The sequence below is a fragment of the Streptomyces hygroscopicus subsp. hygroscopicus genome, assembly GCF_030269125.1.
In the GTDB taxonomy this organism is placed as follows: Bacteria; Actinomycetota; Actinomycetes; order Streptomycetales; family Streptomycetaceae; genus Streptomyces; species Streptomyces hygroscopicus_C.
Map to the genome: position 1 here is coordinate 54404 of NZ_BSSM01000002.1, position 57671 is coordinate 112074.

Annotated in this window: 48 protein-coding genes, 2 pseudogenes and 1 riboswitch (2 of these 51 running past the window's edge); of the genes and pseudogenes, 32 read left to right on the top strand and 18 right to left on the bottom strand. The window is 73.7% G+C overall.

Features of this window, described 5'->3' with window-relative positions:
• Positions 1–109, top strand: a riboswitch (cobalamin riboswitch); it begins 34 nt to the left of the window's first position.
• Positions 110–208: 99 nt separating this feature from the next.
• Genes QSK45_RS04715 through cobI form a run of 7 tightly spaced genes read left to right on the top strand, consistent with a single transcriptional unit; the run spans position 209 to position 11047 of the window.
• Positions 209–1162, top strand: a complete 954-nt coding sequence (locus QSK45_RS04715; RefSeq protein ID WP_285553531.1) for a cobalamin biosynthesis protein — start codon at positions 209–211, stop codon at positions 1160–1162.
• A complete protein-coding gene (locus tag QSK45_RS04720) occupies positions 1159–2667 on the top strand; it encodes a cobyric acid synthase (RefSeq protein ID WP_285553533.1) in 1509 nt (502 codons plus the stop codon). The genes QSK45_RS04715 and QSK45_RS04720 overlap by 4 nt, the downstream gene beginning before the upstream one ends.
• Positions 2664–6320: a cobaltochelatase subunit CobN gene (gene cobN / locus QSK45_RS04725; protein WP_285553534.1), complete on the top strand. Its 3657-nt coding sequence runs from the start codon at positions 2664–2666 to the stop codon at positions 6318–6320. The genes QSK45_RS04720 and cobN overlap by 4 nt, the downstream gene beginning before the upstream one ends.
• Positions 6317–8344: a putative cobaltochelatase gene (locus QSK45_RS04730; RefSeq protein WP_285553536.1), complete on the top strand. Its 2028-nt coding sequence runs from the start codon at positions 6317–6319 to the stop codon at positions 8342–8344. Before cobN ends, QSK45_RS04730 begins: the two co-directional genes overlap by 4 nt.
• Positions 8344–8943, top strand: coding sequence for a cob(I)yrinic acid a,c-diamide adenosyltransferase (gene cobO, locus QSK45_RS04735; RefSeq protein ID WP_285553538.1), 600 nt, complete (start codon positions 8344–8346; stop codon positions 8941–8943). The genes QSK45_RS04730 and cobO overlap by 1 nt, the downstream gene beginning before the upstream one ends.
• Positions 8940–10319 (top strand): cobyrinic acid a,c-diamide synthase CobB, encoded by a 1380-nt coding sequence (locus tag QSK45_RS04740; RefSeq protein WP_285554615.1) that lies wholly within the window; start codon positions 8940–8942, stop codon positions 10317–10319. Before cobO ends, QSK45_RS04740 begins: the two co-directional genes overlap by 4 nt.
• Complete coding sequence (gene cobI, locus QSK45_RS04745; RefSeq protein ID WP_285553539.1) at positions 10316–11047, top strand: precorrin-2 C(20)-methyltransferase; 732 nt, start codon at positions 10316–10318, stop codon at positions 11045–11047. The genes QSK45_RS04740 and cobI overlap by 4 nt, the downstream gene beginning before the upstream one ends.
• Before the next feature lie 23 nt (positions 11048–11070).
• On the opposite strand, the gene QSK45_RS04750 is transcribed toward cobI, so the two are convergent.
• Entirely contained in the window at positions 11071–11802 is a 732-nt protein-coding gene (locus QSK45_RS04750) for a ZIP family metal transporter (protein WP_285553540.1), read from the bottom strand.
• Between the two features lie 119 nt (positions 11803–11921).
• Here QSK45_RS04750 and cobM point away from each other — a divergent pair, with 119 nt between their 5' ends.
• The 7 genes and pseudogenes from cobM to cobC all read left to right on the top strand — a co-directional run bounded on the left by cobM (position 11922) and on the right by cobC (position 18998).
• Complete coding sequence (gene cobM, locus QSK45_RS04755) at positions 11922–12806, top strand: precorrin-4 C(11)-methyltransferase (RefSeq protein WP_285553541.1); 885 nt, start codon at positions 11922–11924, stop codon at positions 12804–12806.
• Positions 12803–13444, top strand: a pseudogene (gene cbiE, locus QSK45_RS04760) (precorrin-6y C5,15-methyltransferase (decarboxylating) subunit CbiE); the annotation flags it as partial. The gene cobM and the pseudogene cbiE, both read left to right, overlap by 4 nt.
• A 678-nt stretch (positions 13445–14122) precedes the next feature.
• Positions 14123–14752, top strand: a pseudogene (gene cbiT, locus QSK45_RS04765) (precorrin-6Y C5,15-methyltransferase (decarboxylating) subunit CbiT); the annotation flags it as partial.
• Positions 14749–16464, top strand: a complete 1716-nt coding sequence (gene cobJ, locus QSK45_RS04770; protein ID WP_285553542.1) for a precorrin-3B C(17)-methyltransferase — start codon at positions 14749–14751, stop codon at positions 16462–16464. The pseudogene cbiT and the gene cobJ, both read left to right, overlap by 4 nt.
• Complete coding sequence (locus QSK45_RS04775; protein WP_285553543.1) at positions 16461–17048, top strand: precorrin-8X methylmutase; 588 nt, start codon at positions 16461–16463, stop codon at positions 17046–17048. Before cobJ ends, QSK45_RS04775 begins: the two co-directional genes overlap by 4 nt.
• On the top strand, positions 17045–17950 hold the full coding sequence (locus QSK45_RS04780) for a sirohydrochlorin chelatase (RefSeq protein ID WP_285553544.1): 906 nt from the start codon (positions 17045–17047) through the stop codon (positions 17948–17950). The genes QSK45_RS04775 and QSK45_RS04780 overlap by 4 nt, the downstream gene beginning before the upstream one ends.
• Positions 17940–18998, top strand: a complete 1059-nt coding sequence (gene cobC / locus QSK45_RS04785) for an Rv2231c family histidinol phosphate aminotransferase CobC (RefSeq protein ID WP_285553545.1) — start codon at positions 17940–17942, stop codon at positions 18996–18998. Before QSK45_RS04780 ends, cobC begins: the two co-directional genes overlap by 11 nt.
• Before the next feature lie 189 nt (positions 18999–19187).
• Here cobC and QSK45_RS04790 read toward each other — a convergent pair whose 3' ends face one another.
• The 5 genes from QSK45_RS04790 to QSK45_RS04810 form a co-directional block, all read right to left on the bottom strand.
• Positions 19188–20144, bottom strand: coding sequence for an SCO1860 family LAETG-anchored protein (locus QSK45_RS04790; protein ID WP_285553546.1), 957 nt, complete (start codon positions 20142–20144; stop codon positions 19188–19190).
• A gap of 227 nt (positions 20145–20371) precedes the next feature.
• Positions 20372–21463, bottom strand: a complete 1092-nt coding sequence (locus QSK45_RS04795; protein ID WP_285553547.1) for an amidohydrolase family protein — start codon at positions 21461–21463, stop codon at positions 20372–20374.
• Between the two features lie 17 nt (positions 21464–21480).
• Complete coding sequence (locus QSK45_RS04800) at positions 21481–22275, bottom strand: amino acid ABC transporter ATP-binding protein (protein ID WP_285553548.1); 795 nt, start codon at positions 22273–22275, stop codon at positions 21481–21483.
• Positions 22272–23105 (bottom strand): amino acid ABC transporter permease, encoded by an 834-nt coding sequence (locus tag QSK45_RS04805; protein ID WP_285553551.1) that lies wholly within the window; start codon positions 23103–23105, stop codon positions 22272–22274. Before QSK45_RS04805 ends, QSK45_RS04800 begins: the two co-directional genes overlap by 4 nt.
• A 4-nt stretch (positions 23106–23109) precedes the next feature.
• A complete protein-coding gene (locus QSK45_RS04810; RefSeq protein ID WP_285553552.1) occupies positions 23110–23952 on the bottom strand; it encodes a transporter substrate-binding domain-containing protein in 843 nt (280 codons plus the stop codon).
• Between the two features lie 149 nt (positions 23953–24101).
• On the opposite strand from QSK45_RS04810, the gene QSK45_RS04815 reads away from it, so the two are divergent.
• From QSK45_RS04815 to thpD, 6 genes are all read left to right on the top strand, one after another.
• On the top strand, positions 24102–25202 hold the full coding sequence (locus tag QSK45_RS04815; protein WP_285553554.1) for a pyridoxal-phosphate-dependent aminotransferase family protein: 1101 nt from the start codon (positions 24102–24104) through the stop codon (positions 25200–25202).
• 81 nt (positions 25203–25283) lie between these two features.
• A complete protein-coding gene (locus QSK45_RS04820) occupies positions 25284–25820 on the top strand; it encodes a DinB family protein (RefSeq protein WP_285553556.1) in 537 nt (178 codons plus the stop codon).
• Positions 25821–26075: 255 nt separating this feature from the next.
• Positions 26076–26594, top strand: a complete 519-nt coding sequence (gene ectA, locus QSK45_RS04825) for a diaminobutyrate acetyltransferase (RefSeq protein WP_285553557.1) — start codon at positions 26076–26078, stop codon at positions 26592–26594.
• A 13-nt stretch (positions 26595–26607) separates the two neighbouring features.
• Positions 26608–27879 (top strand): diaminobutyrate--2-oxoglutarate transaminase, encoded by a 1272-nt coding sequence (gene ectB, locus QSK45_RS04830; RefSeq protein WP_285553559.1) that lies wholly within the window; start codon positions 26608–26610, stop codon positions 27877–27879.
• An 86-nt stretch (positions 27880–27965) separates the two neighbouring features.
• Entirely contained in the window at positions 27966–28376 is a 411-nt protein-coding gene (locus QSK45_RS04835) for an ectoine synthase (RefSeq protein ID WP_285553561.1), read from the top strand.
• A gap of 6 nt (positions 28377–28382) precedes the next feature.
• Positions 28383–29276 (top strand): ectoine hydroxylase, encoded by an 894-nt coding sequence (gene thpD / locus QSK45_RS04840; protein WP_285553563.1) that lies wholly within the window; start codon positions 28383–28385, stop codon positions 29274–29276.
• A gap of 97 nt (positions 29277–29373) precedes the next feature.
• On the opposite strand, the gene QSK45_RS04845 is transcribed toward thpD, so the two are convergent.
• The 4 genes from QSK45_RS04845 to QSK45_RS04860 all read right to left on the bottom strand — a co-directional run bounded on the left by QSK45_RS04845 (position 29374) and on the right by QSK45_RS04860 (position 34145).
• On the bottom strand, positions 29374–30426 hold the full coding sequence (locus QSK45_RS04845) for an aminotransferase class V-fold PLP-dependent enzyme (protein WP_285553564.1): 1053 nt from the start codon (positions 30424–30426) through the stop codon (positions 29374–29376).
• Between the two features lie 841 nt (positions 30427–31267).
• Positions 31268–31993, bottom strand: a complete 726-nt coding sequence (locus tag QSK45_RS04850) for a DsbA family oxidoreductase (RefSeq protein WP_285553565.1) — start codon at positions 31991–31993, stop codon at positions 31268–31270.
• A gap of 75 nt (positions 31994–32068) precedes the next feature.
• Positions 32069–32581, bottom strand: coding sequence for a GNAT family N-acetyltransferase (locus tag QSK45_RS04855; protein WP_285553567.1), 513 nt, complete (start codon positions 32579–32581; stop codon positions 32069–32071).
• Between the two features lie 34 nt (positions 32582–32615).
• On the bottom strand, positions 32616–34145 hold the full coding sequence (locus QSK45_RS04860; protein ID WP_285553569.1) for an aldehyde dehydrogenase (NADP(+)): 1530 nt from the start codon (positions 34143–34145) through the stop codon (positions 32616–32618).
• 142 nt (positions 34146–34287) lie between these two features.
• Here QSK45_RS04860 and QSK45_RS04865 point away from each other — a divergent pair, with 142 nt between their 5' ends.
• From QSK45_RS04865 to QSK45_RS04875, 3 genes are all read left to right on the top strand, one after another.
• Positions 34288–35061, top strand: a complete 774-nt coding sequence (locus tag QSK45_RS04865) for an IclR family transcriptional regulator (protein ID WP_285553571.1) — start codon at positions 34288–34290, stop codon at positions 35059–35061.
• 47 nt (positions 35062–35108) lie between these two features.
• The gene (locus tag QSK45_RS04870) at positions 35109–35579 is read left to right on the top strand and encodes a GNAT family N-acetyltransferase (protein WP_285553572.1); all 471 of its coding nucleotides are present in this window, start codon (positions 35109–35111) and stop codon (positions 35577–35579) included.
• 95 nt (positions 35580–35674) lie between these two features.
• On the top strand, positions 35675–37132 hold the full coding sequence (locus tag QSK45_RS04875; RefSeq protein ID WP_285553573.1) for a peptidoglycan D,D-transpeptidase FtsI family protein: 1458 nt from the start codon (positions 35675–35677) through the stop codon (positions 37130–37132).
• 163 nt (positions 37133–37295) lie between these two features.
• Here QSK45_RS04875 and QSK45_RS04880 read toward each other — a convergent pair whose 3' ends face one another.
• Both QSK45_RS04880 and QSK45_RS04885 read right to left on the bottom strand, forming a co-directional pair.
• Complete coding sequence (locus QSK45_RS04880; protein ID WP_285553576.1) at positions 37296–38093, bottom strand: HAD family acid phosphatase; 798 nt, start codon at positions 38091–38093, stop codon at positions 37296–37298.
• A gap of 481 nt (positions 38094–38574) precedes the next feature.
• On the bottom strand, positions 38575–39150 hold the full coding sequence (locus QSK45_RS04885) for a hypothetical protein (protein ID WP_285553578.1): 576 nt from the start codon (positions 39148–39150) through the stop codon (positions 38575–38577).
• Between the two features lie 475 nt (positions 39151–39625).
• On the opposite strand from QSK45_RS04885, the gene QSK45_RS04890 reads away from it, so the two are divergent.
• A complete protein-coding gene (locus tag QSK45_RS04890) occupies positions 39626–40861 on the top strand; it encodes an MFS transporter (RefSeq protein WP_285553580.1) in 1236 nt (411 codons plus the stop codon).
• On the opposite strand, the gene QSK45_RS04895 is transcribed toward QSK45_RS04890, so the two are convergent.
• Positions 40798–41961: a hypothetical protein gene (locus tag QSK45_RS04895; protein WP_285553581.1), complete on the bottom strand. Its 1164-nt coding sequence runs from the start codon at positions 41959–41961 to the stop codon at positions 40798–40800. The genes QSK45_RS04890 and QSK45_RS04895 overlap by 64 nt on opposite strands.
• Positions 41962–42181: 220 nt before the next feature.
• On the opposite strand from QSK45_RS04895, the gene QSK45_RS04900 reads away from it, so the two are divergent.
• The 7 genes from QSK45_RS04900 (at position 42182) to QSK45_RS04930 (ending at position 49444) form a co-directional block, all read left to right on the top strand.
• The gene (locus QSK45_RS04900; protein WP_285553583.1) at positions 42182–42991 is read left to right on the top strand and encodes an NAD-dependent epimerase/dehydratase family protein; all 810 of its coding nucleotides are present in this window, start codon (positions 42182–42184) and stop codon (positions 42989–42991) included.
• 233 nt (positions 42992–43224) lie between these two features.
• Positions 43225–43992 carry a DeoR/GlpR family DNA-binding transcription regulator gene (locus tag QSK45_RS04905; protein ID WP_285554616.1) on the top strand — a complete coding sequence of 256 codons (768 nt, stop codon included), beginning with the start codon at positions 43225–43227 and terminating at the stop codon, positions 43990–43992.
• Positions 43993–44071: 79 nt separating this feature from the next.
• The gene (locus QSK45_RS04910) at positions 44072–45442 is read left to right on the top strand and encodes an ABC transporter substrate-binding protein (RefSeq protein WP_285553585.1); all 1371 of its coding nucleotides are present in this window, start codon (positions 44072–44074) and stop codon (positions 45440–45442) included.
• A complete protein-coding gene (locus QSK45_RS04915) occupies positions 45439–46377 on the top strand; it encodes a carbohydrate ABC transporter permease (RefSeq protein WP_285553587.1) in 939 nt (312 codons plus the stop codon). The genes QSK45_RS04910 and QSK45_RS04915 overlap by 4 nt, the downstream gene beginning before the upstream one ends.
• On the top strand, positions 46374–47198 hold the full coding sequence (locus tag QSK45_RS04920; protein WP_285553590.1) for a carbohydrate ABC transporter permease: 825 nt from the start codon (positions 46374–46376) through the stop codon (positions 47196–47198). Before QSK45_RS04915 ends, QSK45_RS04920 begins: the two co-directional genes overlap by 4 nt.
• A complete protein-coding gene (locus tag QSK45_RS04925) occupies positions 47195–48184 on the top strand; it encodes a zinc-dependent alcohol dehydrogenase family protein (protein ID WP_285553592.1) in 990 nt (329 codons plus the stop codon). Before QSK45_RS04920 ends, QSK45_RS04925 begins: the two co-directional genes overlap by 4 nt.
• 96 nt (positions 48185–48280) lie before the next feature.
• Complete coding sequence (locus tag QSK45_RS04930) at positions 48281–49444, top strand: TerD family protein (protein ID WP_285553594.1); 1164 nt, start codon at positions 48281–48283, stop codon at positions 49442–49444.
• A 99-nt stretch (positions 49445–49543) separates the two neighbouring features.
• Here the strand turns inward: QSK45_RS04930 and QSK45_RS04935 are convergent, their stop codons facing one another.
• The 3 genes from QSK45_RS04935 to QSK45_RS04945 form a co-directional block, all read right to left on the bottom strand.
• Positions 49544–51127: a TROVE domain-containing protein gene (locus QSK45_RS04935; RefSeq protein ID WP_285553595.1), complete on the bottom strand. Its 1584-nt coding sequence runs from the start codon at positions 51125–51127 to the stop codon at positions 49544–49546.
• Between the two features lie 368 nt (positions 51128–51495).
• Positions 51496–52959 carry an alkaline phosphatase PhoX gene (locus QSK45_RS04940; protein WP_285553597.1) on the bottom strand — a complete coding sequence of 488 codons (1464 nt, stop codon included), beginning with the start codon at positions 52957–52959 and terminating at the stop codon, positions 51496–51498.
• Positions 52960–53140: 181 nt separating this feature from the next.
• Positions 53141–54565 (bottom strand): hypothetical protein, encoded by a 1425-nt coding sequence (locus QSK45_RS04945; RefSeq protein ID WP_285553599.1) that lies wholly within the window; start codon positions 54563–54565, stop codon positions 53141–53143.
• Between the two features lie 264 nt (positions 54566–54829).
• Here QSK45_RS04945 and QSK45_RS04950 point away from each other — a divergent pair, with 264 nt between their 5' ends.
• On the top strand, positions 54830–56653 hold the full coding sequence (locus tag QSK45_RS04950; RefSeq protein WP_285553601.1) for a DUF8508 domain-containing protein: 1824 nt from the start codon (positions 54830–54832) through the stop codon (positions 56651–56653).
• A gap of 105 nt (positions 56654–56758) precedes the next feature.
• Here the strand turns inward: QSK45_RS04950 and QSK45_RS04955 are convergent, their stop codons facing one another.
• Positions 56759–57352, bottom strand: coding sequence for a DUF3618 domain-containing protein (locus QSK45_RS04955; RefSeq protein WP_285553603.1), 594 nt, complete (start codon positions 57350–57352; stop codon positions 56759–56761).
• Positions 57349–57671, bottom strand: partial view of a phage holin family protein gene (locus tag QSK45_RS04960; RefSeq protein ID WP_285554617.1) — the 3' portion only. 103 nt of this gene lie beyond the right edge of the window; only the last 323 of its 426 coding nucleotides appear in the window; its start codon lies beyond the right edge, outside the window — the gene reads right to left on this strand; its stop codon occupies positions 57349–57351. The genes QSK45_RS04955 and QSK45_RS04960 overlap by 4 nt, the downstream gene beginning before the upstream one ends.

The following is a 57671-nucleotide window of genomic DNA, read 5'->3' on the forward strand; positions in this document are numbered from 1 at the left end:
ATACGGCAGCAGGAGAGGAAGCCGGTGCGAATCCGGCGCGGTCCCGCCACTGTCACCGGGGTAGAACCCCCCGGGAGCCAGGAACTCTCGCCGCCGGATCACGTCGAACCAGGGCGCGGACACCCTGAGTGAGGACACATCGCCATGCTCGGCTGCCGAAGGACCAGTACCAGGACCACCGCCGCGGTGCCCACGGCCGGCTGAGCCGATGGGTGCCGATCGCAGATACGCGTACGGCGCCGCCGCCGGACTCCTCGGCGACCTCCTCCTCGGCGATCCCCGCCGGGGACATCCGGTCGCCGCGTTCGGGCGTGCGGCCGCCGCCGCTGAGGGCGCGTTGTGGCACGACCACCGCGGCTGGGGCGCACTGCACACCACCGTGTGCGCAGGTGGCGCCGTCGCGCTCGGAGCGCTTGCCACGCGTGCCGTACGCCCCTCCCCCGCCGCCTCGGTCGCGCTGACCGCCGCGGCCGTCTGGGCCGTCGTCGGCGGCACCTCGCTCGCCCGCGAGGCCCAGGCCATCGGGCGCGCGCTCGCGGCCGGGGACGTCGAGGCGGCCCGCGCCCGGCTGCCGCACCTGTGCGGCCGGGACCCGCAGGCGCTGGACGCCGACGGCATCGCGCGGGCCGTGGTCGAGTCGGTCGCCGAGAACACCTCCGACGCGGTCGTGGGCGCCCTCGTGTGGGGCGCTGCGGCCGGGGTGCCGGGGCTGCTCGGCTTCCGGGCCGTCAACACCCTGGACGCGATGGTGGGTCACAGGTCCCCCCGGTACCGCCGCTTCGGCTGGGCGGCCGCGCGCCTGGACGACGTGGCCGGCTGGCCGGGGGCCCGGCTGACCGCCGTCCTCGCGGCCGCGGCCGGACCCGATCCGCTGGGTGCCGTACGGGCGTGGCGCGCGGACGCCCGCAGACATCCGAGCCCCAACGCCGGTCCCGTGGAGGCATCCTTCGCGGGCGCTCTCGGCGTGCGCCTCGGCGGCACCCTCTCCTACGGCGGGCGCGTCGAGCACCGCCCGGTCCTCAACGGCGCCGCCGGACGGGCCGTGCGGGTTCCCGACATCGACCGGGCGGTACGGCTGTCCCGCCGCGTCGGCCTGCTCGCGCTCGGCACCACGCTCGCCGCGCGCCTCCTCGTCAACGGACCGAAGGGACGCGGGAAGTGAACGGTGGTCTCCTCGTCGCCGGCACCACCTCCGACGCCGGCAAGAGCGTCGTGACCGCCGGGATCTGCCGGTGGCTGGTGCGCCAGGGCGTGAAGGTCGCGCCGTTCAAGGCGCAGAACATGTCCCTGAACTCCTTCGTCACCCGCGAGGGCGCCGAGATCGGGCGGGCCCAGGCCATGCAGGCCCAGGCGTGCCGGATCGAGCCGACCGCGCTGATGAACCCCGTCCTGCTCAAACCGGGCGGCGAGCAGAGCAGCCAGGTGGTGCTGCTGGGCAGGCCGGTGGGCGAGATGAGCGCGCGCGGCTACCACGGCGGGCGCCAGCAGCGGCTGCTGGGCACGGTGCTGGACTGCCTGACCGAGCTGCGGGGCCGGTACGACGCGGTGATCTGCGAGGGCGCGGGCAGCCCGGCGGAGATCAACCTGCGCCGGACCGACATCGTCAACATGGGGATCGCGCGGGGTGCCCGGCTGCCCGTGCTCGTCGTCGGCGACATCGACCGCGGCGGCGTCTTCGCCTCCTTCTTCGGCACCCTCGCCCTGCTTTCGCCCGAGGACCAGGACCTGGTCGCCGGGTTCCTGGTGAACAAGTTCCGCGGCGACGTCTCGCTGCTGGAGCCCGGGTTGGACATGCTCCGGGGCCTCACCGGGCGGCGGACGTACGGCGTGCTGCCGTACCGGCACGGGCTCGGGATCGACGAGGAGGACGGGCTGCGCGTCTCCCTGCGGGGCGCCGTGCGGGAGTCGACCGTCGCTCCCCCGCTCGGCGAGGACGTGCTGCGGGTCGCGGTGTGCGCGATCCCGCTGATGTCCAACTTCACGGACGTGGACGCGCTGGCCGCGGAGCCCGGTGTGGTGGTGCGGTTCGTGGACCGCCCGGAGGAGCTGGCCGACGCGGACCTGGTCGTCGTCCCCGGCACCCGGGGCACGGTCCGGGCGCTTCGGTGGCTGCGCGAACGGGGCCTCGCCGACGCGCTCGCCCGAAGGGCCGCCGAACACCGGTCCGTTCTCGGCATCTGCGGCGGCTTCCAGATCCTCGGCGAGCACATCGAGGACGACGTGGAGTCGCGGACCGGCGCGGTCCCCGGCCTCGGACTGCTGCCCGTGCGGGTGCGGTTCGCCCGCGAGAAGACCCTCTCCCGCCCGTCCGGGCGGGCCCTCGGCGAGCCGGTCGAGGGGTACGAGATCCACCACGGCGTCGCCCGGGTCACCGGCGGCGAAGCCTTCCTGGACGGCTGCCGGGTCGGCCAGACCTGGGGCACCCACTGGCACGGCTCGCTGGAGTCGGACGGCTTCCGCCGGGCCTTCCTGCGCGAGGTGGCCGCCGCCGCGGGCCGCCGCTTCACCCCCGCGCCCGACACGTCCTTCGCCGCGCTGCGCGAGGAGCAGCTCGACCGGCTCGGCGACCTGATCGAACAGCACGCGGACACCGACGCGCTGTGGCGGCTCATCGAGTCCGGCGCGCCGCGAGGACTGCCCTTCATCCCACCGGGAGCGCCCGCATGAGCACAGTGTTGTTGTTGTCGACCGCCGACACGGATCTGCTGGCGGCCCGTGCCTCCGGCGCCGGCTATCTGATCGGCAACCCCACCCGCGTCGACGTCACCGGGGAACTGCCGCGGCTGCTGGAGCGCGCGGACCTCGCCGTCGTACGGCTGCTCGGCGGAAAGCGCGCCTGGGAGGAAGGGCTGGCCGCGCTGAAGGCGTCCGGCGTGCCCGCGGTGCTGCTGGGCGGCGAGGCGGTGCCGGACGCGGAGCTGATGGCCGACTCCACCGTGCCCGCCGGCGTGGTGGCGGAGGCGCTGCGCTACCTGGTCGAGGGCGGCCCCGACAACCTGCGCGAGCTGTCCCGGTTCCTCTCCGACACCGTGCTGCTGACCGGTGAGGGCTTCGAGGAGCCGCGCCGGATGCCGGAGTACGGCGTCCACGGCGCGTACGGGATCCGAGCCGGCCGTCCGACCGTCGGCGTGCTCTTCTACCGGGCCCACGAACTCAGCGGCAACACCGCCTTCGTGGACACCCTGTGCGCGGCGATCGAGGCGCAGGGCGCCAACGCCCTCCCGGTGTACTGCGGTTCGCTGCGGGGCGCGGACGCCGGGCTGTACGAGCTGCTGGGCCGGGCCGACGCGCTGGTGGCCACCGTGCTCGCGGCGGGCGGCACGCACGCGTCGCAGGCGTCGGCGGGCGGCGACGAGGAAGCCTGGGACATCGGGGCGCTGGCCGACCTCGACATCCCCGTCCTGCAAGGGCTCTGCCTCACCTCCTCACGCGCGGCGTGGGACGAGTCGGACGCCGCCCTGTCCCCCATGGACGCCGCGATGCAGGTCGCGATCCCGGAGTTCGACGGCCGGCTGATCACCGTGCCGTTCTCCTTCAAGGAACAGGGCCCCGACGAGGTCCCGGTGTACGTCGCCGACCCCGAGCGGGCCGCGCGGGTGGCCGGGATCGCCGGGCGCCACGCGCGGCTGCGGCACAAGCCGAACGCCGAGAAGCGGGTCGCGCTGGTCTTCACCGCGTACCCGACCAAGCACTCCCGGGTCGGCAACGCGGTCGGCCTGGACACGCCCGCGTCGGCGGTCCGTGTGCTGGACGCGCTGCGGGACGCGGGGTACGCGCTCACCGCGTACCCCGACGGCGGCGACGAGTTGATCCACCGGCTCATCGAGGCGGGCGGCCACGACGTGGAGTGGCTGACCGAGGAGCAGCTGGCCGCCGCGCCCGCGCGGGTGCCGCTGGCCGACTACCGGGCCTGGTTCGAGAGGCTGGACCCGGGGCTGCGGGCCGCGATGACCGAGGCGTGGGGCGAACCGCCGGGCAACCTCTACGTGGACGGCGACGACATCGTGCTGGCGTCCCTCCGGTTCGGCAACGTGGTCGTGATGATCCAGCCGCCGCGCGGCTTCGGCGAGAACCCGATCGCGATCTACCACGACCCCGACATGCCGCCCTCCCACCACTACATGGCGGCCTACCGCTGGCTGGACCACAGCTTCGGCGCGGACGCGATCGTGCACATGGGCAAGCACGGCACGATGGAGTGGCTGCCGGGCAAGGGCCTCGGCCTGTCGCGCGGCTGCGCGCCGGACGCGGTGCTCGGCGAACTGCCGCTGATCTACCCGTTCATCGTCAACGACCCCGGCGAGGGCACCCAGGCGAAGCGACGCGGGCACGCCACGGTGGTGGACCACCTGGTGCCGCCGATGGCCCGCGCCGACACCTACGGCGACCTCGCCAAGCTGGAGCAGCTGCTGGACGAGTACGCGCTCGTCTCCGACCTCGACCCGGTCAAGGCCCCGGCCGTCCGCGCCCAGATCTGGACCCTGGTCAAGGCGGCCGAGCTCCACCACGACCTGCACGTGGACGAGCAGCCGGACGACGACGCCTTCGACGAGTTCGTCATGCACATCGACGGCTATCTGTGCGAGATCAAGGACGTCCAGATCCGCGACGGGCTGCACGTCCTGGGCGGCGGCCCGGTCGGCGAGCCCCGCGTCAACCTCGTCCTCGCCGTGCTGCGCGCCTCCCAGGTGTGGGGTGGCCGGGCGAACGCGCTGCCGGGGCTCAGGGCCTGCCTGGCGGCCCTTTTCGGGCTGGTGGAGAAGGAGTTGCTGGCCGAGCCGGGCGCGCCGGTGAAGGTTCCGGCGGAGCTGACGGACCTGGTGGACGGTCCGGCGCGGACGGCCGCCGACGCGATCGACCTGCTGGAGCAGCTGTGCCGCCGGGTCGCGGAGGGGATGGAGGAGCGGGGCTGGGAGCGCCCGGCCGTGCGCGGCGTCGTACGGGACGTGCTCGGCGGTGCCGAACCGGCGGACGCCGTGGCCGTGCTGGAGTTCGCCTGCGACGAGGTCGTACCGCGCCTCGCGCGGACGACGGACGAGATCGGGCACATCCTGCGGGCGCTGGACGGCGGTTACGTCCCCGCGGGGCCTTCCGGCTCCCCGACGCGCGGCCTGGTGAACGTCCTGCCGACCGGCCGCAACTTCTACTCCGTCGACCCCAAGGCGATCCCGTCCAGGCTGAGTTGGGAGGTCGGGCAGTCGCTCGCGGACTCGTTGGTGCAGCGCTACCTGGCCGACACCGGCGCGTACCCGAAGTCCGTCGGCCTGACGGTGTGGGGCACGTCCGCGATGCGCACCCAGGGCGACGACATCGCCGAGATCCTCGCCCTCCTCGGCTGCCGGCCGGTCTGGGACGACGCCTCGCGTCGGGTGACGGGCTTCGAGGTGGTCCCCCTGGACGAGCTGGGGCGGCCGCGCATCGACGTCACGGTCCGCATCTCCGGCTTCTTCCGGGACGCGTTCCCGCACGTGGTCGGGCTGATCGACGACGCGGTGCGCGCGGTGGCCGAGTTGGCGGAGCCGGCCGAGTCCAACTACGTGCGGGCGCACGTGCGGGAGGACAGCGCCCGGCACGGTGACCTGCGCCGGGCGACGGCCCGCATCTTCGGCTCCAAGCCGGGGGCGTACGGCGCGGGGCTGCTGCCGCTGATCGACGCGCGGAACTGGCGGAGCGACGCGGACCTCGCCGAGGTGTACGCCGTCTGGGGCGGTTACGCGTACGGCCGGGGCCTGGACGGGCGGGCGGCGCGCGGGGACATGGAGACGGCGTTCCGGCGGATCGCGGTGGCGGCGAAGAACGTCGACACTCGCGAGCACGACCTCGTCGACGCCGACGACTACTTCCAGTACCACGGCGGCATGGTCGCCATGGTGCGTCATCTGACAGGGGCCAACCCCGAGGCGTACGTGGGCGATTCGGCCGTGCCGGACCAGGTGAGGACCCGCACGCTCGGGGAGGAGACGCACCGCGTGTTCCGGGCACGGGTGGTCAACCCGCGCTGGATGGCGGCGATGCGCCGGCACGGCTACAAGGGTGCCTTCGAGATGGCGGCGACCGTGGACTACCTGTTCGGGTACGACGCCACGGCGGGCGTGGTCGACGACTGGATGTACGAGAAGTTGTCGGCCGAGTACGTCTTCGACCCGGAGAACCGGGACTTCATGAGGAAGTCCAACCCGTGGGCCCTGCGGGGCATCACCGAGCGGCTCCTGGAGGCGGCGGACCGGGGTCTGTGGGCCGAGCCGGACGCGGACACGCTGGAGCGGCTGCGCGCCACCTATCTGGAGCTGGAAGGCGACTTGGAGGGCGACGACCAGTGACCACCCCCTTTCCTTTCACGGCCGTTGTCGGCCAGGACGACCTGCGGCTCGCGCTGTTGCTGAACGCCGTGTCCCCGGCGGTCGGCGGAGTGCTGGTGCGCGGCGAGAAGGGCACCGCCAAGTCGACGGCGGTACGGGCCCTGTCGGCGCTGCTGCCGAAGGTGGCCGTGGTGCCCGGGTGCCGGTTCTCCTGCGACCCGGGGGCACCGGACCCGGCGTGCCCGGACGGTCCGCACGAGGCGGGGCCGGGGGGCGAACGGCCGGCGCGGATGGTCGAGCTGCCCGTCGGCGCCTCGGAGGACCGGCTGGTCGGCGCGCTGGACATCGAGCGGGCGCTCGCGGAGGGCGTGAAGGCGTTCGAGCCGGGCCTGCTGGCCGACGCGCACCGGGGCATCCTGTACGTGGACGAGGTCAACCTCTTGCACGACCACCTGGTCGACCTCCTGCTGGACGCCGCCGCGATGGGTGCCTCGTACGTGGAGCGCGAGGGCGTCTCCGTGCGGCACGCCTCGAAGTTCCTGCTCGTCGGGACCATGAACCCCGAGGAGGGCGAGCTGCGTCCACAGCTGCTGGACCGCTTCGGACTGACCGTGGAGGTCGCGGCCTCCCGGGAGCCGGAGCAGCGGGTGGAGGTCGTACGGCGGCGGCTCGCGTACGACGACGACCCCGGCGGGTTCGCCGCGCGGTGGGCCGGCGAGGAGGCCGCCGTACGGCACCGGATCGCGGCGGCACGGGAGTTGTTGCCGCGGGTGCGGCTGGGCGACGGGGCGCTGCGGCAGATCGCGGCGACCTGCGCGGCCTTCGAGGTGGACGGCATGCGCGCCGACATCGTGATGGCGCGTACGGCGGCGGCGCTGGCCGCGTGGGCCGGGCGGACGGACGTGCTCGCGGAGGACGTACGGCAGGCGGCGCTGCTCGCGCTGCCGCACCGCAGGCGGCGCAACCCCTTCGACGCGCCGGGCCTGGACGAGGACAAGCTTGACGAGACGCTGGAGCAGTTCGCCGGGGAGGACCGGGCGGACCGGGAGAACGGGGACGACGGCGACGGAGACGGCGACGACGATCCCGACGGCCCCGGCGGGGGCGGCCGGCCGGCGCCCGAGTCCGGTCCCGAGGGTGGCGGGGACACCGCCGCACGACCGGAGGCCGGTGCGGGCGGGGAGCCGCGGCCGACCGGCGGGGGCGAGCAGTCGGCCGTCCGCGCCGCCGAGCCGTTCCGGACCAGGGTGCTCAGCGTGCCCGGGGTCGGGGAGGGTGCCGCGGGACGGCGGTCGCGGGCGCGGACCGAGCACGGGCGGACCACCGGGGCGCGGCGGCCTGGAGGGGCGCTGACCAAGCTGCACCTGGCGGCGACCGTGCGGGCGGCGGCGCCGTACCAGCGGGCGCGGGGACGGTCCGGGCCCGGTCTGGTGATCCGCCGGGACGACCTGCGGCAGGCGAGCCGGGAGGGGCGCGAGGGGAACCTCGTGCTGTTCGTCGTGGACGCCTCGGGTTCGATGGCCGCGAGGCAGCGGATGGGCGCCGTGAAGGGGGCCGTGCTGTCGCTGCTGCTCGACGCCTACCAGCGGCGGGACAAGGTGGGTCTGGTGACCTTCCGGGGTTCCGGTGCGCAGGTGGCGCTGCCGCCCACGTCCTCGGTGGACGCGGCGGCGGTACGGCTGGAGTCGCTGCCGACGGGCGGTCGTACGCCGCTCGCGGCCGGGCTGCTCAAGGCGCACGAGGTGCTGCGGGTGGAGCGGCTGCGGGACCCGGCGCGGCGGGCGCTGATGGTCGTGGTCACCGACGGCCGGGCCACGGGCGGTCCCGAGCCGGTGGCGCTCGCGGGGCGGGCGGCGCGGCTGTTCGCGGCCGCGGGGATCGCCTCGGTGGTCGTGGACTGCGAGTCGGGTCCGGTGCGGCTCGGGCTCGCCGGGCGGCTCGCGGGTGAACTGGGCGGGACGCCGGTCACGTTGGACGAGCTGCGGGCGGACTCGATCGCCGGGCTGGTGCGGGATGTGCAGGGGACGTCGAGGAGGGCCGCGTAATGCCGCAGGGGCAGCCGAGTGTCGTACCGGACGATGGGCTGACGACCCGTCAGCGTCGCAATCGCCCGCTGGTCGTGGTGCACACGGGCATCGGCAAGGGGAAGTCGACCGCCGCGTTCGGGCTCGCGCTGCGGGCCTGGAACCAGGGGTGGCCCATCGGGGTGTTCCAGTTCGTCAAGTCGGCGAAGTGGAAGGTCGGCGAGGAGAACGCGCTGCGGGTGCTCGGCGCGTCCGGCGAGGGCGGGTCGGTCGCCTGGCACAAGATGGGCGAGGGCTGGTCCTGGGTGCAGCGGGACGCGCAGATGGACAACGAGGAGAAGGCGCGGGAGGGCTGGGAGCAGGTCAAACGGGATCTGGCGGCCCAGACGTACCGGCTGTACGTGCTCGACGAGTTCGCCTACCCGATGCACTGGGGGTGGGTGGACACCGACGAGGTGGTGGAGGTGCTGCGCAACCGGCCCGGCACCCAGCACGTGGTGATCACCGGGCGGAACGCGCCGGCCCGGCTCGTGGAGCTCGCGGACCTCGTGACCGACATGTCCAAGGTCAAGCACCCCATGGACGCGGGGCAGAAGGGCCAGAAGGGCATCGAGTGGTGAGGTCGTCGGTGCCCCGGCTGGTCATCGCCGCGCCGGCCTCCGGCAGCGGCAAGACCACGGTGGCCACGGGGCTGATGGCCGCGTTCGCCGCGCGGGGGCTCGCCGTGTCTCCGCACAAGGTGGGGCCGGACTACATCGATCCCGGGTACCACGCGCTCGCGACCGGTCGGACGGGGCGGAACCTGGACGCGTACCTGTGCGGGCCGGAGCTGATCGCTCCGCTGTTCCTGCACGGGGCGCGGGGGTGCGACATCGCCGTGGTCGAGGGGGTGATGGGGCTGTACGACGGTGCGGCCGGGGAGGGCGAGCTGGCGTCCACCGCGCACGTGGCCAAGCTGCTGCGGGCGCCGGTGGTGCTGGTGGTGGACGCGTCGTCGCAGTCGCGGTCGGTGGCGGCGCTGGTGCACGGGTTCGTGTCGTGGGACCCGGAGGTGCGGGTCGGGGGCGTGATCCTGAACAAGGTGGGGTCCGACCGGCACGAGGAGCTGTTGCGGGAGGCGTTGGACGCGGTGGGGGTGCCGGTTCTGGGGGTGCTGCGGCGGGCTCCGCTGGTGTCGACGCCTTCTCGGCACCTGGGGTTGGTGCCGGTCGCCGAGCGGCTGGGGGCCGCGGTGGCGTCCGTCGAGGAGATGGCGGCGTTGGTGTCCCGCGGCTGTGATCTGCCCGCGCTGGAGAGGCTGGCCGGTACCGCGGGCGCCCTCCCCGGGGGCTCCGTCCCCTGGACCCCCGGTCCGCCCGCCCACGACCGTCCGTCTCGGTCGGCCGGGAAGCTCAGGCCCAGGGTAGCCGTCGCCGGTGGCCCCGCCTTCACCTTCTCCTACGCCGAGCACGCCGAACTCCTCACCGCCGCCGGCGCCGAGGTCGTCACCTTCGACCCCCTGCGCGACGAGGAACTGCCCGAGCACACCGCCGGACTGGTCGTCGGCGGTGGGTTCCCCGAGGTGTACGGCGCCGAGCTGTCGGCCAACGAGCCGTTGCGCGAGGCCGTCGCCCGCCTCGCCGCGGCCGGAACTCCGATAGCCGCCGAATGCGCCGGACTGCTGTACCTCTGCCGGGAGCTGGACGGCCGGCCGATGTGCGGCGTGCTGGACGCCGGCGCGCGGATGGCGGAGCGGCTCACGCTCGGGTACCGGGACGCCGTGGCCGTCGGGGACAGCGTGCTGGCCGCCGCGGGGACGCGGATGCGGGGGCACGAGTTCCATCGCACCGTGGTGGAGCCGGGCGCGGGGGCCGTACCCGCCTGGGGGATCCGGGGCCGGGAGCGCCGGGTCGAGGGTTTCGTACAGCGGGGCGTGCACGCGAGTTATCTGCATACGCACTGGGCGTCCGAGCCCGGTGTCGCCCGTCGGTTCGTGGAGAGGTGCCGGACGTCATGAGCAGCAGGCTGATCGGGGTCGGGGTCGGGCCGGGCGATCCGGAGCTGGTGACCGTGAAGGGGGTCAACGCCCTGCGGGCGGCCGAGGTGGTCGTCGTACCCGTGATGGACACGGGCGAACGCGGGCGTGCCGAGGCGACCGTGGCGCACTACGTGCCCGGGGACCGGATCGTCCGGGTGGTGTTCGCGCTGAACGAGCGGACCGACCGGGCGCGCCGGGAGGCCGCCTGGGACGCGGCGGGCGCGCGGGTCGCGGAGCTGCTGGGGCGGCACGGGTCGGTGGCGTTCGCGACCATCGGGGACCCGAACGTGTACTCGACGTTCACGTACCTCGCGCAGACCGTCGCGGAACTGGTGCCCGGGGTCGTCGTGGAGACCGTGCCGGGGATCACCGCCATGCAGGATCTCGCGGCGCGTTCCGGTGCCGTGCTGACCGAGGGCACCGAGCCGCTGACGCTGGTGCCGGTGACGGCGGGCTCGGCGGTGCTGGAGGAGGCGCTGGCGGGTCCGGGGACGGTCGTGGCGTACAAGTTCGGGCGGCAGGCGGCCGAGGTCGCCGGGGCGCTCGCGCGGTCCGGGCGGCTGGAGGGCGCGGTGTGGGGGTCGGCGCTGGGCCTGCCGGAGGAGTCGGTGCGGCCGGCCGCCGAGCTGGACGGTTCGCCGCTGCCGTACCTGTCGACGCTGATCGCGCCCCCGCGGCGGGACCGCGGGCGGGGCGGGAAGCTGTGAGCCGCGCGTGGCCGCCGGCGCGGTCAGCCGGAGATGCCGACCACGAGCCAGATGAACGCCGCCCCGGCCACCGTGCACAGCAGGGTGGAGCGGGCCGGGTGCTCGTGATGGGCCTCGGGCAGGATCTCGGCGGCGGCGAGGTAGAGCAGGACGCCGCCGAAGAGGCCGAGATAGCCGCCGAGCACCGGTTCGGGGATGTGGAAGAAGACGGTCGACAGCGCGCCCACCAGGGGTGCGCAGGCGTCGGCGAGCAGCATCCCGAGGGCGCGGCGGCGGGCGTTGCCGTACAGGCTCGTGATGGTGAAGGTGTTGAAGCCGTCGGCGAAGTCGTGGGCGATCACGGCGAGCGCGACGGCCGTGCCCATGCCGCCGCCGACCTGGAAGGCCGCGCCGATCGCGACGCCGTCCATGGCGCTGTGGCCCACCATCGCGCCGGCCGCGGTGAGGCCGACCTCGGGCACCCGGTGGTGGTCGTGCTCGTCCCCGCCGTGGGCGGCCTGGCGCGCGGCCAGGGTGCGTTCCACGAGGTGGGCGAGGAGGAAGCCGGCCACGAAGAGCAGCAGGGCGGCGGGTACGCCGAAGATCTCGCGGTCGGCGGCACGCAGTGCCTCCGGCAGCAGGTCCAGGCCGACCACGCCCAGCATCAGACCGCCGGCGAGTCCCAGGACGAGATGCCGACGGTCGGTCACCCGCTGAGCCGTCCAGCCGCCGGCCAGCGTCATCAGGAACGCGCCGAGCGCGACGAAGACCGCCATAGGCACTTGCTATCCGATGAAGGCGCCTTCGCGCACATCGGGCACCTCGCATATCGCCTCGCATCCTGACATTTCACCCCGCAATTGCCGTGTGCTTTCCGTACGAGAGGACTTTCCCGATGGCCGACGCCGCCACCGACGCCACTGCCGACGCCCTTGCCGAGGGGGCCGCGGCCGACGGCACTCCTGTGGCCGTCCCCCCCGGCAAGGTGACCTTCGTCGGTGCGGGTCCCGGCGCCGCCGACCTGCTGACCTTCCGGGCCGCGCGGGCGATCGCGGCGGCGGACGTGGTGATCTGGGCCGCCAGCCTGGTTCAGGCGGAGGTCCTGGAGCACGCGCGCGCGGACGCGGAGGTGCTGGACTCGGCGGCCATGTCCCTGGAGGAGGTCGTCGCCGTCTACCGGCGGGCGCACTCTGAGGGCCTGGCGGTGGCGAGGATCCACTCCGGCGACCCGGCGCTGTGGGGCGGCACGCAGGAGCAGCTGGACCGGTGCGCGGAGATCGGCATCGCCACCGAGGTGGTGCCCGGGGTGTCGTCGTTCTCCGCCGTGGCGGCGCTCGCCCAGCGCGAGCTGACGATCCCCGAGGTCGCGCAGTCCGTGGTCCTCACCCGGCTCGGCGGCGGCAAGACGCCGATGCCGCCCGGGGAGGAGGTGCGCGAGTTCGCCCGGCACGGCACCACCATGGCGGTCTTCCTGTCGGCGGCGCGCAGCGGGCAGCTGGTGCGGGAGCTGCTGGAGGGCGGGTATCCGACGTCCACGCCGGTGATCGTCGCCTACCAGGCCACCTGGCCGGAGGAGCTGGTCGTGCGGTGCACGATCGGCACGCTGGAGGAGACGGTCAAGGAGCACAGGCTCTGGAAGCACACGCTGTTCCTGGTCGGCCCGGCGCTGGACGCGCGGGGCACCCGCTCACACCTCTACCACCCGGGCCACTTCCACGGTTTCCGCAAGGCCGACCCGGCCGCCCGGCGGGCGCTGCGCGAGCGAGGGGCGGGCGAGTGATCACCGTCGTCGGTACGGGGACGGGGGCGCCGCTCCCCGAGGACGTCGCGGCGGGTGCCGCGCTCGTCGTCGGCGGGCGGCGGCACCTGGACTCGGTACGGCTGCCCGCCGGGGCCGAGCGGATCGTGCTCGGCCCGCTGGCGCCCGCCCTGGACACCGTCGCCGAGTACGTCGCCGGGGAGCTGCCGGTGCTGGTGCTGGCCTCCGGGGACCCCGGATTCTTCGGGATCGTCCGCGCGCTCGCCGAACGCTTCGGCGCGGAGCGTCTCTCGGTGCGCCCCGGGGTCTCCTCGGTGGCCACCGCGTTCGCCCGGCTCGGGCTGCCCTGGGACGACGCGGTGGTGGTCAGCGCCCACGGCAGGGCCCTGCGCACCGCCGTGCACGTCTGCCGCGCCCACCCGAAGGTCGCCGTGCTCACGGGACCGGGCGCCGGCCCCGCCGAACTGGGCGCCGCGCTGACCGGCCGCGACCGGCTGCTCGTCGTGGCGACGGCGCTGGGCGACCCGGCACGGGAGCGGGTGGAGCGGGTGACCCCCGCGGAGGCGGCGTCCCGCGACTGGGGCACGACGGTGAGCGTGGTCCTGTGCCTGGCCACGGGCCCGGCGCCGACCGCTCCGGCGGTGCCGCCCGGCCGGGCACGGACGGTCGCCCCGACGCGGACAGCCGACCCCGCGCAGACCGCCGGCCCGGCACCGGCAGACACCCCGGCCCGGACGACGATCCCCGCCCGCACGACCGACCCGGCACCGACCGCCGACCCGGTACGAGCAGCCGGCCCACCGCGGACAGCCGACCCGGTGCGGACGGTCGAGCCGGCACCAACAACCGGCCCCGCGCAGACCGCCGGCCCGGCACCGGCAGACACCCCGGCCCGGACGACGATCCCCGCCCGCACGACCGACCCGGCACCGACCGCCGACCCGGTACGGACGGTCGGCCCGGCACAGCCAACCGACCCGGCGCGATCGGCCCACCCCGCGACCACCGACCCGGCACAGGCGAACCCGGCACAGCCAACCGACCCGGTACGAGCAGCCGGCCCGGCACCGACCGCCGACCCGGTACGAGCAGCCGGCCCGGCACGGGCGGTCGCCGCGCCGTCGGCGGCCGGCGACGGGCGGACGCCCGGTCAGGGTCAGGTGCCCGGCCCTGAGCAGACGTCCGGCCCGCGAGGGGGGACGGACCCGTTCCCGGCGGCCGACCGGACGCGGACTCCCGCACCGGGACGGGCGACCGCCCCGCAAGAGGCGATCCGCCCCCTCCCCGCGGCGGACCCGACGCGGACGCCGGTCCGGGCACCCCGTGCGCAGGGGGCCGTCGGCCCCCTCCGCACCCTCGCCGGGGCGGCGCCCGGCCCCACCCGGTGGGCCCTGGAGGAAGCCGCCTTCGCCCACCGGGACTCGATGATCACCAAGTTCGAGGTGCGGGCGCTCGCGCTGGCTCGGCTCGGGCCGCGGCTCGGGGACCTGGTGTGGGACGTGGGTGCCGGGTCCGGGTCGGTCGCGGTGGAGTGCGCGCGGCTCGGCGCGGCCGTCGTCGCGGTCGAGAAGGCCGCGGACGGGGTGGCGCTGATCGGGGAGAACGCCCGCGCCCACGGCGTCGAGGTGGACGTCGTGCACGGCACCGCGCCCGACGCGCTGGCCGGGCTCGCCGACGACCCGGACGCGGTGTTCGTCGGGGGCGGGGGGCGCGAACTGCCCGCCGTGATCCGGGCGTGCGCGCTGCGCGCGCGGCGGACCGTGGTCGTGGCCATGGCCGCCCTGGACCGGGTGCCCGCGGCCCGCGAGGCGCTGGCCGCCGCCGGGTTCCGCTGCGACGGCGTGCTGCTGCATTCCTCGCGGCTCGCCCCGCTGCCGGGCGACGTGACCCGGCTCGCGGCGACCAACCCTGTGTTTCTGCTCTGGGGCGTCAGAACCCCCGTTCCCACCGAAGGAGTTGACCAGTGATCGGCCTGATTTCCGCCACCGCGGCGGGGGCGGCGGCACGGGACCGGCTGGCCGCGGCCTGGCCGGACCGTACCCGGGTGTACGAGGGCCCGGTCGGGGAGGCGGTGCGGGCCGCGTTCGCCGAGTGCGAGCAGCTGGTGTGCTTCCTCGCGACGGGCGCGACGGTACGACTCCTCGCGCCGCTGCTCGCCGGCAAGACGGCCGACCCGGGCGTGGTCTGCGTGGACGAGGCCGGCCGGTTCGCGGTGTCGCTGCTCGGCGGACACGGCGGCGGCGCCAACGAACTCGCCCGGGACGTCGCCGGGTTGCTCGGCGCCGAGCCGGTCGTGACCACCGCCACGGACGCCGTCGGACTGGCCGGCCTGGACACCCTGGGTCTGCCCTGCGAGGGTGCCGTCGCCACCGTGTCCCGGGCCCTGCTGGACGGCGAACCGGTCGTGCTCGTCGCGGAGTCGGCGTGGCCGCTGCCGCCGCTGCCGGTCTCGCCGCAGGGGTCGTACACGATCCGGCTCACCGACCGGGACGTCCGGCCGGGCCCGCGGGACGTGCTGTTGCGGCCGCCGTCCCTCGTCGTCGGGGTCGGCGCGTCCAAGGGCGCGCCGGTGGACGAGGTGCTCGGTCTGATCGAGAGGACGCTGCGGGAGGCGGGTCTGTCCCCCCGTTCCGTCGCCGAACTCGCCACCGTGGACGCCAAGTCGGCCGAGCCCGGCATCCTGGGTGCCGCCGAGCGGCTGGGCGTGCCCGTGGTGACGTACTCCGCCGGGGAACTGGCGTCGGTCGAGGTGCCCAACCCCTCCGCCGCGCCCCTCGCCGCCGTCGGCACACCCTCGGTCGCCGAGGCCGCCGCACTGGTGCGGGGCGGTGAACTCCTCGTTCCCAAGCGGAAGTCGGACGCGTCCCCGGCGATGGCGACGTGTGCCGTGGTGCGCCGCCCGGGGCGCGGGCGGCTCGCGGTGGTCGGGCTCGGGCCCGGCGCCCGGGACCTGCTCACCCCGCGCGCGACGGCCGAGCTGCGCCGGGCCTCGGTGGTGGTCGGGCTCGACCAGTACGTGGACCAGATCCGCGATCTGCTGCGCCCCGGCACCCGGGTGCTGGAGTCCGGGCTCGGCGCCGAGGAGGAACGGGCCCGCACGGCCGTCGCGGAGGCCCGGCGCGGGCACGCGGTGGCGCTGATCGGCAGCGGGGACGCGGGCGTCTACGCCATGGCCTCGCCCGCGCTCGCCGAGGCGTCCGACGACATCGACGTGGTGGGGGTGCCCGGAGTGACGGCCGCGCTGGCCGCCGCCGCGATCCTGGGTGCGCCGCTGGGCCACGACCATGTCTCCATCAGCCTCTCCGACCTGCACACACCGTGGGAGGTCATCGAGCGGCGGGTGCGGGCGGCGGCCGAGGCGGACCTCGTGGTCACCTTCTACAACCCCCGCTCGCGGGGCCGCGACTGGCAGCTGCCCAAGGCGCTCGGCATCCTCGCCGGGCACCGGACGCCGACGACGCCCGTGGGCGTCGTACGCAACGCCTCGCGGCCGGACGGTTCGAGCCGGGTCACCACCCTCGCCGGGCTCGACCCGGCGACGGTCGACATGATGACGGTCGTCACCGTGGGCAACACCGCGACCCGCACGGTCGCCGGGCGCATGGTGACCCCGCGCGGCTACCGCTGGCAGGCCCCGGCGGCCGGCGGCTCCGCCACGGGCCGGGAGGAGGCCCGGTGAACCGGATCGTGCACCCCATCGAGCAGGAGTCCTTCCGGCGGCTGCGCGCCCGTCTGGACACCTCGCACTTCCCGCCGCTGACCCGCGCCGTGGTGGAGCGGGTGATCCACTCCGCCGCCGACCTGGAGTACGCGGACGACCTCGTCATGGCGGAGGCGGACCTGGTCCCGGCGCACGCCGCGCTGCACGCCGGGGCGCCGGTCGTGGTGGACGTGGAGATGGTCGCGGCCGGCATCACCCGGCGGCGGACCGTGTGCCGCCTGAGGGACGCCACGTCCGGCCCGGGACGCACCCGTTCGGCGCATGCGGTCCGGCTCGCCTACGAGGAGGTCGGGCCCGGCGCCCTGTGGGTGATCGGCTGTGCGCCGACCGCCCTGGAAGAGCTGCTGGCCCTGGACGCCGCCCCCGTGCTCGTCGTCGGCCTGCCCGTCGGCTTCGTCGGCGCGGCCGAGTCCAAGGCCGCGCTGCGCGCGAGCGGGCTGCCCGCCGTGAGCAACGTGTCCGAGAAGGGCGGCTCGGCGGTCGCCGCCGCCGCGCTCAACGCCCTGCTGTACCACCCGATCTCGTCCGAGGAGACCCTGTGACCACCCCGCCCGCCCTGCTGATCGCCGGCCACGGCACCCGTGACGACGCCGGAGCCGAGGCGTTCCGCGCCTTCGTGCGGGAGCTGGGCCGCCGCCGTCCCGACCTGCCCGTCGCGGGCGGCTTCATCGAGCTGTCCCCGCCGCCGCTCGGCGACGCCGTGGCCGAACTGGTGGAGCGGGGCGTGCGCCGGTTCGCCGCCGTCCCGCTGATGCTGGTGTCCGCCGGGCACGCCAAGGGCGACATCCCGGCCGCGCTGGCCCGCGAGAAGGAACGGCACCCGGGCATCTCCTACGCCTACGGCCGCCCGCTCGGCCCGCACCCGGCGCTGCTGAACGTGCTGGAACGGCGCCTCGACGAGGCGCTCGGCGGCCAGGACCGGTCCGAGGTGACCGTGCTGCTGGTCGGCCGCGGCTCCACGGACCCGGACGCCAACGCCGAGGTGTTCAAGGCGGCACGGCTGCTGTGGGAGGGCCGGGGGTACGCCGGTGTGGAGACGGCGTTCGTGTCGCTCGCGGCGCCGGACGTGCCGAGCGGCCTCGCCCGGTGCGCGGCGCTGGGGGCGCGGCGGATCGTCGTGCTCCCCTACTTCCTGTTCACCGGCGTCCTGCCGGACCGGGTGCGGCGGCAGACCGAGGAGTGGGCGGCCGCGCACCCGGACCTGGAGGTGCGCTCGGCGGACGTCATCGGCCCGGAGCCGGAGTTGCTGGACCTGGTCCTCGAACGGTACGCGGAGGCCGTCGAGGGCGACCTGCGGATGAACTGCGACTCGTGCGTGTACCGGATCGCGCTGCCGGGCTTCGAGGACAAGGTGGGGCTGCCGCAGCAGCCGCACTTCCACCCGGACGACGACGGTCACGGGCACCACCACCACGGCGGGCACGCCCACGACCATGCGCACTGAACTCTCCGCCGGGCCCGACCTGCGGCACCACGGAGACGCCGAGGTGCGGGACGACGGCGCGGCGCTGGTCGACCTCGCCGTCAACGTGCGGTCGGACACGCCCCCGCGGTGGCTGCGCGCCCGCATCGCCGAGTCCCTGACGTCCCTCGCGGCCTACCCGGACGGGCGGGCCGCCCGGGAGGCGGTGGCGCGGCGCCACGGGCTGCCGGCCGCGCGGGTGCTGCTGACGGCGGGGGCGGCGGAGGCGTTCGTGCTGCTCGCCCGCGCGCTCGACGTCCGCCGACCGGTCGTCGTGCACCCGCAGTTCACCGAGCCGGAGGCGGCGCTGCGCGATGCCGGGCACACGGTGGAGCGGGTGCTGCTGCGGCCGCGGGACGGTTTCCGGCTGGATGCGGCGCTGGTGCCGGAGGAGGCCGATCTGGTGGTGATCGGCAATCCCACGAACCCGACGTCGGTCCTGCACCCGGCCGAGGAGATCGCCCGGCTGGCCCGCCCCGGACGGGTGCTGGTGGTCGACGAGGCGTTCATGGACGCGACGCCGGGTGAGCGGGAGGCGCTGGCCGGGCGGACGGACGTGCCCGGTCTCGTGGTGCTGCGCAGCTTGACCAAGACCTGGGGACTGGCGGGTCTGCGCATCGGCTATGTGCTGGCCGAGCCCGGGATCATCGAGGAGCTGGCGCGGGCCCAGCCGCTGTGGCCGGTGTCCACGCCCGCGCTGACCGCGGCCGAGGCGTGCGTGTCCCCGCGCGCCCTGGCCGAGGCGGAACGCGCGGCGCACCGCATCGCCGGGGACCGGGCCCATCTGATCGCGGGCCTGTCCGCGCTGGCGTCGCGCGGGGTGCGGGTGGTGGAGCCGGCCGAGGGGCCCTTCGTGCTGGTCGGCGTCCCGGAGGCGGCCACCGTACGACGGCGGTTGCGCGACCTCGGCTACGCCGTGCGCCGCGGGGACACGTTCCCCGGGCTCGGCGGCGACTGGATACGGCTCGCCGTCCGCGATCGAACCACGACGACCGGTTTCCTGGCCGCGCTGTCCACCGTGCTGGACTGACGGGACGTCAGGACGCCGCTCGGGGCGCGGACCTCGGACGGGCGAGCCGGTCGGTCGCCCCGGCCGCCCCCCGGTCGCCGTCGGCCGAGCGGGGGCGGACGGCCACGCCGCGGGGCGGGAGACGGCGCCGCGTCCGGGACGACAGCACCCCGCCGACGCGGGCCGCCCGGCCCCGCCCCTCCCCCGCCGTCAGCTCCTGCGGCGGCGCGCCACCATCACCGCGCCCCCGCCCACCGCCAGCAGCGCCACCGCGCCGCCCGCGATGTACGGCGTCGCCGGGTTGCCTCCCGTCTCCGCGAGGTCGGCGTTGGAGGCGCCGCCCTGCGGCTTCACGTCGGAGGCCGGGGCGTCCTTGGAGGTGGTGCCGGACCCGGGGTTCGCGCCGGACGCCGGGTCGTGGCTCTGGACCGGGTGGCCGGCGGGCGGGGCCATCGGGGACTCGCACGTGGCCTTGGCCAGCGTGACCGTGCCCTCGACGTCCGCGACGTTGAGCTTCAGGGGGTTGACGGAGACCTTGAGCTGGAGCGCGGTCGCGGCGGCCGTGCGGGACGTGGTGCCGTGCCGGGCCAGGTCGAGGCGGACCTCGCCGACGCCGGGCACCTTGACCTCGGTCGGGCCGCCGGCCGTGACCGTGACACGACGGCCGAGCACGGTGACCGTGCCGAGGATCTTCGCGTCGGCGCTCGGCGCCTTGCCGACCTCGCAGGTGGCCCGCGCGGTGACGGTGTCGACCTCGATCAGGGACAGCAGGGGCAGGCCGGGGACGTGCAGCCTGGCGTGGACGAGGCGGACGGAGCCCTCCGCGCGCCGGTCGGTGACGGTGGCCCGGGACTGGGCCACGTCGGCGTCGAGGACCGTGAACGGGTTGCCGTTCGCCACCCCGTCGAGGCGGGCGGACAGGGCGGTCCGGTCGGCGCTCTGCGGTGCCCTGACCTCGTTGAGGGAGACGGCGAGCGGGATGTCGACGGACTTGTCGAGCAGGGACACGTCGAGCCCGGTGCGCAGGACGGCCGCGGTGGCGCGGCCGGGGTTCTCGGTCGCGTGCGCGGTGCCCGCGCCCAGGACGGCGGGCGCGGTGGCCAGGGCGGTGACGGTCGCCGCGGCGGCGAGACGGCGCACGGGCAGGCGGAAGTTGGTGCTGTTCAAGGCGGTGGGACCCCCCACTTGGAACTGCTTGGGACCCGTCAACCTTGTCGTCAGTGTGGGGGAACGGTCAGCAAACCAGGGTCACTTCACTCAAACGTGGAAATCCCGCACACTTCTTCGAATCATCGTGCACATGTGTTCCCTCGCGCGCCGCAGGCATCGCTCTTCGCCCGCCCCTGCCCGCCCCTGCCCGTCCCCGCCCGTCCCCGCTCTTTCCCCGCTCGTCCCTACTCGACGATCTCCCCGTTCAGCACCACCCGGCGCGGCGCCGCCAGTACCCCCACGTCCGCCCGGGGATCACCGTCGTACACCACGAGGTCGGCCGGTGCCCCCTCCTCCAGGCCGGGGCGGCCGAGCCACGCGCGCGCGGACCAGCTCGTCGCCGCGAGGGCCTCGATCGGCGGGATGCCCGCCGCGACCAGTTCGGCGACCTCGGCCGCGACCAGTCCGTGCGGCAGCGAGCCGCCGGCGTCGGTGCCGACGAACACCGGGATGCCGGCGTCGTAGGCGGAGCGCACGGTGTCGTAGCGCCGCTCGTGCAGCCGGCGCATATGGGCCGACCAGCGCGGGAACTTGGCGTCGCCGCCGGCCGCGAGCTGCGGGAAGGTGGCGGTGTTGACGAGGGTCGGGACGATGGCGACGCCCCGCTCGGCGAACAGCGGGAGCAGGTCCTCGGTGAGGCCGGTGGCGTGCTCGACGCAGTCGATGCCCGCCTCGACCAGGTCGCGCAGGGAGTCCTCGGCGAAGCAGTGCGCGGTGACCCGGGCGCCGAGCCGGTGGGCCTCGGCGATCGCGGCCTCGACGGCCTCGCGGGGCCAGCAGGGCGAGAGGTCGCCGAGGCCGCGGTCGATCCAGTCACCGACCAGCTTGACCCAGCCGTCGCCGCGCCGGGCCTCCTGGGCGACGTAGGCGACGAGGTCGTCCGGTTCGATCTCCCAGGCGTAGTTGCGGATGTAGCGGCGGGTGCGGGCGATGTGCCGGCCGGCCCGGATGATCTTCGGCAGGTCGGCGCGGTCGTCGGTCCAACGGGTGTCCGAGGGCGAGCCCGCGTCCCGGATCAGCAGGGTGCCCGCGTCCCGGTCGGTGAGCGCCTGCTTCTCGGCGGTGTCCGCGTCGACCGGGCCGTGCGCGTCGAGTCCCACATGGCAATGGGCGTCCACCAGTCCGGGCAGCGCCCACCCCTGGACGGTCCGGACGTCCCGGGCCCCGGCGGGGCGGTCGTACGACACCCGGCCGCCGACCACCCACAGCTCGTCGCGTACGTCCTGCGGTCCGACGAGGACCCTGCCCTTCACATGCAGCACCGGCTGATCGCTCATACCGGAACCTTAGAGGGCTACGCCCGGTCGGTACCCGGCCGGTCGGCGATCCCCTCCTCCACCTCGGCCATCGCCGGGTCGAGGAGGCGGGAGAGGAAGTGGCGGGTGCGCGCGTGCCGCGGGGCTCCGATGACCTGCTCGGGGCGGCCGTCCTCCACGATCACACCGCCGTCCATGAAGACGACCCGGTCGGCGACCTCGCGGGCGAAGGTCATCTCGTGGGTGACGACCATCATCGTCATGCCCTCCCGCGCGAGTCCCCGCATCACCGCGAGGACGTCGCCGACCAGCTCGGGGTCGAGGGCGGAGGTCGGCTCGTCGAAGAGCATCACCTCGGGGCCCATGGCGAGCGCGCGGGCGATGGCGACGCGTTGCTGCTGGCCGCCGGAGAGGGCGGACGGAAAGGCGTCCGCCTTCTCGGCGAGGCCGACGCGGGCCAGGTTCTCGGCCGCGACGCGGGCCGCCTGTGCCTTGTCGCGCCCGAGGACCCGGCGCTGGGGCAGGGTGAGGTTCTCGGTCACGCTGAGGTGCGGGAAGAGGTTGAACTGCTGGAAGACCATGCCGATGCGGCGCCGGGCGGCGTCGATGTCGACGTCCGGATCGGTGATCTCGGTGCCGCCGACGAAGACCCGGCCCTCGGTCGGTTCCTCCAGCAGGTTCACGCAGCGCAGCAGCGTGGACTTGCCGGAGCCGGACGGGCCGATGACGCAGACGACCTCGCCCTGGCCGATCTCCAGGTCGATGCCGCGCAGGACCTGGTTGTCGCCGAAGGACTTGCGCAGGCCCTGGACGCGGATCTCGGGGGTGGTCACCTGATCTCCTTGAGGGCCTTGGTTTCCATGCGGCGCACGACGAGGCTCAGCGGGACCGTGATCAGCAGATAGCACAGGCCCGCGACCAGGATCGGCGTGGAGTTGGCGGTCTGGCTGGCCAGGTCGTTGCCGAACTTGGACAGTTCGCGCTGCTCCAGGGTGACCCCGAGGAACAGCACCAGCGAGGAGTCCTTGAAGAGCAGGACGAGTTCGTTGGTCAGCGGCGGCAGGATGATGCGGAAGGCCTGCGGCAGGATGATCGAGACCATGGCCCGCGCGGGCGAGAAGCCGAGCGAGCGGGCCGCCTCCGTCTGCCCCTTGGGCACGGCCTGGATGCCCGCGCGGATGGTCTCCGCCATGTAGGCGGCGGAGACCAGGCCGAGCGCGACGGCGACCTTGCCGTAGGTGCCGCCCGGGTACTGGACCTCCGGGAAGGCCAGGGGCACGCCGACGCCGACGAAGATGAAGATCAGCAGCGCGGGCAGGCCGCGGAAGATCTCGATGTAGATGCCGGCGAGCCAGCGGTAGGGGCCCACGGAGGACAGCCGCATCAGCGCGATGACCATGCCGAGGGCCAGGCCGACGACGAATCCGGACAGCGTGTACAGCACGGTGTTCTTCAGGGCGACCGTGATGAGGTCCGGGAACAGCTGCCGGGCGATGCCGGGCTGCGCGAACTGGTTCTGCAGCCGCCCCCAGTCCGCGGTGAGCGCGAAGGCGATCACCGCGGCGGCGAGGACGGCGTACTGGGCGCCGCGCGAGAGCCTTCGCCTCCGCGTGCGCGTCAAACCCGTGCGTTTCGGCTGGACGCCGGTGTCCGTGTCGGCCATGGGCTCAGGAGCCGGCCGGGGAGGCGACGGAGGAGTCGTACGGGCCGATCCACTTCTCGTAGATCTTCTTGTAGGTGCCGTCGGCCTTGGCGTCCTCGATGGCCTTGTCGATGGCGTTCAGCAGGGGCTTGTTGCCCTTCTTGACCGTGAAGCCGTACTGCTCGCCGGTCTTCAGGTTGTCGACGACCTCGAACCTGTCCGCGTTGGCCTTGTCCTTGAGCCAGCCCTGGACCACCGGGTAGTCGATGACGACGGCCTGGACCTGGCCGGTGCGCAGGCCGTTGAGGACCGCGTCGGAGGAGGCGAAGGAGACCGGGTCGAGACCCTTCTTCTTGGCGAAGTCCTCGCCGGTGGTCTGCGCCTGGGCGCCGACCTTCCTGCCCTCGGCGTCGGCGAGCGAGCCGATCCCGCTCTTCTTGTCGACCAGCACGGCCTGGGTGGCCTCGAAGTACGGGTCGGAGAAGTCGACGTTCTTCGCGCGCTCGGCGGTGATCGTCATACCGGCGGCGGCGAGGTCGCACTGGCCGGAGTTCAGGAAGGCACCCGTCTTGAAGTTCTCGAACGGCGTGTCCACGATCTGCTGCTTGACGCCGAGGTCCTTGGCGACGAGGTCGATCAGGGAGACGTCGAAACCCTGCACCTTGCCGTCGACCACCGACTGGAACGGCGGGTAGGGCAGGTGGGTGCAGGTGGTGAGCTGCCCGGCCTTGGCCAGGTGCACGCCGCCCGCCGTGGTCGCGCCGCTCCCCGAGCCGCCGGAGGAGCAGCCCGCCACGACGAGCACGAGACCGGCGGTCGCGGTGGTGGCAGCCAGAAGACGGGTCCGGCGTCCGAGGAGGGTTTTCATGGGGAGGACTCCTGTGGGGGGAACGATAGGTTCCGATTATAAGGAAATGTTTGGGTCTCTCAAATCAATCCCATGGGCATGAGGCCCCTGGACCTAAGATCGGGGGGAGTGCACCCCCGTGAACCCTGCGAAGAAGAGAGAACACCGCCGTGACGCACCCCTTCCTCGACCTGCCCCCGCTGACCGCGCGGCGCTTCGCCGCGATCGAGGACCGGGTGGCCCGGCTGCTGGACACCCGGCAGGACGTGCTGATCACCCAGGGCGAGGCGCTGCTGCCGCTGGAGGGCGCGATCCGGGCGGCCGCCGGTCCGGGCACGGTGGCGCTGAACGTGATCACCGGTCCGTACGGGCAGACCTTCGGCAACTGGCTGCGCGACGCCGGCGCGACGGTGTACGACATCTCGGTCCCCTTCCACACGGCGGTGCGCGCGGAGCAGATCCGCGCGGCGTTCGCCGAGCACCCGGAGATCGACTTCGTCTCCCTGGTGCACGCGGAGGCCGCGACCGGCAACACCAACCCGGTCGCGGAGATCGGTGAGGCGGTACGGGAACAGGGCGCGCTGTTCTATCTGGACGCCGTCGCCTCGGTGGGCGCGGAGCCGGTGCTGCCGGACGCCTGGGGCGTGGACCTGTGCGTGATCGGCGCGCAGAAGGCGATGGGCGGCCCGGCGGGCGTCTCGGCGATCTCGGTGAGCGAGCGCGCGTGGGCCCGGATGGCGGCGAACCCGAACGCGCCGCGCCGCTCCTACCTCTCCCTGCTGGACTGGAAGGAGCGCTGGCTGGACGCCGGCCGCGCGGCGCTGCCGCACGCCCCGGCCCAGCTGGAGATGCTGGCGCTGGACGCCTGCCTGGAGCGGATAGAGGCGTCCGGTCTGGACACGGTGACGGACCGCCACCGGCGTGCGGCGCTGGCCACCCGGGCGGGCGCGCTGGCGCTGGGCGGCGGCCTGGAGCCGTACGTCCACGAGGCATCGGACGCGGCACCGGTGGCGACGACCCTGCGGGTGCCGCCGTCGCTCGCCGCCTCCGACCTGGTCGCCGCCGCGCTGGCCGCCGACCCCGCCCTCCCGCTGGCCGCGGGCGGCGGCGCCCTGGCCAAGGAGATGGTCCGCGTCAACCATTACGGCGCCGACGCCACCGAGGCCGCGGTCCGGTCCTCCCTGGAGGCACTGGGCGCGGTCCTCGCGGAGCGCGGCGCGACGGTGGACCCGGCGGCCGCGCGGCAGGCCGTGGCCCTGGCCTGGCGGTAGCCGCCACCGGTCCGCGACGAGCACGGCGGCCCGCGCCGGACGGTGCGGGCCGTTGTCACACCCGGCTGCCATGCTGCCCCCATGACCACGGAACACACCCCGCAGCGACAGACCCTCCCCGACGGCCGTCCCGTTCCCCTGCCGACCGGCGCCGAGCGCCCCATGCTGGAGAGCTGGCTGGACTTCCACCGGGCCACGCTGGAGCTGAAGTGCCGCGGCCTGGACGACGGGCAGGCGCGGGCCGCCTCGGCGCGGCCGTCGGAGCTGACCCTGCTGGGACTGGTGCAGCATCTCGCGGAGGTCGAGCGGACGTGGTTCCAGCGGGTACTGGGCGGCCTGGACCTGCCGCCGGTGTTCGACGAGGAGTTGGGCTACGCCCTGGACCCCGTGCGCGGACTCGACGAGGCGATGACCGCCTGGCAGCACGAGATCGCGCGCGGACGCGAGTTGTGCGCCGGGCGGTCGCTGGAGTCCACCGGGCGGATCGTCGACGGACCGATGGCCGGGACGGAGGTCAGCGTGCGCTGGGTGCTGATCCATCTCATCGAGGAGTACGCGCGCCACAACGGGCACGCCGACATTCTTCGCGAACGAATCGACGGTGTCACCGGAGCCTGAATTCAATTTAGTTTCACAATTTCCGCCAATTTCCCGGACGGCAGCTTCCCATAGTCTTCTGCCCGCTTTTCTCGCGACTAAACGGGGCAGTTTTCCGGGAGATTTCTGACGGTTTCATACGTGTGACACACTCCACAAGCCGGGCAATTTGTCATGGTTTGCTGCGGGTCATTTCCGGCATATCGCGCCCCGTCCATCGCCACATCGGACCCGCGGTCGTGCATTTCTTAATTCGCCTCGCTAAATTCGTGCCGCATGACTGCCGCACCCGCAGACCTGCTCATCGACCAACCGGCGACGGCGGACGGCGCCACGCTCTGGCGCCTCGCCAAGGACTCGAAAACCCTCGATCTCAACTCGTCCTACAGCTATCTGCTGTGGTGCCGGGACTTCGCCGGCACCTCGGCGGTGGCACGTGGTGCGGACGGCACGCCCGTCGGTTTCGTCACCGGGTACGTGCGGCCCGACCGCCCGAGCACCCTGCTCGTCTGGCAGGTCGCCGTGGACGACGCCCACCGCGGCCGGGGCATCGCCGCCGCCCTGCTGGACGGGCTGGCCCGGCGCCTCGCCGCCGAGCGCGGAGTCACCGACATGGAGACCACGATCACGCCCGGCAACACCGCCTCCGAGCGGCTGTTCACCTCGTTCGCGCGGCGGCACGGCGCGCACCTCACCCGGGAGGTGCTGTTTTCCGCCGAGCTGTTCCCGGACGGCCCGCACGACTCCGAAGTCCTCTACCGCATCGGCCCGTTGACCGATTCCCCCGCCCACTGAGGAGCGAATCACCGTGACCATCACCCAGCCCGACCTCAGCGTCTTCGAGACCCTCGAGTCCGAGGTGCGCAGCTACTGCCGCGGCTGGCCCACCGTGTTCGACCGCGCGCAGGGCAGCCGGATGTACGACGAGGACGGCCACGCGTACCTCGACTTCTTCGCCGGCGCCGGATCACTCAACTACGGCCACAACAATCCGGTACTCAAACGGGCGCTGATCGACTACCTGTCCCGGGACGGGGTCACCCACGGCCTGGACATGTCGACCACGGCCAAGCGCTCGTTCCTGGGCACCTTCCAGAACCTGGTGCTGCGCCCCCGCGACCTGCCGTACAAGGTCATGTTCCCGGGCCCGACCGGCACGAACGCCGTCGAGTCGGCGCTCAAGCTGGCCCGGAAGGTGAAGGGCCGCGAGGCCATCGTGTCGTTCACCAACGCCTTCCACGGGATGTCCCTGGGCTCGCTCGCGGTGACCGGCAACGCCTTCAAGCGGGCCGGCGCCGGCATCCCGCTGGTGCACGGCACCCCGATGCCGTTCGACAACTACTTCGAGGGCACCGTCCCGGACTTCCTGTGGTTCGAGCGGCTCCTGGAGGACCAGGGCTCCGGTCTGAACAAGCCCGCCGCGGTGATCGTGGAGACCGTGCAGGGCGAGGGCGGCATCAACGTGGCCCGGCCCGAATGGCTGCGCGCGCTCAAGGAACTGTGCGAGCGGCAGGACATGCTGCTGATCGTCGACGACATCCAGATGGGCTGCGGCCGTACCGGCGCCTTCTTCTCCTTCGAGGAGTCCGGGATCACCCCGGACATCGTCACAGTGTCGAAGTCGATCAGCGGCTACGGCCTGCCGATGTCGCTGTGCCTGTTCCGGCCCGAGCTGGACGTCTGGGAGCCGGGCGAGCACAACGGCACCTTCCGCGGCAACAACCCCGCGTTCGTCACCGCCACCGCGGCCCTGGAGACCTACTGGACCGACGGCTCGGCCATGGAGAAGCAGACGCGCGCCCGCGGCGAGCAGGTCGAGCAGGCACTGATCTCCATCACGGAGGAGAACCTCGCCGATGTGAAGGAGTACCGCGGGCGCGGGCTGGTGTGGGGCGTGGAGTTCCACGACAAGGACCGGGCCTCGCGCATCGCGCGGCGGGCCTTCGAGCTGGGGCTGCTCATCGAGACGTCCGGCCCGGAGAGCGAGGTCGTCAAGCTGCTGCCCGCCCTGACCATCACCCCGGACGAACTGGACGAGGGCCTCAGCGTCCTCGCCCGCGCCGTCCGGGAAACCGTCTGAACCGCGACGTCCGGCCACAGCGTCCGACCGGGACACCCGGACCAGGACGCCTGAACCAGAACGTCTGACCAGGAGGAAGCACCACCGTGATCGTCCGATCGTTCAAGGACATCGAAGGCACCGACCGGCACATCAAGGCGAAGTCGGGCACCTGGGAGAGCAAGCGGATCGTCCTGGCCAAGGAGCGGGTCGGCTTCTCCGTGCACGAGACCATCCTGTACGCGGGCACCGAGACGGCGATGTGGTACGCCAACCACGTCGAGGCCGTCGTGTGCACCCGGGGCGAGGCCGAGCTGACCGACCGCGAGACCGGGAAGGCGTACACCATCACGCCCGGCACCATGTACCTCCTGGACGGGCACGAGCGGCACACGCTGCGCGTCAAGGAGGACTTCCACTGCATCTGCGTGTTCAACCCGCCGGTCACCGGACGGGAGGACCACGACGAGAACGGCGTCTACCCGCTGCTCACCGAGCCCGAGCCCGAGGAGGTGTGAGAAACCATGACCACCGCCACCGTGAAGGACCTCTACCCGACCCGTGGCGCCACCGAGGTGACCGTCCCGCGCCAGGACCCGGTCGTCTGGGGCTCCCCCCGCACGCCCGGCCCGATCGCGGCGGCCGACCTCCAGGCCTACGAGCGTGACGGCTTCCTCGCCGTCGACCGGCTCATCGGTCCCGCCGAGGTCGAGATCTACCGGCAGGAGCTGGACCGGCTGGTCACCGACCCGGCGATCCGCTTCGACGAGCGCTCCGTCGTGGAGCCGTCGTCCCAGGAGATCCGCTCGGTCTTCGAGGTGCACCGGATCAGCGAGGTGTTCGCGGGCCTGGTGCGCGACGAGCGCGTGGTCGGCCGGGCCCGCCAGATCCTCGGCTCGGACGTGTACGTCCACCAGTCGCGGATCAACGTCAAGCCGGGGTTCGGCGCGAGCGGCTTCTACTGGCACTCGGACTTCGAGACCTGGCACGCCGAGGACGGTCTGCCGAACATGCGCACGGTGTCGGTCTCGATCGCGCTGACCGAGAACCACGACACCAACGGCGGTCTCATGATCATGCCGGGGTCGCACAAGACGTTCCTGGGCTGCGCCGGCGCGACGCCCAGGGACAACTACAAGAAGTCGCTCCAGATGCAGGACGCGGGCACCCCGTCCGACGAGGCGCTGACCGAGCTGGCGGGCGAGTACGGCATCAGGCTGTTCACCGGCGAGCCGGGCTCGGCCACCTGGTTCGACTGCAACTGCATGCACGGCTCCGGCGACAACATCACGCCGTTCCCGCGCAGCAATGTGTTCATCGTGTTCAACAGCGTCGAGAACGCCGCGGTGGAACCCTTCGCCGCGCCGGTGCGCCGGCCGGAGTTCATCGGCGCGCGGGACTTCACTCCGGTGCGCTGAGCGCCATGACCGGGTGAGCCGAGCACCACCCCGACCACCGGGCCGGGGCCTCCACGTGTGGGACGGGAGGCCCCGGCCCGGTCATGTCCGGGTGCGCTCAGCCGGACAGCGCGTCGAGCAGCCGGTCCACGTCCGCGGCCGTGTTGTAGAGGTGGAAGGAGGCGCGCAGATTGCCCGCGCGGTCGGAGACCTCGATACCGGCGCGGCTCAACTCCGCCTGTTTCCCGCCGAGTCCGGGCACGGAGACGATCGCCGAACCGGGCGCGGGCAGCGGCTCGTGACCGAGCCGGGCGAGCCCCTGCGTGAAGCGGTCGGCGAGGGCCAGGTCGTGCTCGTGCACGGCGGCCACGCCCAGTTCCTCGATCAGCGTGAGCGAGCGGTACACCCCGCTGTAGGTGAACAGTCCGGGGCTGACGTCGAACCGGCGTGCGGAGTGGGCGAGTTCGGCGACCGGGCCGTAGCAGCTGGCCCAGGGATGCTCGGCCGCGACCCAGCCCGCGAGCAGCGGGGTCAGCTCGCCGAGGTCCTCGGGGACCACGAGGAAGGCGGCGCCGTGCGGGCCGAGCAGCCACTTGAAGGTGGTGGAGACGGTGTAGTCGTAGCCGTCCGCGTCGATGGGCAGCCAGCCGGCGGCCTGCGAGAAGTCGACGTAGGTGCGCGCGCCGTGGGTGCGGGCGGCCTCGCGCAGGGCGGGAAGGTCGGCGACCCGGCCGTCGGCGGACTGCGCGGCGCTGACCGCGACCAGCGCGGTGCCGGGGCGCACGGACTCGGCGAGCCGTTCCAGCGGTACGGCGCGCACCTTGAGGTCGCCGCGGACGTGGAAGGGGTTCACCACGGAGGTGAAGTCGTCTTCGGCGGTGAGGACTTCGGCGCCCGCGGGCAGGGCGGCCGCGATCAGCCCGGTCTGGGCGGCGACGGAGGGACCCGCCGCCACCCGGCCGGCCGGGACACCCGCGAGGCGGGCGAAGGCGGCGCGGGCGTGTTCGACGTCCTCGAACAGCGGGTCCAGCGGGCGTCCCTCGGCCCGGATCGCCATCGCCTCCTGGAGGGCGGTGAGGGTGCGGGCCGGGAGCAGGCCGCTGGTCGCGGTGTTCAGGTAGGTGTTCTTCGGGCGGAACTCGGCGCGGACGAGGCTCTCGAAGGTCTCCATGAGCCCACTGTGCGGGCCGGGGAGGACCGCGTCCATTGCGCGTTTCCGGGGGAACGGCCCAAGGGATTCTTATACGACGCCGCCGACCTGGGCCTTCTTCCTGCGGCCACGGGCCCGTGAGTTCCGCCCCACGGCTTCCGGCCCTGGACCCCGCCCTACGCCTCCGGCCCCGAGAACCCCGCCCCACGCCTCCGGCCCCGCGGGCCCCGCCCACGCCTCCGACCCGGAAATTCCGCCCTACGGCTCCGAGGCCAGACCCCGCAGCCCCGACCCCCGACCAACACACAGCCCCGGCCCACGCCTCCGGCCCCGCAAACCCCGGCCCACGCCTCCGGCCCCGCAGGTCCCGCCCACGCCTCCGACCCGGAAATTCCGCCCTACGGCTCCGAGGCCAGACCCCGCAGCCCCGACCCCCGACCAACACCACAGCCCCGACCCCGGGCCAAGTCCCCGATCCCGATCCGCAGGGGCCTCCAGACCTGGGCCCCGCCCCACGCCTCCAGACCTGGGCCCCGCCCCACGCCTCCGGCCCCGCGGGTCCCGCCCTACGGCCTCCGGCCCCGGGGTCCCTTCCGGGGGCCCGTTCCGGCTCGCCCGAGGTCCCGCGGTCCCCGCCCCCCGGGTTTCCCGCCCACGGCTTCCCCGGGACCTTCCGCTCCCGGGATCTCCGCCCGGTGATCACGGCTTGACGGGCTCGGCCCCCCGGTCACGAATCGCGGCCCAGTCCCCCGGCCCCCGCCCGCGGGGACCCACCCCTCAGGCCCAGCACCCGACCCGACGCCGCAGCCCAGTCCCCCGGTCCCGGCCCGCGGGGACCCACCCCGCAGCCCCGGCACCCGGCTCAACCCCGCGGCGGGACCGCGCAGCCGTCCGGGCCGCAGGCGTCGGCGTCGGCGTCGGGCTGGTCGATCAGCTGGAGCGGGGAGCGCTCGCCCCAGGCCTGGGTGAGCGCCTGGGCGAAGACCTCGGCGGGCTGGGCGCCGGAGACGCCGTACGTGCGGTCGAGGACGAAGAAGGGGACGCCGGTCGCGCCGAGCCGGGCTGCCTCGCGCTCGTCCTCGCGGACGGCGTCGGCGTAGGCCTCCGGATCGGCGAGCACCGCGCGCACCCGCTCGGCGTCGAGCCCGGCCCCGGTGGCCAGCTCGACCAACCGCTCGTCGCCCTCGGTGAACACGGACCGCTCCTCGGCGAAGTTGGCCCGGTACAGGGCCTGGATCAGCGCGTCCTGGCGGCCGTGCTCCTTGGCGAGGTGCAGCAGGCGGTGCATGTCGAAGGTGTTGCCGTGGTCGCGGCCCCGGGTGCGGTAGTCCAGGCCCTCGGCGGCGGCCTGGGCGCCCAGGTTGTCCTCCCCGGCCTCGGCCTGCGCCTCGCTCATGCCGTACTTCCTAGTCAGCATGGTGAGCACCGACTCGACATCGCCCTTGGCGCGGCCGGGGTCCAGCTCGAAGGAGCGGTGCACCACCTCGACGTCGTCACGGTGCGGGAAGGCGGCGAGCGCCTTCTCGAAGCGGGCCTTGCCCACGTAGCACCAGGGGCAGGCGATGTCGCTCCAGATCTCGACGCGCATGTCTTCGGCTCTTTCCGGGTCGTACGGGTGCGGAGACGATCTCCGCCGAGTACGTGAACGTTCACATAACGGTGGTCATTCCCGTACCGGCGGCACCGCGTACCGCAGGACCAGATGGTGGTCCCCCTCGGCCGGCGGGTTCTCCGCATCCGGCACCCACCCCTGCCGGGCGTAGAAACCCTGGGCCCGCCGGTTGTCCACATGGACGTCGAGCACGGCCGTCCGCCGCCCCTCGGCCCGCCACTCCTCGACGCAGGCCGCGTGCAGGACCGTACCGATGCCGCCGCGCCAGCGGTCGGGGTCGACATGGAACTGGAACAGCTTGACGGTGTCCGCGCCGGCCCCTTCCGGGGTGCGGAAGGAGGCGATGCCGACCAGTCGCCCGCCGAGCAGGGCGCACAGCACCCGCCCGTCCGGGCGCGCGATGGAGTCCCGCCACGCCTCGACCCAGTCGAACTCCGCCTGCGGCACCCCGTCCGGGTAGTACGTCGAGCGGGCCCGCACGTGCAGGTCGGCGACGGCCTCGGTCTCGGCGGGCAGCGCGGCGCGGATCTCCAGGGCGGCGGCGGCGTCTCGTGAGCTGATCATGCGACGGAGGACGCCTTCGCCGTGCCGGCGGTTCCTACCGTTCCAGGACCCCGTTGTAACGCCGGGGGATCCCGAGGGTGTTGTCGTCGCGCAGCTCCGGGGGCAGCAGGGGCTGCGGGGTGTTCTGGTAGGCGACCGGGCGCAGCCAGCGCTCGATGGCCGTGCCGCCCACCGAGGTCGAGGTGGAGGTGGTGGCCGGGTAGGGGCCGCCGTGGTGCTGGGCGGGGGCGACGGCGACGCCGGTCGGCCAGGCGTCGACGACGACACGGCCCGCCAACGGCGTGAGCGCGGCGAGGAGTTCCGCTCCCCTGCCCGCTCCGGCCGACTCCTCGGCGGAGAGGTGGACGGTGGCGGAGAGGTTGCCCGGGAGGCGGGACAGGAGCGTCGTGGCCTCCGTCTCGTCCTCGTAGCGGGCCACCACGGTCACCGGGCCGAAGCACTCCTCCAGCAGCAGGTCGTACGGCCCTTCGGAGGCGAGCTCGCGCGCCGGCACCGTCAGGAAGCCCGCGCTGACCATGTGGTCGCCGCACGCGCCCGGGGTCACCGGGCAGTCCACGCCCGGGAGTTCGGCGCGTTCGCGCACCCCCGCGACGAAGGCGTCCCGGATACGGTGGTCGAGCAGGACCCCGGCCTCGGTGGAACTCACCGCGTCCGTCAGGGACTTCAGCACGCGGTCCCCGGCCGCGCCGGAGGGGACCAGCGCCAGGCCGGGCTTCACGCAGAACTGGCCGAGGCCGAGGGTCATCGAACCGGCGAGCCCGGCCCCGATCTCCTCCGCGCGCTCGGCGGCCGCCTCCTCGGTGACCAGCACCGGGTTGAGGGAGCCCAGCTCACCGTGGAACGGGATCGGCACGGGACGCGCGGCGGCCGCGTCGTACAGGGCGCGCCCGCCGCGCAGCGAACCGGTGAAGCCCGCGGCGGCGACCAGCGGGTGCCGGATCAGCTCCACGCCCGCCTCGAAGCCGTGCACCAGGCCGATGACGCCCTCCGGGATGCCGTGCCCGGCAGCGGCCCGGCGCAGCACCTTGGCGACCAGTTCCGACAGGGCGGGGTGGTCCGGGTGGGCCTTGACGACGACCGGGCAGCCCGCGGCCAGCGCGCTCGCGGTGTCGCCGCCCGCGACGGAGAAGGCGAAGGGGAAGTTCGAGGCGCCGTAGACGGCGACGACGCCGAGCGGCACCTTCCAGCGGCGCAGGTCCGGCACGGGCGGGGTGGCGGTGGCGTCCGGGTGGTCGATGACGACGTCCAGGAAGGCGCCCTCCTCGACGATGTCCGCGAAGGCCCTCAACTGATAGGCGGTGCGGGCGAGTTCGCCGGTCAGCCGGACCGGGCCCAGCGCGGTCTCGGCGTCGGCGGTCTCCACCAGGCCGTCCCGGGCCGCCTCCAGGCCGGCGGCGGCGGAGCGCAGGAACGCGGAACGCACGGCGCGCCGGGCGAGGGCGTCGCGCGCGGCGTGCGCCGCCCGGACGACCGCGTCCACCTCCTCGGCCGTGGCCTCCACCGCGACCTGCTCCCGGCGCTTCCCGGTACGCGGGTCGACACTCCAGACTGTTGCTGCTGCCACCGCGGGTCCCTCCCATAAGGCCGCACTCGACCAGGTCAGCCTTCAGCGGCGTTCTCTATACTGAACGCCGTCTGCGGTGCTGGACACTCTGCTCGGAGACTGTATATCTCAGGTCCTCGTCGAATCGAAGGGGTCAAGGGCGATGACGGCAGGCGACGCGGGCGGCGGGGCACAGGTCAAGTCCGCGGTACGGACGGTCGAACTGCTGGAGTACTTCGCCGGCCGCCCCGGCATGCACTCCCTCGCGGCCGTCCAGGAGGCCGTCGGCTACCCCAAGTCCAGCCTGTACATGCTGCTGCGCACCCTCGTGGAGCTGGGCTGGGTGGAGACGGACGCGACGGGCACGCGGTACGGCATCGGGGTGCGGGCGCTGCTCGTGGGCACCTCGTACATCGACGGCGACGAGGTGGTGGCCGCCGCCCGCCCGGCCCTGGACCGGCTCGCCGACGACACCACCGAGACCATCCACCTGGCCCGGCTCGACGGCACCAACGTGGTCTACCTCGCCACCCGCCCGTCCCGGCACTATCTGCGCCCCTTCACCCGGGTCGGGCGCCGGCTCCCCGCCCACTCCACCTCGCTGGGCAAGGCGATCCTCGCCACGTACCCCGACGATCAGGTGCGCGAGCTGCTGCCCCGGACGCTGCCCGCGCTCACCGAGCACACCCTCACCGACCGGGAGCGGCTGGTCGAGGAGCTGCACCAGGTGCGGGAGCAGGGCTTCGCGGTCGACCGCGAGGAGAACACGGTGGGGCTGCGCTGCTTCGGCGTGGCGATCCCGTACCGCACCCCGGCCCGCGACGCCGTCAGCTGCTCGGTGCCGGTGGCCCGGCTGACCCCCGCCCACGAACAGACGATCAAGGACGCGCTGTTCGACGCGCGTGACCGGCTGGCGCTGGCGACGCGCAGGCTCTGAGCGCGGCGCTGCGGCCGGGCGGTCGAACCGCCGTAGTCTCGGGCCCCATGGAGATCGCGCTGCGGACCGTCGAGGACGAGGACCTGCCGGTGTTCTTCCGGCAGATGACCGATCCGGTGTCCCTCCGGATGGCCGCGTTCGGCCCCGAGGACCCGACCGACCGGACCGCCTTCGAGGACCGTCTCAGACGCGTCCGTACCTCCCGCGACGTCCTGCGCACCGTGCTGGCCGACGGGCGGGTGGCCGGCAGCGCCGCGGTCTACGGCGAACCCGGCGAGCGCGAGGTGACGTACTGGATCGACCGCGCCTACTGGGGCCGGGGGGTGGCGACGGCCGCGCTGCGCGCCCTGCTCGCGGAGGTCCCCGAGCGGCCGCTCTACGCGCGGGCCGCGGCCGACAACGCCGCCTCGCTGCGGGTCCTGGCCAAGTGCGGCTTCCGCGAGTCCACCCGGGCCCGGGGCTTCGCCAACGGCCGGGGCGAGGACATCGAGGAGGTCGTGCTCGTCCTGGACGCCTGAGCGCGGCACGAGCGGGACCGCCCAGGATGAACGGAACATGAGAAATCCGGGCGTAGGGGAACGTCCGCCCCCGTCCCGGACGTCTTTCGTGCGGGATGAACAAGACGATCAGGCGGGCGTCCGTCTTCACGCTGCTGCTCGTGCTCGCCCTGCTGGCGAGGGCGACCTGGGTGCAGTTCTACGACGGCGAGGCCCTCGCGGACGACACGAACAACCGGCGCAACGCGATCGAGACGTACTCGCGGCCGCTCGGGAACATCATCGTGGCCGGGAACGCCATCACCGGCTCGGCGCGCACCAAGGGAGGCGACCTCGCGTACAAGCGGACGTACACGGACGGCGAGCTGTACGCGGCGGTGACCGGCTACGCCTCGCAGGCGTACGCGCCCACCCAGCTGGAGGGCATCTACGCGGATCTGCTCAACGGCACGGACCCTGGCCTGAGGACGGTGATGGACACCCTCACCGGCAAGCGGGCCGACCCCGGCGACGTGGTCACCACCATCGACCCGGCGGTGCAGAAGGCGGCCTACCGCGCCCTCGGGGACAAGAAGGGCGGGGCCGTCGCCATCGACCCCCGGACGGGCCGCATCCTCGCCGCCGTGTCGACACCGTCGTACGACCCCTCGGTCCTCACCGACGCCAACACGGCCGGCGCCGACTGGAAGCGGCTCAACGCGGACCCGGACAAGCCGCTGACCAACCGCGCGCTGCGCCAGCCGCTGCCGCCGGGCTCGACGTTCAAGCTGGTGGTGGCCTCGGCCGCGCTGGAGAGCGGGCTGTACGGGAACGTGGACGAGCACACCGACAGCCCCGACCCGTACCGGCTGCCGGGCACGGTGCGCGACCTGGCGAACGAGAACCCCTCGGCGCCGTGCCGCGACGCCTCGATCCGGGTGGCCCTCCAGTACTCCTGCAACAACGTCTTCGCCAAGATGGCCGTCGACCTCGGCCAGGACAAGGTGCGGGCCATGGCGGAGAAGTTCGGCTTCAACGACGACCACCAGGACGTGCCGGTGCGCGCCTACACCAGCGTCTACCCGTCGGACATGGACAAGTCCTCGACCGGGCTGACCGGCATCGGCCAGTACGACGTCACCGCGACCCCGCTCCAGATGGCCATGGTGTCCGCGGCGATCGCCAACGGTGGCGAGCTGGCCTCGCCGCACATGGTCTCCCGGACCGTCGACAGCGGCGGCGACGTGGTGCACGACTACGACGGCGACACCGGTACCGAACGGATCGTCAGCTCCCGGACCGCCGCCCAGCTCCGGTCCGCCATGGAGACGGTGGTCAAGGACGGCACCGGCACCAACGCCCTGATCGACGGGGTGACCGTCGGCGGCAAGACCGGCACCGCGCAGCACGGTGAGAACAACAGCAAGACGCCGTACGCCTGGTTCACCTCGTTCGGCAAGTCCGACAGCACCGGCAAGGAGGTGGCCGTCGCGGTGATGGTCGAGCAGTCGGACGCGGCGCGCTCGGAGGTCAGCGGCAACGGGCTGGCGGCGCCGGTGGCGCGGGCGATGATGGTGGCGGCGCTGAGGCGCTGAGGGGGCCGGAGGGGACGCCGGCCCCGCCGTCCGCCGCGCGCCGCCCCCGCCGTCACCGTCCCGCGAAGCGCCCGACCCCCGCCACGGCGCCGGAGTGCGGCCGGTGGCGGGGGCGGGAGACGTCACAAGGGTCTCAGCGGACCTCGGACGGGTGCGGGTGACCTCAGCCGACGAAGTACGTCGGGTTCGGAAGCTTGTACGTACGGCCCGAGTAGCCGCCGTCCAGGTCCGAGTACTGGTCGCCGAAGTCGGCGATGATCTCGTAGCCGAGGTCGTCCTCGATGTGCTTGCGGGTACCGGCCTTGTACTGGACGGTCGTGCACTTCCAGTCACCCGGGACGGCGCAGTCCTGGAGGTAGGCCGGCGGGTTGGCCTTGTCCTTGAGGAACATGTGGCCGGCGTCGAGGTTGACGTCGGCGCCGACCTTCTTCAGGTTGGTGACCGCGGCGTCGCGCTGGGCCTCGGTCAGACCCGAGTTGTAGAAGACCGTGACGCCCATGGAGTCGGCGTACCGGACCAGCTCCGGGCTGCCGAACACGGCGGGACGGTCGGCCCGGTTGACGTACTCGTTCCAGGTGGCCGAGCTGTAGCTGTAGTTGTTGCGCTTCTCGTAGTCGAGGCTCAGCAGCAGCGTGTCGTCGATGTCGAACATGACGGCGGGCTGCTGGTGGTGCGCACGCGCGGTGCGGGCGGCCCTGGCGATGTACTTCCGGGCGTCCGCGTCGATCTGCGCCAGGTCCTTGGCGTACGGGCTGTCCGGGGACGCCTGGTAGACGCCGTTGCTGTCGGCGGTGGTGCCGTAGTAGGTGTCGATGTCCTTCGTCAGGAGCCCGATGTTGTAGGGCTCGTGGGTGGAGTTGGCCGTCGACTGACCGGCCGTGGCCGCGCCCGCGCCGTACAGGGCGGCACCGGCGACGACGCAGGCGGCGCCGACGGCGGCCGCTCTGAGGGACTTCCGCATGGATTCTCCGGATCTGGTGGCTAGAGTGAGTGACCAGGTCACGGATTGTCTACGCGCATAACTAGCCGCACCGCGAGGCCTGTTATCCGATCGATACGCGCGCCTTTTTCCGGCCATGTCCGCGCGCCATGGCGGAACTCCCGGTTCCGGTAAGGGAATGACGGCGTCTCGGGATGTCCCCTCGAACAAGTGGGGGACGGGAGGACCGGCCCGGCGGCGCCGCCACGGCGGCAGCCAGGCCGTGAGCAGGACGGGGACGGGGCACGGGAAGCCGTGCGCGGGCAGGGAGGAGATCCGCTCCGCGCCGGCGTCGGGAGCCGGCCGGGCAGCCGGTGCGGCAGGCCTCGCCGGCGAAGGCGGGGCCCACCGCGCCCAGGAGGCGAGCACGCCGAGCGGGGCCGCGAGCGCGGTGGCGACGGCCGGGGCCATCCAGGCCCCGCGGACCCGCTCCGCGCGGTGGCCGGGGCCTGGGCCGTCGCGGTCAGCTGTGCCGGTACGCGTCCGGTGAACCGGCGCCGGGGTACGGCCCCACGGGCGCGGACCCTCCTGCGGAGCCGTCGGGCTGCTCGTCCCCGGCGCCGCCCGCTCGTCCGCACTCGTCCGCGCGGCCGCTCCCGTCGCCGCTCCCGTCGCCGCTCCACGCCAGGATCTCCGCGGCGCCCCGGCGGACGGCCGCCCGCGGGTCTCGGGCGAGTCTCCCGCAGACATCCACGACCGCCGCGACCGCCGCCGCGTCCGGCTCCCCGCCGGCTCCCGCGAGCGCGTCCCCCACCCCGGTCCGCAGCCAGTCGGCCTGGTTGTCATCGGCCTCCGGCACGGCGCGCGCGAGCAGCCGCAGGGCGTCCACGGTGCCGGCCCGGACCAGCGCCTCGGCCGTGCACCGGGTCACCGCGGTGTCGGCGGCGTCCAGCAGGAGCCTCGCCAACGCCTCGGCGGCTTCGGGCACTTCGGCACTGCTCGCGAGGTCACGTCCGGCGCGGGCGCGGCGCGACCACGAGGCGGAGGCGGCCTCGGCGAGGGCCGCGCGCAACACGTTCGTCGTCTCTTCCTCCGGCACGGACGAACCGTCTCACGGACCGGGTGAGCCGCTCGTGCCCGGGTGGACCTCTCACGCGGGGCGGAAGCCGGTCTCTGCGGGCTGGAAGGACTCTCAGGGGCAGGAAGGGCGCTCCCGCGAACAGGAGCGGCCCTCTCCCGGGCAGGAGGGGCCCGCTCGGGCAGGAGGGGCCCGCTCCCTGGCAGGAGGGCCCGCTCGGGCAGGAGGGGCCCGCTCCCGGGCAGGAGGCGCCCGCTTCATGGCCGGAATGCGTCTTGCGTGGCCGGACGAACCGGACCGGCCCCCGGCTCCCGGCCTTCACCGGCCGCCCGCCGCGGGCCCGGCCGCCCGCCGCGGGCCCGGCCGCCCGCCGCGGGTCCCCAGGGGGTTCCGGACGAGTACCTACGGGGACGACCGGCCCGCGGCCCGAACCCATCACCGAATAGGGCATCCGACCGATCCGCGCTGACCCCCCTCAGACCCACGATGACGTGGTATGACGACCTCCCCGACCGTGCTCCGTGTGCTGCGCGACCGCGACGCGGGCCGGTATCTGGCCGGCCTGGTGGTGAACGCCTTCGGCAGTTCCGCGCTGTGGCTGGCCTCCGGCATATGGGTGAAGGACCTCACGGGGTCCAACGGCCTCGCCGGTCTGAGCCTGCTCGCCCTCTGGGCCCCCACGCCGGCGGGCCCCGCCCTCGGCACCCTCGCCGACCGCGTCCGCCGCAAACCCCTGATCATCACCGTGAACCTCGCCCTGGCGGCCCTGCTCCTCAGCCTCTTCGCCGTCGACTCCCCCGCCCGCCTGTGGCTGCTGTTCACCGTCCTCTTCCTGTACGGCACCGCCGACGCCGTCACCGGCGCGGCGGAGTCGGCCCTCGTCACCGCGGTCGTCCCCGCAGCCCTCCTCGGCGACTTCAACGGGCTGCGGATGGCCATCACCGAGGGCGTGAAGCTGGTCGCCCCGCTCACCGGCGCGGGCCTGTACGCGGCCCTCGGCGGCCCGGCCGTGGCCTGTCTCGACGCGGGCAGCTTCGTCGTCACCGCCGCGCTGTGCGCCCTGCTGCGCGTGCGCGAGGAGCGGCCGGCGTCCCCGGACCGCGGCGGCTGGCGCCGCCAGACCGCCGAGGGCGTCCATTACCTGTGGCGGCACGACAGCCTGCGCCCCCTGGTCCGGGCCGGCGGCACGACGCTGCTGCTCACGTCCCTCGCCAGTTCCGCGCTGTACGCCGTGATCGACCGCCTCGGCCACTCCCCCGCCTACGCGGGCGTGCTGTACGCCGTCCAGGGCGCGGGCTCGGTGGCGGTCGGACTGCTCACCGGCCCGGCGCTGCGGCGGCTCGGCGAGCGCTGGTTCGCGGCGGCGGGGATCGCGCTGACCGGCCTCGCGGTGATCACGCGGGCCGTACCCTGGGACGCGGTGGCGCTCGCGTCCTCCCTGGCGTCCGGGCTGGGCCTGCCCTGTGTGCTGATAGCCGCGCTCACCGCCGTGCAACGGGAGACTCCGGGCCCGTTGCTCGGCCGGGTGACGGCCACCGCGAACACGCTGATGTACACGCCGAACGTCATCGGGCTCGCGGCCGGCGCCGGGCTGGTCGAACTGGCCGGACCCGGGCTGCTGCTGCCCTGCTACGGCCTCGCCCTGCTGGCGACCGCGGCCCCGCTCGTTCAGCGCGCCGCCAGCGCCTCGCGCACCGCCGCGAGATCCTCGTCCGACGCCAACCCGGCGTGATACAGCCGCAGTTCGGTCGCGCCGGCCGACTTCGCGCGGCTCGCGTCCGCGGCGAGGGTGCGGGGGCTGCCGCCCATCCCGGTGACGATGCCGAAGTTGGCCGCCAGCACGGTCCGCTCGCGGGCGTGCGCGGCGAAGGGTGCCAGCAGGTCCGTACCGCCGGTGCAGGGGACCACGACGCCGTCGGCCACGGAGAGGACGTGCGCGGGGTCGACGCCCGCGTTCGCGCCGCAGTGCTCGGGGACGGGGTCGGCGTGCAGCAGGACCTGGAACCCCGCGGGCGCGGCGGCGCGCACGGCGGCCACGGCCTCCTCCTGGAGGGTGCGGGCGGTCGTGTCCCGCCAGGCCCGGACGGCGGCGGCCCGCTGCTCGCCGAGCAGGTCCGCCACCGCCGGCAGGCCCCGGTCGGCCGTCGCACCCCGCCACAGCGGCTCCAGCGCGGCCCGCACCGCCGAGGCCAGCTCCTCGGGGTCCACGCCCTGTTCGCCGTAGCCCGCACGGCAGGAAGGACAGAAGCACAGGGACATCAGGTACTCCCCGGCCTCTTCGAGGGGCACGCCGGAGATCTTGTCGTGGGCGTGCAGGTGCGGCAGTCCGTACCAGCCGAGGGACTCCAGCTCGGTGCCCCGCGCGCCGGGGCGTACGGCGGCCTCGGCGGCGAGGTCGACGAGGTAGGCGCGGGTGCCGGGCTGCGCGATGCAGGGCGCCCAGGGGTAGCGGTCGCCGTAGGCGTTGACGACGGAGGTGTCCGGATGGTCCGTGCCCAAACGGGAGTTGTGGGCGAGCACCACCCAGGTGTGCACCGCGAGCCCGGCGTCGGCGAGCGCCCGCGCGGCCTCGCCGTGGGCGTCGCCGGGGGCCCAGGGGCCCGCGGGGTGGGGACGGAGGGCGCGGCCCGTCCAGCGGTCGCCCGGCGGGTAGAGGACGGCCGCGTGCTCGGCGGTGACGATGCGGTGGCGGGGGTGGCGCGGGGTCAGGGCGCGGGTGGAGTGGTAGGCGGCGGCGAGGGTGACCTGCTCGACGCCGAGTCCGGCGATGCGGGCGGGGGCGCCGGGGTCCCCGTTGACGTCCCAGGGGTAGACGAACGCGGCGGCCTTCACGCGGACTCCTCGTGCTCACGGGGAGGTGGCCCGCATGCCCTGCGCCGGGCCCGCACGCGCCCTCGCCCTCCGACGGCGTACATTCTCCTGACCGATGTCCATGTCCTTGAACGGCCCTCACGCTAGGCGCCCCACGTGGGGCGGTCAAGGAGCATGGACCGGGACCCCGTCCCCCCAAGTGCCCACGCCCCCACGCGTATCGACCCCAAGGAGACCGAGGATGCCCGCACCCCGTACCGTCCTGCTCACCGGCGCGGCCGGCCGGATCGGCACTCTGATGCGCTCCCTGCTGCCGGAGTACGGCTATGCCCTGCGCCTGTTCGACGTCCGGCCCGTCGAGGACGCGCCGGACGCGATCACCGCGGACCTCACGGACACGGTGGCGCTGCGCGAGGCGGTGCGGGGCGTGGACGCGGTGCTCCATCTGGCGGGCATCTCCCGGGAGGCGCCCTTCGAGAAGATCCTGAAGTCGAACATCGAGGGCACCTACCGCCTGTACGAGGCCGCGCGCGAGGCGGGCGTGCCCCGGATCGTGTTCGCCTCCTCCCACCACGCCGTCGGCTACACCCCGGTCCCGCGCCCCGGCGAGCCGCCGCTCCCCGTCGAGGCGCCGCACCGCCCGGACACCTTCTACGGCCTGTCCAAGTGCTTCGGCGAGGACCTGGCCCAGTTCTACTGGGACAAGCACGGCCTGGAGACCGTCTCGGTGCGCATCGGCTCCTGCTTCCCGGAGCCGAACAGCGTGCGCGCCCTGTCGATCTGGCTCAGCCCGGCCGACGGCGCCCGGCTCTTCCACGCGGCCCTGACCGCCGAGGGCGTCGGCCACACCGTGGTCTACGGCTCCTCCGCCGACACCCGCCGGTGGTGGGACCTCGCCGGCGCGCGGGCCCTCGGCTACGAGCCGCGGGACGACTCGGAGCCGTACGCCGCGAAGCTCCTTGCCGAGCGGGGCGAGCCGGACCCCGCGGACCCGGCCCAGCGCCTGCTGGGCGGCCGCTTCGTCACCGACCCGCCGATCTGGCCGTACTGAGACGGACGGGCGGGCGCCGAACGGGCCCGTCCACCGCGTGTCCGGGCACGCGGTGCGCCCGTTTCCACCCCGCCGCGCGCCGCCGCGCAGGTCCGCGGCGGGCACATCCGCTGGGAAACGGGCCCGAGCGGGCAGCATCGGGCGGGCAACAGACCTGGTCAGGGTGGCACACCGGCGGTACAACTTCCCCCATGGGCCCGAACGGGCAGTTCCGCGGGGAGGTGGGTGAGGAGATGACCGGGACGGCGGAGGAACGCCGCCGCGAGATCGTGCGGGCCGCGCGCGCCACCGGCGCGGTCGACGTCACCGCGCTCGCCGCGGCGTTGGGCGTGGCCAAGGAGACCGTCCGGCGCGATCTGCGCTCCCTGGAGGCCCACGGGCTGGTCCGCCGCACCCATGGCGGGGCCTACCCGGTGGAGAGCGCCGGCTTCGAGACCACGCTGGCCTTCCGGGCCACCAGCCAGGTGCCCGAGAAGCGCCGGATCGCCACCGCGGCGGCCGAGTTGCTCGGCGACGCCGAGACCGTCTTCGTCGACGAGGGCTTCACCCCGCAGCTCATCGCCGAGGCACTGCCCGGGGACCGGCCGCTGACCGTGGTCACCGCGTCCCTGCCGGTCGCGGGCGCCCTCGCGGAAGCGGACCACGTCCAGGTGCTGCTCCTCGGCGGCCGGGTGCGCGCCGGCACGCTGGCCACCGTCGACCACTGGACGACGGGGATGCTGTCCGGTTTCGTCCTCGACCTCGCCTACGTCGGCGCCAACGGCATCACCCGTGAACACGGCCTGACCACGCCCGATCCGGCGGTGGGCGAGGTCAAGTCGCAGGCGATGCGCGCGGCGCGGCGCACCGTGTTCGCCGGCGTGCACACCAAGTTCGGCGCGGTGAGCTTCTGCCGGTTCGCGGAGATCGGCGCGCTGGAGGCGATCGTGACCAGCACCCTGCTCCCGGCCGCCGAGGCCCACCGCTACGCCCTGCTGGGCCCGCAGGTCATCCGGGTCTGACCTTCCCCACCCCCGTCCCCCCTGGGCATCTCCCGCCCACCGAGCGCCCTTTACGTCCTCATACATCCAGGAGTGATCCATGCGCACCCCGAGCCGACGGAGGCCGCGGGCCACGCTCGCCCTGGCCGCCGCAGGGACGCTGCTCACCCCCCTGCTGTCCGGCTGCTGGACCGGCGCGGGCGGAGCCGGATCCGGCGGCGACTCGATCAACGTACTGATGGTCAACAACCCCCAGATGGTGGAGCTGCAGAAGCTCACCGCCGCGCACTTCACCAAGGAGACCGGCGTCGAGGTGAACTTCACCGTGCTGCCGGAGAACGACGTCCGCGACAAGATCAGCCAGGACTTCGCCAACCAGGCGGGCCAGTACGACGTGGCCACCCTCTCCAACTACGAGATCCCGATCTACGCCCGCAACGGGTGGCTGCGCCCCATGGACGCCTACGTCGCGAAGGACCCGTCGTACGACGAGAAGGACGTACTGGCGCCGATGCGCCAGTCCCTCACCGGCGACGACGGGAGGCTCTACGGACAGCCCTTCTACGGCGAGTCGTCGTTCCTCATGTACCGCAAGGACGTGTTCGCGGCGAAGGGCCTGACCATGCCCGCCCACCCCACCTGGCGGCAGGTGGCCGACCTCGCCGCGAAGGCGGACGGCGCGCGGCCCGGGATGCGGGGCATCTGCCTGCGCGGGCTGCCCGGCTGGGGCGAGCTGATGGCGCCGCTGACCACGGTGGTGAACACCTTCGGCGGGACCTGGTTCGACAAGGGCTGGAAGGCGCGCCTCGACTCGCCCGCGTTCCGGGAGGCGACGAAGTTCTATGTCGACCTGGTGCGCGCGCACGGCGAGTCCGGCGCCGCCCAGTCCGGGTTCGCCGAGTGCCTGAACGACATGACGCAGGGCAAGGTCGCCATGTGGTACGACGCCACCTCCGCGGCCGGCTCCCTGGAGGCCGAGGGCTCCCCGGTCAGGGGCAGGCTCGGCTACGCCCCCGCCCCCGTCGAACGGACCGCGTCCTCCGGCTGGCTCTACACCTGGGCCTGGGGCATCCAACAAGCCTCCCGCAACCCCGACAAGGCGTGGAAGTTCGTCTCCTGGGCGTCGGGCAAGGAGTACGAACAGCTGGTCGGCGAGACCAGCGGCTGGCCGAACGTCCCGGCGGGCAAGCGGGCCTCGACGTACGAGAACGCCGACTACCGCCGGTCGTCCGCCGCGTTCCAGGAGATGACCAGGCAGGCCATCGAGAGCACCCGGCCCGACGACCCCGGCGTGCAGCCGCGGCCCGCGCCCGGCATCCAGTTCGTCGACATCCCCGAGTTCACCGACCTCGGCACCAGGGTCTCCCAGGAGATCAGCGCGGCCATCGCCGGACGCCAGTCCGTCGACGCGGCCCTGGACAGGTCCCAGCAGCTCGCCGAGAAGATCTCCAAGGAGTACGAGGGACGATGACCGCCACCACCACGGCCCCGTACGCCGCCGCCCCCGCGCGGCCGCTGAAACGGCCCCCGGCCCGGCTGCGCGCCTGGGCCACCCGGGCCCCGCTGCTCCCCGCCCTCGTCTTCATGGTCGCGGTCACCCAGCTGCCGTTCGTGGCCACGCTGGTGATCTCCTTCTTCGACTGGAACGCCCTCTACCCCAAGGCCCGCCGCTTCACCGGCCTCGCCAACTACCGCCAGGTGCTCACCGACGCGGACCTGCGCCACTCGGTGTGGACGACCGTGCTCCTCACCGTGGCCGTGGTGCTGGCCAGCCTGGTGCTCGGGCTGCTCCTCGCCCTGCTCCTCGACCGGCGCTTCCGCGGCCGGGGCGTCGTGCGCACCCTGCTGATCGCGCCCTTCCTGGTGGTGCCGGTGGCCGCCGCGCTGCTGTGGAAGCACGTGCTCTACAACCCCGAGTACGGCTTGCTCAACGGGCTGCTGCACTACGTGGGCGGCCCCCGGCCGGACTGGATCTCGAACACCCCGCTGCTCGCGGTGGAGGCCGCCCTGGTGTGGCAGTGGACGCCGTTCATGATGCTGATCCTGCTGGCCGGACTGCAGAGCCGGGACCAGCAGCAGACCGAGGCCGCGCGGGTCGACGGCGCGAGCGACTGGCAGATCTTCCGCCACCTCACCCTGCCCCATCTGCGCCGCTACCTCGAACTCGGCGCCCTGCTCGGCTCGATCCACATCGTGCAGAACTTCGACGCGGTGTTCACGATCACGTCCGGGGGCCTCGGCACCGCGAACCTGCCGTACACCGTCTACCAGAGCTTCTACCAGGCCCACGAGAACGGCCTCGCCTCCGCCGCGGGCGTCCTGGTCGTCATCGGCTCGATCGTCATCGCGACCTTCGCCCTGCGCGTGGTCTCGTCCCTGTTCCGCGAGGAGGTGGCCCGCTCATGACCGGCGTCCGACGACACGGTCTCGGCCTCGTGGCCTGGCTGGCCGGCATCGTCTTCTTCCTGCCCATCGCCTGGATGGCGCTGACGTCCTTCCACTCGGAGCGGGACGCCGCGACCGACCCGCCGTCCTTCGGCGCCGCTCTCACCCTGGACGGGTACCGCGAGTTCTTCGGCGTCGGCGGCGGCGCGAGCCCCTGGCCCGCGCTGGCCAACTCCGCGGTGGCGTCCGTCGTCTCGACCCTGTGCGTGCTGCTGCTCGCCCTGCCCGCGGCGTACGCGCTGTCGATCCGGCCGGTGCGCAAGTGGACGGACGTGCTGTTCTTCTTCCTGTCCACGAAGATGCTCCCGGCCGTCGCCGGACTGCTGCCGATCTACCTGTTCGCCAAGAACACCGGGATGCTCGACAACGTCTGGCTGCTCGTCATCCTCTACACCGCCATGAACCTGCCGATCGCGGTGTGGATGATGCAGTCCTTCCTCGCCGAGGTGCCGGTCGCGGTGATCGAGGCGGCGCGGGTGGACGGGGCCCGGCTGCCGACCGTCCTCACCCGCGTCGTCGCCCCCATCGCGCTGCCCGGCATCGCGGCCACGGCACTGATCTGCTTCATCTTCAGCTGGAACGAGCTGCTGTTCGCCCGGGTGCTCACCGGGGTGGTCGCCGAGACCGCGCCCGTCTTCCTGACCGGCTTCATCACCAGCCAGGGCCTGTTCCTGGCCAAGGTGTGCGCCGCGTCGCTCGTCGTCTCCCTGCCGGTGCTCGCCGCGGGGTTCGCCGCCCAGGACAAACTGGTCCAGGGCCTGTCGTTGGGAGCCGTGAAATGAGGGCCGCCGTCATCGAGTCCGTGGGCCGCGCCGTCGTCACCGAGGTCCCCGACCCGGTGCCGGGACCCCGCGAGGTCGTCGTCGAGGTCGCCGCGTGCGGGCTGTGCGGCACCGATCTGCACATCCTCCAGGGCGAGTTCGCGCCCAGGCTGCCGATCGTGCCGGGCCACGAGTTCGCGGGCACGGTGGTCGCCACCGGCACCCGGGTCACCGAGGTCACGGCCGGCGACCGGGTGGCCGTGGACCCCTCCCTGTACTGCCACGAGTGCCGCTACTGCCGCACCGGCCACAACAACCTGTGCGAACGCTGGGCCGCGATCGGCGTGACGACGGCGGGCGGGGCGGCACAGTACGCGGTCGCACCCGTCGCCAACTGCGTCGGGCTGCCCGAGCACGTGCGCACCGAGGACGCGGCCCTGGTGGAACCGCTGTCCTGCGCCGTGCGCGGCTACGACGTGCTGCGCTCCCGCCTCGGCGCCCACGTCCTGGTCTACGGCTCCGGGACCATGGGCCTGATGATGCTGGAGCTGGCCAAGCGCACGGGCGCGGCGAGCGTGGACGTCGTGGACCTCAACCCGGGCCGCCTGGAGACCGCCCGGCTGCTCGGGGCCTCGGCGGCGGCGGGCGCCGCGGACGAACTCGACCGGCCGGGGGGCTGGGACGTGGTGGTGGACGCGACGGGCAACGCGGCGGCGATCCAGGACGGGCTCGGACGGGTGGCGAAGGCGGGCACGTTCCTCCAGTTCGGGGTCGCCGACTACGCCACCCGGGTGACGATCGACCCGTACCGCGTCTACAACCAGGAGATCACCATCACCGGTTCGATGGCGGTGCTGCACAGCTACGAGCGGGCGGCGGAACTCTTCGCGAACGGCGTCCTCGACCCGCGGGTCTTCATCAGCGACCGGCTCCCCCTGGAGCGGTACCCGCAGGCGCTGGAGCAGTTCGCGGCGGGGGTGGGGCGGAAGATCGTCGTGGTGCCGTGAGGGGCCGGGCCCCCGTGCCGTGAGGGGCCGGTGAGGCCGTGCGGGTGGTAAGGGAACGGTAAAGCGGGTTCGTTCGTTACCCCCCACATGACAGCTATGACCCCTGGCTCGAACATCCCGCTCTCCGCCGCGCGCGTCACGGTGGACGTGGCCGCTCCCGTGCGGCTGGACGTCTCGGGCCTGCTGCTCACGGGCGACGGCAAGGTGCGCTCGGACGACGACTTCATCTTCTACAACCAGCCGTCCGGACCGGGCGTGACCTACCGGTCCGGCGGCGGTACGGCGCCCGACGCGATCACGGTCGACACCGCGGCCGTGCCGCCGGGCATCGAGAAGATCGTGGTCACCGCCAGCCCGGACGCGGCGGGCCAGACCTTCCAGGGCATCGAGCCGACGGCCACGATCCGCGACGCGGACGGCGGCGCGGTACTGGCCACGTTCACGCCCCCGCAGCTCGGCACCGAGACCGCGCTCGTCGTGGTGGAGATCTACCGCCGGGGCGGCCAGTGGAAGGCCCGCGCGGTCGGCCAGGGGTACGCGAACGGGCTCGCGGGCATCGCGACGGACTTCGGCGTGACGGTGGAGGAGCCGGCCGCGGCGCCGGCGGCGCCCCCGCAGCCGACGGCACCGCCGGTGGCTCCGCCGATGCCCGCGGCGCCGCCGGCCCCGGCCCCGGGCTCGGGGAAGATCAATCTGGACAAGGGCCGCGTCAGCCTCCAGAAGAACCAGACCGTGTCGCTGGTCAAGGGCGGCCGGCCGCTGCTCTCCCAGGTGCGGATGGGCCTCGGCTGGGAGCCGGCGTTCCGGGGCGGCGACATCGACCTCGACGCATCGGTCATCGCCTACGGTCCGCAGCGCAACCACGTCGACAGCTGCTACTTCGGCAAGCTGACGATCCTCAAGGGCGCGGTCAAGCACTCCGGCGACAACCTCACGGGGGAAGGCGCGGGCGACGACGAGGTGATCGTGGTCGACCTCGGCCGCATCCCCCAGGAGGTCACCGGCCTCGTCTTCACGGTCAACTCCTTCTCGGGCCAGAAGTTCACCGACGTCGCCAAGGCATACTGCCGCCTCGTCGACGCCGCGACCGAGGAAGAACTGGTCCGCTTCGACCTCACCCAGGCCGAACCGCAGACGGGCGTCATGATGGCCAAGCTGATCCGCCAGTACTCCGGCGAGTGGGAGATGACGGCCCTCGGCGACTTCGTGAAGGCGAGGACGGTCCGCAACATGGTGGACCCGGGCGCGAAGGCCCTGTGACCGGAGGGGACTCGCCGTGACACGGCGGGCAGGCCCCGACCGCGGGCGCGTCGGGGCCGTTCGCGCGGTTCCCGGCGCCCCTTCGGGGCACCGCCCGGTTCACGACTCCCAGGGCCACCGCGCGTCCCGCGCCGCCTCCAGCAGCGGCACCATGCGGAACGCCGCGTCCGACAGCCCCCCGAAGGTGTGCCGGTGCGCCGAACCCGACGGCCCGTGGCCCGCCCGGTACCCCTCCAGGTTCCACGTGTAGACCGGCACGTCCGCGGGGATCAGGTCCGTCGGCTCGCCATGGCGGCCGGCTGTGTGCTGCTCGTCCGTCACGATCACCACCCGGTCGTGCCCCCGGTAGTGCTGCCGGATCGCCCCGGCCGTATCCGTCCCCCCGAGGTTCCCGAACCGCTCCAGGACCTTCAGCACGGACTCCCCGCGCCGAAACGCCACCCCCGCACTCGTCGACCCGAACTCCACCAGGTCCGCGGACGCCGCCCGCACCGCCACCGCCGTCCCGAAGATCGCCGCCGCGTCGGCGCGGGTCAGCTGGGAGCCGACCCCGGACGCCGCCCAGAACATGGACCCGGACCGGTCGACGAGCACGAGCGTCCGCCCCGGCAGCGCCGGCACGTTCGCCAGCGAGTGGCCGAGCGCCCGCTCCAGGGGATACGCCCACCTCAGCGAGGGCGCGTGCTGGTACGCGGCGAGGTAGCGGAAGGGGAACTGCCGCGACCGCGCCACCTCCTCGGGATCGCTGATCCGCGCCGCGACCTGCGCGGCGACCGGGTCGGAGACGCCCGCCTCGTCGAAGTTGCGGAGGTTCCGCACGAGCGCCATCGCCCCCATGGACGGGATCACCGCCTCCCAGGCCGCCTTGTCCATCGGCCCCTGGAGCCACCCGGCCAGCGCCTCCCACGTGATTCCGGCCGCCGCGAGCCGCTCGGCGCCGCCCGGGGACGTGACGACCGCCCGCCGCTCGGCGACCGGCAGCGCCATCAGTTCGCGGCGCGCGGTGAGCAGCGGCAGCGCGGCGGGCGGCACGGCCGTCTCCGGGTGGTGCCGCCGGTCGAGCGCGTACCGGAACAGCTCGCCCTGCCACGGCTTGTCCGGGTCCGGGGAGGCGTGCACGAGGTTGAGGATGTCGCCGAAGCGGTAGCCCTTGGCCGCGGTGTCGTACTTCAGCAGCGCCTTGGGGTGGTACAGGCGCCGTACGGCGTCGGCGATCCCGCGCTTGACGGGCTTGGGCACGGCCCGGCCGTACCGCGACATCCAGTACGCGAGCAACTCGCCCGGTTCGTCGGGCCGTTGCAGGACGTGGTCCACGACCTGACGGTTGGCGGGTCCGCCGGCGGCGCCCGCGGTCAGCCGCGCGTGCACGTACTCGGCGGCGCCCACGATCGACGCGGTGCGCATGTTGCCCTCGCCGCGCAGCCAGCCGAGCAGCCCCGCGGTCCACTCCGGGTCGCGGACGGCGAGGTCGCGCACGAGCCGGGCGAAGCGGTCGTCGCGCTCGTCACCGGTCTCGTAGAAGGTGTTCCGCGTGACGAGGTTGGAGACGGCGAGCAGGAAGAGCTCCGACCGCGCGTCGCGCTCACGGCCCTTGCCGCCCTCGTACGTGCGCAGGGTTCGGCCGGTCGTGGTCACCGCGGACCTGGGCTGCGCCTCGACGGCACGCGTGTTGAATCGCGCCATGGTGAATTCCCCCGAATCCAGTGGTCACTTCGGAGGGAGGCATGCCAGAGGGAAGGAACCCGGGAACGGGCCGGGCACCCACCGTGTGGCACGCCTCCCGAGATCAGGGTGGGCCGCGGCGCGGAATCTCATGCGAAAGAAGGAGCCGCCGCCCGGCGCACCGGGAGGTGCGTGGAGAAGTACGGTGTCCAGAGATCGAGGGCGGCTGAACCGACGGTTGGTGCTCTGCCACTGAGCTACACCGGCCCGTTGGTACCGGTGGCGGGAGTCGAACCCGCGGCCTCCCCATGAGAGTGGAAGTAGGTCCTGCCTGTCGCACCTGGACAGGCACCACTCTAGGAGGACGGCCGCGGGCCGGGCGAGCGAATTTACTGCTTCTTCTGGCGCTTCCAGGGCCCGGTGATGGCGACCATGATGCCGGGCGTCTGGATGTTGGCGTACAGGGTCCGCCCGTCGGGGGAGAAGGTGACACCGGTGAACTCGCTGTACTCCGGCTCCTGCTCGGTGCCGATGTTCAGCTCGTTGCGCGCGATCGGGTACGTACGGCCGCTGTCGGTGGCGCCGAACAGGTGCTGCACGCCCTCGCCGTCCTCGGCGATGACGAGTCCGCCGTACGGCGAGACGGTGATGTTGTCCGGGCCGTCGAACGCGCCGTCCTTCGCCGGGTCCGGGTTCACGCCGATCAGCACCTTGAGGGTGAGGGTCCGGCGGCGGGGGTCGTAGAACCAGACCTGGCCGTCGTGCCGGACCGGGCTCTCCGCGCGGGCGTAGGAGGAGACGACGTAGACACCGCCGTCACCCCACCACATGCCCTCCAGCTTGCGGGCGCGGGTGATCTGGCCCTCGCCGAACTGCTTGCGCGTGGAGACCTGCCTGGCGTCGCGGTCGGGCACGTCCACCCAGTCGACGCCGTACACCGTGCCGGTCCTGGTGGCGCGGGAGAGGTCGTCCACGAACCGGCCGCCGGAGTCGAAGCACTTGAATGCCTGGAGGACGCCCGCGTCGTCGGCGAGGGTGCGCAGCTTGCCGCGGCCGTGCCGGAAGCCGGCCGGCGGGGTCCAGCGGTAGAGCAGGCCGTTGGGACCCGCGGCGTCCTCGGTGAGGAAGAGGTGGCCGCGCTTGGGGTCGACCACGACGGCCTCGTGGGCGTAGCGGCCCAGCGCCTTGACCGGCTCGGGGGCGCGGTTGGCCCGGTGGTCGGCCGGGTCCACCTCGAAGACGTAGCCGTGGTCCTTGGTCATGCCGTTCTGGCCGGCCTTGTCCTCGGTCTCCTCGCAGGTCAGCCAGGTGCCCCACGGGGTGTTGCCGCCCGCGCAGTTGGTGGAGGTGCCGGCGATGCCGACCCACTCGGCGACGTGGTCGCGGCGCACCTCGACCACGGTGCAGCCACCGGCCGCGGCGGGGTCGTAGACCAGGCCCTCGGTGAGCGGCACCGGGTAGGTCCACTTGGCGCGCGGGCCCGCGAGCTCGTGGTTGTTGACGAGGAGGGTGGTGCCCCGGGGCCCCTCGAAGGTGGACGTGCCGTCGTGGTTGGACGGCGTGAACTCGCCCGACTCCAGGCGGGTCTTGCCGCTGTAGGTGATGATCCGGTAGCTGAAGCCCGCGGGCAGGGCGAGGATGCCCTTGGGGTCGGGCTCCAGCGGACCGTAGCCGACGGTGGAGGGGCCGTGGTCGTGGCCCTGGGCCGGCGCGTCGTCCGGGTGCGCGGCGTCGGTCTCCGTGGACGCGAGGGCGTTCGGCGCGGTGGCCAGCACGCCGGCGCTGCCCGCCAGGGCGATCCCGGCACCGGTGATCGCGGAGGTTCTGGCGAAGTCCCTGCGGGTGAGCGACATGGTGTCTCCTGTGACGGATGGGTGTGCCGTGGAGGGCGGCGGACCTCGTTCGGCGCACACGCTGCCGCCGGTGCCTGAACACCGGTTGAACACGGGGCTGCGCCCAGGACCCTTGTTCAAGAATCCGTATGCGCATTCCCATGGCGGCCCCAAGCACGAGCACCGGTCCCCACCCGCGCGCTCAGCCCCCCTGCTGCGAGCGCGCCTTGAAGGCCGCCTTCCGGGCCTCCTTCGCCACCTTCTTGTCCGGGTGCAGGCGTCCCATCGCCTCCAGCACATCGGCCGTCGCCGGATGGTCCACCCGCCACGCCGCCGCGAAGAACCCGCCGTGCTGCTCGGCCAGCCCCTCCACCAGGGCCTGGAGCTCCTCGGAGTTGCCCTCGGCGGCCAGTTGCGCGGCGACGGTGTCGACGGTCAGCCAGAACACGAGGTCCTGGGACGGCGCGGGCACCCCGGTGGCGCCCCGCTCGCTGAGCCACACCCGGGCGAGGCCGCCGAGTTCGGGGTCGTCCAGCACCTCCCGCAGCGCGGGCTCCGCCTCCCCGCCGACCAGGGACAGCGCCTGCTGGCAGCGCAGCCGCCGCAGCGGCCCCCCGGCATCCGCGCCCCGGGCCGCGGCCAGCAACTCCCGTGCGGCGGCGAGCGGTTCGTGCCGGGACAGCCACAGCTCCGTCTCGGCGAGGGCGGCCGAGGAGCCGAACGCGGCGGTGCCGTCGAGCAGTGCGTCCGCGCCCTTGTCGGCGAGTTCACCGACCACCGGGGCCTCGAAGCCGGCCTCCACCAGCCGCGCCCGCAGCCCGTAGGCGCCGAGCGGGGTGAGCCGCACCATGCCGTAGCGGGCGACGTCGGTCTCCTCCACCGGCGCGGCGAACTCCTCGTCGCCGTCCGCCATCAGCGCCTCGTCCACGGGCCGGTACTCGACGAGTCCGATCGGCTCCAGCGTCCGGAACTGGTCGTCGAGCCGCATCATCGCGTCGGAGACCTGCTCCAGCACGTCGTCGGTGGGCTCGCCCATGCCGTCCGGCACGATCATCGACGCGGCGAGCGCGGGCAGCGGAACGGGGCCCTCCCCGGGGCCGTCCTCACTCACCGTCAGCAGATAGAGGTTGCCGAGGACGCCGTCGAGGAACTCGGCCTCGCCCTCGGGGTCCCAGTCGAGTGACGCGAAATCGATCTCGCCGCCCTCGTCCAGCGCGTCCACCAGATCGTCCAGGTCGGGCACGCTCGCATCGGCCAGCACCGTCTCCAGCGCGGCGAGCCACACGGTGAGCACCTCGTGCGGGGAGCCGGTGAGCAGCCCCAGGGCCTCGCCCGCCCGGACCGCCCCCGTCTCCTCGTCGGCGACCTCGACCAGCCCGGAGTCCAGCGCGACCCGCCAGGCCTCGGCGGCGTAGGCGGCGGCGTCGTCACCGGTGAGCCCGAGCAGGCCGGCCGCGGCCGGCAGCTGCTCCTCGACCAGACTGCCGCCCGCGTCCACCCGGGTGTCGGGGCCGGCCCAGCGGGCGAGCCGGGCCGCCCGGGAGAGCAGGGGCGTGGACAGCGCGGCGTGCGCCAGCTCCGCTTCGGGGTGCAGCCGTACGGGCGGCAGGGGCGAGCTGTCTGACATCGGCTGGATCTCCTCGGACCGTGAAACGTGCTCAGCCCCTCAGCGTAGACGGATTTCCACCCATGCCGACCGGTTCATCTCCTCGTCGTCCCCGGTACATGGCCGAAACCTTGACAAGTCCCGTGCGCAGGCTGGAGATTGACGCGCGTAGAAGTCGGGGGGCGGCCGTTCACCCGGCTCTACGCGTGTCACGGAGGGCAACGGCCCCCACACGCACCCGTTCCGCCTCGTCCCGGCGCCCCGTAACATCCCCGGAGGGATCCCTTGCCGAGCAGGTCCACCGCGCGTCTCGCCGCGCTCACCGTCGCCGCCGTGTGCTCCGCCGCGTCGGCCGTCGTCCTCACCTCCCCCGCGCACGCCGACGCGGTGCGCATCCACGACATCCAGGGCACCACCCGCCTCTCGCCGTACGCGGGGCAGAAGGTGACGGACGTGCCGGGCATCGTCACCGCCACGCGCGGCTACGGCTCGTCCAAGGGTTTCTGGCTCCAGGACACGACGCCGGACGACAACCCGGCCACCAGCGAGGGCATATTCGTCTTCACCAGCTCCGCGCCGAAGGTCGCCGTCGGCGACTCGGTGACGGTGACCGGCACGGTCTCCGAGTACGTCCCGGGTGGCGCCGCGTCCGGCGGGCAGTCCGTCACGGAGATCACCAAGCCGGCGATCACCACCGTCTCCACCGGCAACGCCGTCCCGGCCCCGGTCGTCATCGACGCGCAGTCGGTGCCGGACCAGTACACGCCGCAGGGCGACACCGCCGACGGCGGCTCGATCAACAACCTGCCGCTCCGGCCCGCCACGTACGCCCTGGACTACTACGAGTCCCTTGAGGGCATGCGCGTCCAGGTCGAGGACACCCGCGTGGTCACCGCCACCGACCGGTACGCCGAGCTGTGGGTCACGGTGAAGCCGGACGAGCACCGCAGCAGCCGCGGCGGCACGGTCTACGGCTCCTACGACTCGCAGAACACCGGCCGGCTCCAGATCCAGTCGCTGGGCGCCACCGCCGACTTCCCGAAGGCCAACGTCGGCGACACGCTCACCGGCACCACCACCGGCCCGATGGACTACAACCAGTACGGCGGCTACACGCTGGTCGCCGACCGGGTCGGGACGCTCCGAAGCGGCGGCCTCCAGCGCGAGACCACCGAGAAGCAGACCAGCAGGCAGCTCGCGGTCGCGACGTACAACGTCGAGAACCTCGACCCGTCGGACAACACGTTCGCCCAGCACGCCGCGGCGATCGTGAACAACCTCCAGTCGCCCGACATCGTCTCCCTGGAGGAGATCCAGGACGACAACGGCGCCACGGACGACGGCACGGTGGACGCGAGCGTCACCGTCCAGAAGCTGATCGACGCGATCGTCGCGGCGGGCGGCCCGGCGTACGACTGGCGCGCGATCGACCCGGTCAACGACAAGGACGGCGGCGAGCCGGGCGGCAACATCCGCCAGGTGTTCCTGTTCAACCCCGAGCGGGTGTCCTTCGTGGACCGCGCGGGCGGCGACTCCACCACCGCGGTGGGCGTCACCAAGGAGTGCGGCAAGGCCCAGCTGACCGTCTCCCCGGGCCGGATCGACCCGTCCAGCGCCGCCTGGGAGAACAGCCGCAAGCCGTTGGTCGGCCAGTTCGTCTTCCGGGGCAAGACCGTCTTCGTGATCGCCAACCACCTGACCTCCAAGGGCGGCGACCAGGGCCTGACCTCGCAGTACCAGCCGGTGACGCGCGGCTCGGAGATCCAGCGCCACGCGCAGGCGCAGGAGGTCAACGCGTTCGTCAAGGACATCCTGAAGGTCCAGAAGAACGCGAACGTGCTCGCCCTCGGCGACATGAACGACTTCGAGTTCTCCGGCACCGCCGAGATCCTCGAGGGCGACGGCGAGCTGTGGTCGGCGATCAAGTCGCTGCCCGCGAGCGAGCGTTACACCTACGACTACCAGGGCAACTCGCAGGTCCTGGACCAGATCCTGATCAGCCCGGCGGTCCGCCGCGACGACTTCGAGTACGACAGCGTGCACATCAACTCGGAGTTCAACGACCAGATCAGCGACCACGACCCGCAGGTGCTGCGCTTCCGTCCCTGACCCGAGGGCGCCCAGGACCGGCCGGACATCCCGTCCGGCCGGTCCCGCGTCCACTCGCCCTGCCGCCCGGCCCGGCACGCGTTCACCGGGTAGCCCTCGGGGTGTTCAGCAGCCGCGCCTGCGACGCAGCACCCCGGCCGCGATCAGGGCGGCCAGACCGACCGCGCCCGCCACCAGCACCGGGCGCGGCACCCCTCGTAGGCCCTCGGCCGCCTTGTGGGCGGGCGGCGCGAGCCGGCGCTGGGCCACGGCTGCCTTGTCCTGCACGAGGTGTCCGGCCTCCAGGGCCCTGCTCTGGGCCTGGTGCCCGGCCGCCATGGCCCGGTCGCGCAACGGCTGCCCGTCATGGGACGCGCCGTGCCGGGCGACCCGGTGCTGGAGCGTGTGCCCGGTGCGCGAGGCCGTCCCCTGCACGGCATGGCCCGCCTGCACGGCCCGCCCCTTCATGGCGTGGGCCGCGTGCGTGGCCCTGTCCTGGGCGCCCTGTCCGGCGTGCGCGGCGCCGGCGCGCAGCTGCACGGTCATGGCGCCGGCCTTGTCCATCAGGTCGGCGGCCCGAGCCCGCGCGCGGCCCTTCACATCGGCGCGGCCCACCAACTGGGCCACGGTGTCACCGAGTTGGTTCCTGGTCTGCTCGATCTGCTGCCGCAGTTCGTCGGGGCCCTTGGCACCCGAGCCGTGCGGGGTCCTGTGGGTCATCGATGTGCCCTTTCCTTGATCACGTCGACATCGGCCCTGACGCTGCCGAGGGTCTCCTCGGGCATGGGCGATCCGGCGCGGCGCAGCTGGGCGCGTCCGGTGGCGGCGAGCGCGGCGGCGACGGCGAACAGCACGGCCGCGACGATCAGCGCCGCCGCCCACAGGGGCAGCACCAGGTCGAGGGCGGCGGTGGCCGCGCCGGCCAGCACGATCAGCCCGACGTAGCCGAGGGCGCCCGCGGCGCCCAGCAGCCCGCCACCGCGTCCGGCGCGCTTGCCCTTCCGGGCCAGCTCCGCCTTGGCGAGGGCGACCTCCTGCC

What these genes read in the sequence shown, in the direction of transcription:
- QSK45_RS04805 (WP_285553551.1), bottom strand. Translation starts at nt 23,105, where the DNA reads ATGGCCGACACGGACACCGGCGTCCAGCCGAAACGCACGGGTTTGACG.
- QSK45_RS04875 (WP_285553573.1), top strand. Translation starts at nt 35,675, where the DNA reads ATGAACAAGACGATCAGGCGGGCGTCCGTCTTCACGCTGCTGCTCGTG.
- QSK45_RS04915 (WP_285553587.1), top strand. Translation starts at nt 45,439, where the DNA reads ATGACCGCCACCACCACGGCCCCGTACGCCGCCGCCCCCGCGCGGCCG.
- QSK45_RS04940 (WP_285553597.1), bottom strand. Translation starts at nt 52,959, where the DNA reads ATGTCGCTCACCCGCAGGGACTTCGCCAGAACCTCCGCGATCACCGGT.
- QSK45_RS04905 (WP_285554616.1), top strand. Translation starts at nt 43,225, where the DNA reads ATGACCGGGACGGCGGAGGAACGCCGCCGCGAGATCGTGCGGGCCGCG.
- QSK45_RS04910 (WP_285553585.1), top strand. Translation starts at nt 44,072, where the DNA reads ATGCGCACCCCGAGCCGACGGAGGCCGCGGGCCACGCTCGCCCTGGCC.
- cobO (WP_285553538.1), top strand. Translation starts at nt 8,344, where the DNA reads ATGCCGCAGGGGCAGCCGAGTGTCGTACCGGACGATGGGCTGACGACC.
- QSK45_RS04870 (WP_285553572.1), top strand. Translation starts at nt 35,109, where the DNA reads ATGGAGATCGCGCTGCGGACCGTCGAGGACGAGGACCTGCCGGTGTTC.
- thpD (WP_285553563.1), top strand. Translation starts at nt 28,383, where the DNA reads ATGACCACCGCCACCGTGAAGGACCTCTACCCGACCCGTGGCGCCACC.
- cobM (WP_285553541.1), top strand. Translation starts at nt 11,922, where the DNA reads ATGGCCGACGCCGCCACCGACGCCACTGCCGACGCCCTTGCCGAGGGG.
- QSK45_RS04935 (WP_285553595.1), bottom strand. Translation starts at nt 51,127, where the DNA reads ATGGCGCGATTCAACACGCGTGCCGTCGAGGCGCAGCCCAGGTCCGCG.
- QSK45_RS04920 (WP_285553590.1), top strand. Translation starts at nt 46,374, where the DNA reads ATGACCGGCGTCCGACGACACGGTCTCGGCCTCGTGGCCTGGCTGGCC.
- QSK45_RS04865 (WP_285553571.1), top strand. Translation starts at nt 34,288, where the DNA reads ATGACGGCAGGCGACGCGGGCGGCGGGGCACAGGTCAAGTCCGCGGTA.
- QSK45_RS04795 (WP_285553547.1), bottom strand. Translation starts at nt 21,463, where the DNA reads ATGAGCGATCAGCCGGTGCTGCATGTGAAGGGCAGGGTCCTCGTCGGA.
- QSK45_RS04750 (WP_285553540.1), bottom strand. Translation starts at nt 11,802, where the DNA reads ATGGCGGTCTTCGTCGCGCTCGGCGCGTTCCTGATGACGCTGGCCGGC.
- QSK45_RS04955 (WP_285553603.1), bottom strand. Translation starts at nt 57,352, where the DNA reads ATGACCCACAGGACCCCGCACGGCTCGGGTGCCAAGGGCCCCGACGAA.
- QSK45_RS04820 (WP_285553556.1), top strand. Translation starts at nt 25,284, where the DNA reads ATGACCACGGAACACACCCCGCAGCGACAGACCCTCCCCGACGGCCGT.
- QSK45_RS04850 (WP_285553565.1), bottom strand. Translation starts at nt 31,993, where the DNA reads ATGCGCGTCGAGATCTGGAGCGACATCGCCTGCCCCTGGTGCTACGTG.
- QSK45_RS04810 (WP_285553552.1), bottom strand. Translation starts at nt 23,952, where the DNA reads ATGAAAACCCTCCTCGGACGCCGGACCCGTCTTCTGGCTGCCACCACC.
- QSK45_RS04900 (WP_285553583.1), top strand. Translation starts at nt 42,182, where the DNA reads ATGCCCGCACCCCGTACCGTCCTGCTCACCGGCGCGGCCGGCCGGATC.
- QSK45_RS04930 (WP_285553594.1), top strand. Translation starts at nt 48,281, where the DNA reads ATGACCCCTGGCTCGAACATCCCGCTCTCCGCCGCGCGCGTCACGGTG.
- QSK45_RS04855 (WP_285553567.1), bottom strand. Translation starts at nt 32,581, where the DNA reads ATGATCAGCTCACGAGACGCCGCCGCCGCCCTGGAGATCCGCGCCGCG.
- QSK45_RS04845 (WP_285553564.1), bottom strand. Translation starts at nt 30,426, where the DNA reads ATGGAGACCTTCGAGAGCCTCGTCCGCGCCGAGTTCCGCCCGAAGAAC.
- QSK45_RS04715 (WP_285553531.1), top strand. Translation starts at nt 209, where the DNA reads ATGGGTGCCGATCGCAGATACGCGTACGGCGCCGCCGCCGGACTCCTC.
- QSK45_RS04925 (WP_285553592.1), top strand. Translation starts at nt 47,195, where the DNA reads ATGAGGGCCGCCGTCATCGAGTCCGTGGGCCGCGCCGTCGTCACCGAG.
- cobN (WP_285553534.1), top strand. Translation starts at nt 2,664, where the DNA reads ATGAGCACAGTGTTGTTGTTGTCGACCGCCGACACGGATCTGCTGGCG.
- QSK45_RS04945 (WP_285553599.1), bottom strand. Translation starts at nt 54,565, where the DNA reads ATGTCAGACAGCTCGCCCCTGCCGCCCGTACGGCTGCACCCCGAAGCG.
- QSK45_RS04880 (WP_285553576.1), bottom strand. Translation starts at nt 38,093, where the DNA reads ATGCGGAAGTCCCTCAGAGCGGCCGCCGTCGGCGCCGCCTGCGTCGTC.
- cobI (WP_285553539.1), top strand. Translation starts at nt 10,316, where the DNA reads ATGAGCAGCAGGCTGATCGGGGTCGGGGTCGGGCCGGGCGATCCGGAG.
- QSK45_RS04890 (WP_285553580.1), top strand. Translation starts at nt 39,626, where the DNA reads ATGACGACCTCCCCGACCGTGCTCCGTGTGCTGCGCGACCGCGACGCG.
- ectA (WP_285553557.1), top strand. Translation starts at nt 26,076, where the DNA reads ATGACTGCCGCACCCGCAGACCTGCTCATCGACCAACCGGCGACGGCG.
- cobC (WP_285553545.1), top strand. Translation starts at nt 17,940, where the DNA reads ATGCGCACTGAACTCTCCGCCGGGCCCGACCTGCGGCACCACGGAGAC.